Below are 57,671 nucleotides of genomic sequence, written 5' to 3'. Positions count from 1 at the left end.
GAACCATAGGTCTTAAATCTGGTGGTATAACAGGAATATAATCTAATATCATCCATTCTGGTCTATTACCAGATCTTCTAAAATCTTCAATCAATTCAAGTTGTTTAAATATTTTTTTATTGCATTTTTCACCTTTTTCAATCATCTTTTGTCTTAAATAGAATGCTTCATCATCAAGATCTATTTTACTTAATAATTCTTTTATAGCCTCTGCACCCATTTTAGCTTCAAAAGAGATTCCATATTTCTCTCTTGCTTCTAGATATTCCTGTTCTACCAAAATCTGTTTTTCCTTTAAGTCTGTATCACCTGCATCAATCACAATATATTTTTCATGAAAAAGAACCGAATGCAAATCCTTCAATTTTATATTTAATAATACTGCTATTTTAGCTGGAGAACTTTTATAATACCATATATGTGCAACTGGTGCTGCTAAAACAATATGTCCTGTTCTCTCTCTTCTAACTTTACTTTCTGTTACTTGAACACCACACCTATCACAAATAACTCCTTCATATTTTGGAGTTTTAAACTTCCCACACGAACATTCATAATCTTTAGTTGTTCCAAATATTTTTTCACAAAATAAACCATCTTTTTCTGGTTTAAGTGTTCTATAATTAATAGTTTCTGGTTTTTTAACTTCACCATAAGATTGCATTTTTATAACTTCTGGTGAAGCAAGTTTTATTTTAATTTTTGAAAATTTACCTATTCTCTCAAGCATATCTTTACCTTTCCCTAAAATTTAATTTAAATAAATAAAGTTAAGATATAGGTATCACTAAAATATTTGACTAGATTGCTGCTTTTTCTGTTCATTTATGTCATTATCCTTTTCGAATAATGGAATTATTTTGTCATTTTCATCGTATATAGTAATATCGAGACATAATCCTTTTAACTCTTGAATCATAACATTGAAAGCTTCAGGAACTCCAGGAGGTGGAATCACTTTTCCTTTAACAATTGCATGATAAAGATTATTTCGTCCTGTTCTATCATCTGATTTTTGAGTTAAAAATTCATGTAAAGTATACGAAGCTCCATATGCTTCCAATGCCCAAACTTCCATTTCACCCAATCTTTGGCCACCAAACTGAGCTTTACCACCTAAAGGTTGTTGAGTAACTAAAGAATAGTTTCCAGTGGATCTTGCATGAACTTTATCATCAACCATATGTGTTAACTTTAATATATAGATATTTCCAACCATCACTTCTTGTTCAAATGGTTCACCAGTTAATCCATTATATAGAATAGTTTTAGAAGTATTTGGTAAATTACACTCTTTTAACATTTCCTGAATTTTATCCCAAGAAACTGATTGGAATACAGGAACAGCAACTTTAACTCCTAATTTTTCACAAACCCACCCAAGACTTGCTTCAAGTAACTGTCCAAGATTCATTCTAGAAGGCACCCCAAGTGGATTTAATACTATATCAACTGGTGTACCATCTGGTAAAAATGGCATATCTTGTTCTGGTAATATTTTTGATATTACTCCTTTATTACCATGTCTTCCTGATAATTTATCTCCAACCGATATTTTTCTTTTTACTGCAACATAAACTTTTACTATTTCTTCAACTCCTGCTTCTAAATCTTCTCCTTCTGATCTTCTTAATCTTATTACATTTATAACATTACCTTCAACTCCATGTGGAAGTCTTAAAGATGTATCTTTAACATCTGATGCCTTCTCTCCAAATATTGATTTTACAAGCCTATATTCTGGAGTAAGGTCTTCATGTCCTTTTGGAGTAACCTTCCCTACCAATATTGAGTTTGACCCAACTCTAGCTCCAATTCTAATTATCCCTTCTTCATCTAAATCTTTAATATCAGATTCAGATACATTTGGAATTTCTCTTGTAATTTTTTCTTTTCCAAGCTTAGTTTCTCTTACTTCTATTTGAAATTCTTTAATATGAATTGAAGTTAATAGATCTTCTTTAACAACTCTTTCTGAAATTACAATAGCATCCTCGAAATTATAACCATACCAGGGCATAAAAGCTACCTTAAGATTTCTACCTAAGGCAAGTTCTCCATTTTGAGTAGATGGTCCATCCGCAATAACCTCACCCTCTGATACTCTTTGACCAACTTTTACAATAGGTTTTTGATTATATACAGTATCCTGGTTTGTTCTAAAAAATTTCATTAATTCATATACATCAATATCTTTATCATTTTTTCTATTATCAGGTAATATTTTAATTATACTATTTGTAACATAAATAACCTCACCACTTCTCCTTGCTGTTACAATAACTCCAGAATCTCTAGCAACTACATATTCTAATCCAGTACCAATATATGGTGATTCTGGACAAATTAGAGGAACAGCTTGTCTCTGCATGTTAGAACCCATAAGAGCTCTATTCGCATCATTATGTTCAAGAAATGGAATTAATGAGGTAGAAACTGAAAATACCTGTCTTGGAGAAACATCTATATAATTAATAAGGTCTCTTTCTACTGAAACATACTCTCCTTTGTATCTAGCATTTACAAATTGATTCTTGAATCTACCATTTTCATCAATCTCTTCAAGTGATTGTGCAATATAATATCTTTCTTCTTCAATAGCAGTTAAATACTCAATTTTATTGGTAACTACACCATTTTCAACTTTTCTATATGGGGTCTCTAAAAAACCATAATCATTTTTTCTACCATAAGTTGTTAATGAAACAATCAAACCTATGTTTTGGCCTTCTGGAGTTTCAATAGGACATATTCTACCGTAGTGGGAATGATGAACATCTCTTACTGCAAAACCGGCTCTATCTCTAGATAAACCACCTGGACCAAGAGCATTTAATCTTCTTTTATGAGTCAGTTCCGTTAATGGATTGGTTTGATCCATATACTGAGATAATTGGGAAGTACCAAAAAACTCATTAATAACAGCACTTATTGGTTTAATAGAAAGAATATCAACAGGTTGTATAGTATCTGGATCACATGTTTGCATTCTTTCAAGTGCAACTTTTTCTATTCTAGCAAATGCTTTTTTAAGTTGATTTAAAAATAACTCCCCAACTCCTCTCACTCTTCTATTTGATAAATGGTCAATATCATCTGGTTTATATTTTCTTTCAAATATTTTTTCTAAATAAATTATTGTATTAATTATATCTTGTTTTGTTAAAGCTAAAGTTGTAATATTTTCTTCATAACCATATTTTTTATTTATTTTAAATCTACCAACTCTACCAAGATCATACCTTTTAGGATCAAAAAACATATCAAGAATCTCTTTTTCAGCAGCTTCAATCAATGCAGGTTCGCCGGGTCTAATTATATTAAATACTTTATTTATTGCTTCATCTTTAGACATCTCAGATTTTAATGGATTTTCTGCTGACTTTTCAAATGTCTCTTTCTGTAATGTATTTAATATTACTTCGGAACTTATAAATTTATCAGAATTTAATTCAACTACCTTAACTTTTTCAATATTATATTCTTTCAAAGACATTATATCTGTAAATGAAATTTTTTTCCCTGCAGCTAATATTTTTTCAGGGCCAAAATCTGTTTCTACAATAACATCTTGAGCAGAATATCTATTTTCTATGGATTCATTTACTTCAACTTCTTTTACTTCATGAAGGGCTTCTATTATTTTTTCATTATTTTCAAACCCAATTACTCTTAAAAATGTGGTAACCAAAATCTTTCTTTTTTTATCAATTCTTACATGCATTATTTCTTTTTTTTCATCAATCAAAAACTCAAGCCATGAACCTTTATCAGGAGAGAGTCTTGCATTAAATTCATAATCTTTCTCTGAGTAAGAAAAAACAACACCTGGAGATCTATGAATTTGACTAACAACTACTCTTTCAGCTCCATTAATAATAAATGTACCATTTGAAGTCATTAAAGGAAATTCACCAAAATATATTTCTTGACTTTTAACCTCTCCAGTATCTTTCAAAACTAAATTAATCCGAGCTTTTATAGGAACAGCATAAGTTTTCCCCTTTTTTCTAGCTTCATTCTCGGTATATTTAGGCTCTCCAATTGTATATTCAACATATTCAAGAACCATATTTCTTGTTTGGGATTCAATAGGAAAAATAGTTCTAAAGAGATATTCAAGACCCTGATTTTCAAGAGGTAAATTATTTAACTTTCTATCTCTTTGTAAAAAAAATTCATATGATTTTTTCTGAAGCTCCAAAAGATATGGATATTCAAAAATTTCTTCCCCCTTATTTTCAATAAGATGTCTTACAGGATTTTTTTTCATAGGTGATAATTTCACCTTCATTTATATCTCCCTTTAATTTTTTTTATATTTTATTTTAAAAAATGAAAGATAATATTATAATATTATCAGATTAGATAAATTATTACAATAATAAAAATATCTATAATAAAAATTTCTTATGACCATAAAATTTATATTTATTTTAATTTTTATATAAAAAAATTTCTTTATAAATTTTTGAGAAGATATTTCTTGAGTGAATTTTTTAATTGATAATATTAATCTTTGAATCATCTAATCTTCTTTCTTACTAATATTAATAAATAAATATTAAATATATAATTTTAAAAATAAAATTATATAATAAATACTCAACAACAGAATTATAAAAGATTAAAATACACACAACTTTACTGAAAAAATAAAAAAGAATTTAAAATAAATATATTTCTTAGAGGGAACAATACTCCCTCTAAGAAATTATATGAATTTTTATTTATTGAACTATTTAAGTTCAACTTGAGCACCAGCTTCTTCCAATTGTTTTTTAATTTTTTGAGCTTCTTCTTTCGATACACCTTTTGCAACAGGTTTGGATGAATCTTCAGCTAAATCTTTTGCTTCTTTTAAGCCTAAATTAGTTATTTGTCTAATTACCTTTATAACTTCAATTTTCTTATCCCCAACATTTTTAATATAAACATCGAACTCTGTTTTTTCTGGTGCTGCTTCAGTTGCTGCTACAGTTGGAGCTGCTGCTGCCATCATCATTGGCGCTGCTGCTGAAACCCCAAATTCTTGTTCAATAGCTTTAACTAGCTCATTTAATTCTACAACAGTCATTTGTTTAATAGCCTCAATAAAAACTTCTTTAGTCATTTTTTCTGCCATTTTTATCTCCCTTTATTATTTTTTTAATTTTTTATTTTATAAAATATTATATTACTTTTTCTTATCAGCAACATTATTCAAAACTCTAGCAAATCTACCCATTATATCATTTAAATCCCTAGCAAGGTTAACTATAGGGCTCGCTAATAAATTAGCAAGCATTGCATAAAGTTGCTGCCTAGTTGGTAAATTAGCAAGAGCATTTACTCTATCTTTATTTAAATATTCTCTTTCGTAAATCGCTCCTTTTAATGTTACAAATCCATTTTTTGAGTAATTCTTTAAAGCTTTAGTAATTTCTGAAACATTATCATTGCCATATGCTATTATAGTATTTTTAATAAAAATATTTTCATCAACATTTTTAATATTTTCATATTCAGCTTCTAAAGCTTTTCTAAAAATATTATTTTTAACAACAAGAACATTCCCACCAAATTTTCTTATTTCTTTTCTCATTTGGGTAGAATCTTTCACTGTAAATCTTTCAAAATCAGCAAATATTATAAATGAATTATTTTTAAATATATCAATGTATTTATTAAATAACTCTTGTTTTTCTTTTTTAATAACTCTAATATTTTCAACCATATTATTCCCTCAGATTATTTAATTTGAGAAAAATCAATCTTTATGGATGGACTCATTGTACTGGAAATAAATACCTTTTTTATATAATCCCCTTTTAAATCAGATGGTCTTTTTTTAAGTATTTCTTTATATATAGAATTGAAATTGGAAAGCAATTTCTCATCATCCATTGATTTTTTACCTATACTTACATGAACATTTCCAGCTTTATCTGCCCTATACTCAATCTTTCCTTTTTTTACTTCTTCTACTGCTTTTTTAATTTCAGTTGTAACTGTCCCGAGCTTTGGGTTTGGCATTAATCCTTTTGGGCCCAATATTTTTGCAACCTTTGAAATATTTTTCATCATATCTGGGGTTGCTATACAAACATCAAAATCTATCCATCCTGAAGCTATTTTATCTATCAAATCCTGTGAACCTACATAATCAGCACCTGCAATTCTTGCTTCATTAGCTAAATCACCTTCAGCAAAAACCAAAATTTTTTTCTGTTTTCCAAAAGGATAATCATATACATGAGTGCCCCTAATAGTATGTTTTTTATCCAAATTCAACACAAAAACAACATCTATTGTTTCATCAAACTTTGTAAAAGCTGCTTTTTTTATAGTTTCTATAGCTTTTTTTGGTTCATATAATTCAATTTTATTTATTTGCTTTAATGCAATTTTGTACTTTTTGCCTCTTTTCACAATTATCTCCTTTGAAATTAAGATTAAATAAATTTATTCAACAACTTCAACACCCATAGATTTACATGAACCTGCAATAATTTTAATAGCAGCTTCTATGTCGTTAGCATTTAAGTCAGGCATCTTTTTTTCAGCTATTTCTCTTAGTTTATCTTTTGTAATTTTACCTACCTTTTTCTTATTAGGTTCTCCAGAGCCTGATTCAATCTTTAAAACTTGTTTTATAAGATAGGTAGCTGGAGGTGTTTTTAAAATAAAATCAAAAGTCTTATCTTTGTAAACTGTTATAATACAAGGAATTACTTCACCTTTTCTATTAGCAGTTTTAGCATTAAAAGCTTGGCAAAACTGCTGAATATTAACTCCAGCTTGACCCAATGCAGGACCAACTGGTGGAGCTGGTGTAGCTGAACCACCTATCAACTGCAATTTTACAATCTGCTTAATTTCTTTTGCCATCTTTCATTCCTTAAGATTTTTTTTCAATTTGTGAAAACAACAGCTCAACTGGTGTTTTTCTTCCAAAGATGTCAATCTCTACAATAACTTTTTCTTTCTCGACATCTATGGATTTTATCAATCCTTCAAAGTTTTTAAATGCACCATCTATAATCAATATATTTTCATTTACCTCAAAATCTACAATTGAGACATTTTTCTTCACTTCTTTTTTTTCACCTATATTAAAAAGAAATGTTTCAACATCAGCTTTTTTCATTGGTATAGGTTTATCAACCCTTTTAACCCCAACAAAACTAACAGCATTTGGTACACTCAATACAATCTTAACTATCTTTTTCCAATAGTTTTCATCTGCAGGTTCGTCACTCAAATCCATCTCAACTATCACATATCCTGGATAGCATTTTCTTTTAACTTCTTTTTTTTTACCTCTTTGCATTTTTAAAACTGTTTCTTCTGGAACAATTATATCAGTAACAAAATCTTCCACTTTATTCAATTTAACTAATTTCTTCAAATTATCAGCAACTTCATATTCCATACCAGTAGTAACTTTCAAAACATAATAGTTTTTCATAATCCAAATACCCAATCAACCAATTTTACGGAAACAACATCTGCAAAACTTAAAAGAATAGCAAAAATTAAAATAAAAATTATTACAACATAAGTCATTTCTTGAACTTCTTCAGAAGTTGGCCAATTAACCTTTTTTAACTCCTCAATACATTGCTTTATAAAAACAACTACTTTCCAATCTTTTATCTTTTTCATAATAAATCCTTAACAATTAAATGTTTGATTATATAAAAAAATAATATAATCAGGCCAGGAGGGATTCGAACCCCCAACATTCGGTTTTGGAGACCGACGCTCTACCAATTGGAGCTACTGGCCTAAATAATATCCCACATATATTATATAAATTTATTTACTTAACTTTTGTTTCTTTATGTAAAGTATGTTTTCTACAAAATTTACAGTATTTTTTTAACTCTATTTTATCAGGTGTATTTTTCTTGTTTTTTTCAGTAGTATAATTTTTATTTTTACATTCTCCACATTGTAAAGAAATTATTTCTCTCATTTTTACCTCTTTATAGCTTAAAATTTAATCATTTTATTATAAAAATTAACAATATCATTAATTTAATAATAAATTAAATTCTAAACAACATAAGCCCACAAACGGAATTGAACCGTTGACCCCTTCCTTACCATGGAAGTGCTCTACCTTCTGAGCTATGTGGGCAATAATTAAAATTAATAAGGAAGGTGAATCTTATTTATCATTAATTTTTAAAAAGTCAATATTTTTTTATTTAGTTTTCATTTCACATTTACCTTCAAAGATAACGCCATCATCAATTTTTAATACTTCTGTTTTAATATTACCAGCTACTTTTGCCTGACCAACCATCTCGATCTTAAAGGAGTCTAAAATATTTCCTTTAAGTGTTCCGGCAATTCTTACATACTTCGCAGTTATATCTGCTTCAACATTAGAATTAGCATCTAAAATAAGATATCCATCTGTTTTTATTGTGCCTTTAAATCTACCCTTTATCATAAGAGAATCTTTATATTTTAAATCTCCTTCGAGGTTAGTTTCTTCACCTAAAATAGTTTTAATCTTATCAAAACCATTCATTGTTTCAATAGTTTTTTTATTCATTATATTCTCCTAAAAAATATATTAATAATTACATTATAATAGTTTATTTAGAAGTTAACTTAAAAACTCCATCCCAATCATCTCCAGGAGGGTTTTTAATATATTCTAAGCATCTTGCTAAATGAATTTCAGATACATAGTCATCTGGTTCAATTTCTAAAACATTTTTAAATAATTTAGCTGCTTCTTCAAACTCTCTGTTAAAATATTTATCTATTGCTATATTATATATTTCTATCATTTTTTTCTTTTTTTCATCCATTTTTTACCTCTATATTTTTTGTAAAATTATTTTAATTTTTATAAAAAAAATTCAATATAAATTATTAAAATTATTTAATTTTTCCTAAAAATATTGTTTTTAATATTTAAATCTATTACCTCTTCTATTTCTGCAAGGCTTTGCAACTTTTTCTTTCTAGTTTCTATTTCATTCTTTTTATCATTATAAATATTTAAAACTCCCTCTATTTTCTTCATAGTTTCTATCAATTTATTATCAAGTTGATTTAAAAAATTAAAACTTTCTTCAAACTTTTTTTCTAAATTTTTATTATCTTTTATTTCTTTAATTTTTATTAGAAACTCCTCCATAGGTTGATAAAGCTGATTTTTGATAAATTCTACAAACATATTAAGCATAGTTGCTTTTTCTCTAATAATCTCTTCTCTATTTAAGATTTCTTCTATAAATATTTTCTTTTTAACAAAATTACTTATTTTTAAAACAACTTCAAACATATTGATAGGTTTTACAATATAATCATCAGCTCCAAGACTTAAAGCTTTAAATTTATGATTCGAATCGCCAAAACCAGTTATTACAATAATTGGTAATGTAATGCTAAAATTTTCCCTCAAATTTTTAATTAAATCAAAACCATGTACATCTGGCAAATCAAGATCTATTATTGCTACATCAAAATTTTCCCCATCTTTAATAAATTCTAAAAAAGATTCTCCACTCTCAAAAGCTACAACTTTAAATATCTCTAAATTTTCTAACATTACCTTAAATAGTTCGCATGTTTCCCAATTGTCATCAACTATAACAATCTTATACATAAATTTACCTTAATCTTTAAATTAAAAACTATAATTTTATTTCTTTCGCTGGCTTAATACTAATCTTATAATTTCTTTTAGATTTAATAATTTTCTTTTCTTTAAAATTATAAACTTTCCTACTCTTTACTTTTCTTTTTTTGATAATAGCAAAGCCTCTTATTTCAATATTAAGTTCATCTTCATTATTTAATTTTTCAACAATAACATTAAATAATTTATCAATAATATCTTTAACTACTATTTTATTAACATTATTTGTTCTGGCAAAAACCTCCTCTATTAAATCCTTTTTTATTATTTTAACCATGATTTTTACTATTTAAAAAATAAAATTTTACACTATCTATTTTTCAATACTTTTTAATATTCTTGCAGCTCTGCTTTTCCTTCTAGCAGCACCATTTTTATGCAAAACATTATTTTTAACTGCTTTATCACAAATTTTTTGATAAAAATTGTATGCTTGAATTGCATCACTCTTTTTACCTTCTTTAACTAAATTTAAAATTTTTTTAAATTGAGTTTTTATAAGTTTTTTAAGCATCCTATTCCTTAGTCTTCTTTTTTTGCTTTGTCTATCTCTCTTTTCAGCAAACTTTTTGTTAGGCACTTTTATCTCCTTTTTTAATTTTTATTTTTTTTGGAATTTAACAAATTAATATTTTTAGTCAATCTATAAGTTTAATAATTTTTATTTCTTCTCTTCTCTTATTTTGGAAAATATATTAGGATTTTTAGTAAAATAACTATAAAGATTTTTAATATAAGCTTTATAAGCTTTTTTATTTATTGTATCATATATTGTAAATAATTTTTCCTCTGGGGATACTTCATCATCCGGTTCAACAAGTATTAATTTTAAAACCAAATCTCCATTTATCTTCCTTATTTCTATAACATATTCAGGCTTATTAATATCTTTATATTTTAAATCAAATTCAGTTACTTCAAATTCTAATAAAACTCTATTTAGTTCATCAATTGCAGGATTTTGTAAGTTAAAATAATATTCTCTTTGGTAGTTAGAATTCCATACCCAACTATTATTTAATAAATAAAATTTATTTTGAATATTATCAATGTAATTCCCAAAAAAATATGACCCTAACTCTGAAATAGGTAATTTTGCGAATATCTTATTCTGTCTAAAATCAGAAACTTTCTTTGCTATACCACCATAAGAAAATGAATCTATTACAAAAATCTTACCATTATACATTATATAATAACCATATTTATCAACAGTTTCTTTACCAAGTAAAAGTTCGAAATATTTATTTTCTGTTTCATATATTTTTATTTTAAATTTATAATCTTTTAAACCACAAGTCTCTAAAAGTTCATCGTTATATTGTTCTATTAAATCCGAATATTCAAGAGATTTAAAATAATCAAGAAAAAGATCTACTGAAGATTGAGAAATTTCTAAATCTTTGTGACTTAAATAACTCCAGTTTCCATTATTTTTTACTAACAATAAGTTGACTTTTTTCTTTTCAGTTATATTTTCCTTCTTTCCTTTATTATTAACTTCTTTTGAAATTTCATCAAAATATTCTATTTCAATCTTGAAAATTTTATTTTTATCAAAATTTTGGATTATTAAATTTTTAGAAACATTTTCCTCTTTTTTCGACTTATTTTTATTTATTAAATCCGTAATAAAATTATAAATAAAAAAAATAGATAATAATATAGCAAAAACAATTAATGTATAAACTAAATTTCTTTCTTCTCTTTTTAATTTTGAAAGAAATTTAAGCATAAATCCTCCATCTAAAATTGATAAATGTAAACAAAACTATAATAAATTCTCGTAAATAACTAAAAATAAACCATTTCAATCTTGAAAGCTTTTTATTTTATTCTTTTTTTTGAGAAAAATATTTAATTCTAAGCTTTGGAATTACAATTATAAAAAGTACATAAAGTAGTGGCAAAATAATTGGAACAAATATTAAAATAAAAAATGTAAATATATTCCTTTGATTATTATTCATCACTATCTTTGGATCTTTAATTAATTTACCACCTATGTCTACTAATTCTATATCACCAACAGTAAAATTAACAAGATTTTCTACAAGATTGAAGTTACCGATAGGTAATTCAGCAAGCCAGTTTTCTATTAAAACAGAAGAAAATATAACTCCCTGAGGTACGAAGTTATTTTCATTCGTAGATTTTTGATTATTTTCAGTACTTTTATTTGGCGAACTTTTATTTGCTTGATTAACATTATTATTTTTATTATTTTCATCATTAGTATTTGTAGTTTCACTTGACTGAGGAACATTTTTCTTTTCAATAATTAATACTATTGGTCTAGACCCCTTATATTGACCAGATTTATTTTCAAACTTTAAATCATCGACACTAATATCTTTCTTTTTTTCATCCCATATAGCATTAAAAGTTGTTTCATAAGTATCTGCAATAGAATAAATTTTAAAATCATTATAATCCTTTGTAAAATCAACCTTTAATGGAATACTAAATAGTGATAACACAGGTAAATTTAGAGCTTGGACATTTTCGGTAGTCTTATGATAATTCAATCTTATTACAGGAGCAATTTCTTTAAATTCATTGTAAAATTTATCTTTATCAATAAGAACTCCTTTTAATCTTTCAACTTTAAATTTATTATAAATATGATATACAATGTTTGAAATATTTCCTTCAGAGTAATATCTATCAAAAAGAAAAAATTTTCCCCCTCTATTTATAAACTCATCTATTATTTTTATTTCTGTTTCAGTATAATTTTTTTTAGGTGCTGCTATAACAAGAAGGTCACAATCTTCAGGGATTTTACCTTTTTCAATTAAAGTTATATCTTCAGTAACATGTCCTAAATTTTCTAACATTTCTTTGAATTTAGATATTCCATTTTGATTATAATCATTTCTATAATATTCTTCATGCCCAATAACAAAATATATTTTTTTTGGTTTTTCATTCATTAAAAATTTAATACTGGAGGTTAATATTTTTTCGCCTATAAACATCTGACTAGATTCTTGTTGATCATATTGCATTTCATATAGATCCCAAGGATTTATCTCTTTTTTTCTGTTTTTATATACTAAAACTATAGAATTAGCAGAAGAGATTGAGAATTTTTGAGCAATAATAGGATCTCTTCTAATATCAATCTTTTTTAATTTTATATATTTTGATCTTTTCTCATATGCATTAATCAATTTTTCAATAGATTCTATAAGAGCAGAACTACTTTCTGAACCCGTTATAAAATAGTATATAGTTAATTCTGAATCTAATTTTTTAAGGACCTCTTTAGTTAAAGGTGAAAGAGAATATATTTTGGTAGATGTTAAATCTATTTTCGGTAATTTATCTCCAAATACTGAAAAAAATGAAATAATTAATATTAGTATTAAAATACTTTTAACAACTGTATAAAAATTTTTTTTACTTTCTTTAGATGAAAATAATTCAATAAAAATTTCAGGATTAACTATGAAATAGAATATTAATCCAATTAATCCAAATGCACTTCCTATATAAAAAAGATTATTTTTAAAAATTAATTTAAATATAGAAAATAATATCATTAAAACAACTGAAATATAAAATAATAATTCATTAAATACAAGGTTTTTTTTAAAAAAATCTATAAGTTTCTTCATTTTCAGTCTCCTCATTTAGATTTAACTATTCTTGATATCAATTGTACTTATTGTTAAAAAAGAAAAAAAGAATGAATATAATAAAAAATATAATATATCTTTAAAATCAAGTAACCCTTTATTAAAAGAATCAAGATGGGAAATATAAGATATATCTTTAATAATCTCTTTAAGTTTGAAAGAAACCTGTGCATTTTCAATCCATGTTAAAAGCAAAAGCATAAGTAAAAATATAATGCCCAATATTGTGGCTATAACTTGATTTGGAGAAATACTTGAGAAAAATAAACCTATACATATAAAATATAGTCCAACAAGCAAATAACCTATCAATGAACTTATTAAAACACCTATTTGAGGTTTACCAAATAAAAAAATAAAAATTATATAAATAATAGTCGGGAGAATCATAATTAAATAAAAAAACATATAAGAGAAAAATTTACCAAGATAAATTTCTGTTTTTGTAACAGGTGAAGTCAAAAGTAATTCCATAGTATTATTTTTCTTTTCATCAATAAAGGATCTGGAAGTTAAAGCTGGGATAAAAAATAGTAGAACAACATATATATTATTAAAAACACCAACAAGCTCAGCTCTGTTTGTAACAATAACAAAAGTATAAAATAAAAAAGATGTTATAATATAATATAAAATTAATAGTATATATGCCATTATAGAATTTTTAAAAACTGAATTAAATTCTCTATTTGCAATTAGAAATATCTTTCCCATTTTTTATTCCTCCTTAATAATTTTAGAAAATATCTCCTCAAGGCTCATTTCTTCTTCTTTTATTTCAAGAAGTGTATATCCATTTTCAAGGATCTTTTTTGAAAGATCATTTTGAATATTTTCAATATCTTCTGTAAAAACTAATATTTCTTTATTTTCATTCAGTATAACTTCTTTAACCCCCACAACTCCCTTTAGGATCTGAATTATATTTTCATCAGGATTTTTAACTTTAATTAATATTCTCAATCCGGAAGTTATCTTTTTTTTGAGATTGTCCTTTGAATCTTGAGCTAATATTTTCCCTTTATGAATAATAATAACTTTATCACATACTTCTTGCACTTCGGCTAATATATGAGATGAAAGTAAAATAGTTTTTTCTTTGCCTATCTCTTTAATAAGATTTCTTATCTCTATTATTTGTAAGGGGTCAAGTCCAATTGTAGGTTCATCAAGAATTAAAACCTCTGGATCATGTATTATAGCAGCAGCAATTCCAACTCTTTGTTTTAATCCTTTTGATAAAGTTTTTATCTTTTCAAACCTTTTTTCTTGTAAAGCTGTCTTTTCTATTACATAATCTATTCTATTATTTATAACATTTTTTGATAAACCTTTTATTAATCCAACAAATTTCAAATAATCATTTACTGGCATTTCGGGATATAAAGGTGGATTCTCAGGTAAATATCCAATTAGTGATTTAGCAACATCTGGCTCTTCTTCTATATTGTAATTACTTATATAAACTTCACCAGATGTTGGCAAAAAATATCCAGTAATAACTCTCATAGTAGTAGTCTTACCAGCTCCATTTGGACCAAGAAAACCAACAATTTCTCCTTTTTTTATTTCAAAACTTATTTTATCAACAGCTTTAAATTTACCATACTCTTTAGTCACATTTACTAATTTTATCATCTTTCCTCCTATTATAATTAATTTATTCAATTTATTATTGCATTATTTTTAGATTTTTTTTAATAATTAAAATTTATTTTTTATATTAAGTTCTTTATAAGAAAAATCTTAATACAATAAAAAATAGAAAAACAAATTATTTTAATATTAAGTAAATTTAATATTAAATTTTAATTAAAAATAATTTTTAAGAAAATAAAATTGAAATCTTTTTTTTAGATAAATAATTTTTTTCTTTTTGTCAACAAATTTTATTTTTTACATAGATCCAATAGAATTTATTAAAAAAATCCCTATTAAGTTTTATTTTACTTAATAGGAATTAAACTAAATTTCTTTATTAATTAAAAAATTTGAGAAGCAAAATTAAAATAAAATAGCCATATCTGTTTCTTAAAAGAATAACTTATATTAAATGTTATATTTACAACATTGTAGCTTATTAAATTTAAATTTCCATAAACAAAATAATCATTAATAAAATTTCTTATATCAATGTCTGTATTTCCTGCTAAATAGTATCTAAGTCCTGCATTAACAGAAGCATTATTTATTCCTATTAAATTAATCAAAAAGTTATTTACATAACCACTTAAAATAATCAAATTGGTTTCAAAATAATTCATTAAATTTATATTTTGTGGAATATACTGTGAGTAGTATAAATCATAAAAATTATCAAGTATTGTTAGGTAGTAAAAATCATTTTTATGTATAAATTTTAAATTTTTATTTTTAGAAATTACAAATTGATTATTAAATTGAATATTAAAAATTGATAAGTTCAAAGAAATTTTATTTTCATACTTAATATTGCTTTCATTCAAGCCAATAGCATTAATATATGTAGAATAATAAACATTATTTTCTATAGATAAAATATCAACCCCTGTTTTTATTCCTAAATCATGGTAATAGTTAAATATTCCTGCAAAGTAAAATAAACTTTTATCAAAATTAAATTCTTTATTACTATATTCCCATAATTTATAATATCCAAAAATAGAATTTAAAAATAAATAGTTTAATTTAGAAGGCAAAGATAAGTATTTATAGTAACCTATTTGAACTTCTCCATTTAAAAGTCTATTATAATTATCTACATTATTATAAATTTTATCTAAAATATTTATATTGTGTGAATATTCAAAATAAATTAATATAGTTAAAGGATTAACATAATTTAACAATGAAAATAAACTTATTGATGGATAAAATTTATCTTCTATTTTATTGAATGCAAAATTAATAAAAAATTCTGAATTTGTAATATTATGCATCCACCCAAACATTATCCCTAAACCACCAAAATAGTAATCCTCATTAATAGAACTCATCATCATATATGGTAGTCTAAGATCTGGAATTAAAGTAAACTTTTCAAATGGATAAATTGTATTAGTTGATTTCTTAATTAGTTTATCTTTATTATTTATAACTATATTTGTTTCCGATTCTTTTTGTGATTCTTTGTCATTTGAAATCTTTTTTATCTTTCTATATTCTTCTTCAAGATAATCTAAAACTTTACCTTTATTTAAATCAAACTCTATTTTCACTAATTCTTTTTTATTTAAATCTTTCTTAATTTCATCTAATTTTAAAAATTGAACTCTACAGAATCTAGAATATCTGCCAATATAATATACTATATTATCAAATATAACTGGATCAAAAAAACCTCCAGAATAATTAATTAGATAATCAACTTCAATATTATTTGCTGAATCAATAAATCCAAATTTGTTCATAGTATAATCATTGTTATAAGAATAAAACAATTTATTTTCAAAACTATTTAAATTATTAATGTTTTTTGCATAAGTATCTATTTTTGTAAGTTTATTTTCTTTCATATTAAAACTATATAAGTTTTTTACTCCTCTATATAAAGCTAAGAAATAAATATTTTTATCTACTTGAATTGGTCTTGAAATATAAAAATATTTATTTCCTTCTAAAAGAACTTTTCTATTTCCATTTTTATCTATAAATATAAGATCTGTAAAAGATCTACTAATATCAATGCCTATGTAACCTGACATATATGAATCATCATAAAAATTTAATTCATTTAATGTTATAAGTTTACTTAATTCTGATTTTAAATAGATTCTTTTTTTAATGTCATATATTTTATGTTTTATTGCTATATTATTATAAAATAAATAATCTACATATGAAAGAATTATTCTTTCATTATTTTCAGAAACTTCGAAATTAAAAAAATTCATAATATTTTTAATAACAATTTCTATTTTTTTATTTTTAACATTTATTCTTTCAATTGAACGAGTATTAATATTATAATAATAATAATAAACAGAATCTCCATCTTTTATAAGTTTTCCTTTATTAATAAAATTTCTATTTTTAAACTTCATTAAATCATTTGTATTAATTTTTATTTCAAATTTAGGTTTCATTTCTTCATAAAATTCTTCCCATAGTTCAAGAAGAGTTTTCTCATAAACTTTTTTGAAAGCTTCTTCATAATTAATATTAAGAGTATTTTGCCAATAATTTATATATTTTTCCATTCCATATTTTTGTTGCAAAAAATAGGAAAATAATCCTCCATACCAATACATCAAACTATAATAAGGCCAAACATCATTATATGTTAACTCAAGTTTATAAGGATCTCTTATAGTTTTATCTATAATATCCTGCATAACATATTGTCTTATTTCTGGCTCAAATACTCTTCCATATTCTTGATCTAATCTTTCAAAGCTAGTTGTAACCCCTTCTATCATAAAAGAAGGATTATTAAGGCCATTCATTAAAAATATGTTTCCAAACAATCCTGCAAGAAACTCAAGAAACGGATTTTGAAGAGCTAATGAAAATTGATGAGTTAATTCATGATAAAAAACATATTTTAACCATTCATTCATATTACCAAAAGACATAGTTATTGGTGGTGGAGTTGTTATAATATAAATTGTAGCCCTTCCAATAGGACTACTAAATCCATTTGCAACTTTTTCAGAATCAGAAAAATATACATTGACCTTATACTTAAACTTATACTTAAATAGTTTAGAAAGTTTATTATAACTTTCTTCCATAAAACTTAAAAGATCACTATCAATTAGATTTGATAATTTTTCAGGATAAAATACATAATAGTTCTCAGTTTCTATTCTTTTTAACTTTGTGAAAGGTGAATAAAATGAAAAAAGAAATATAATATTAAATATTAACATTAGTTTAAATAAAATTGCAATTCTTTTTTTCATAAAAAAGCTCCGATTTTATCCAATTATTTAATTAAATTCAATCAGTAATAAACAATAAAAATTATTAATACCTATTTAATAATATATATAAATATATTTAAAACAATTACTTTTTAAAAATATATTTTATTTAATCTTTTAAATTAAATTTTCAATATCATTAAATCAAATAAAAAAATAATATTTTAAAAAATATTAAAATAATAAAATAAAAATAAAAAATATTATTTCTTGTAAAAAAAAAATATTTTTATAAACTTTATTTAAGTTTATTCATTTTTATATTAATTAAAATAAATTAATTTTTTATATTTAATCTTCTTAAATTAATAAGTAATATTGAGGTTGAAAAATGAAAAATAATTCATTTATTTATTACTTTAAAATTTTCATTGGAAAAACTAATAAAAAATATGATGATCTTAATAATTTTGAAAAATTTATTGTGCTAATTAGAGAAATTTTAATTATTTTGGTTTTATTTCTTTTAATAATAAGACCTTTGATATTCTCTAGTTATTATGTCCCAACAGGATCAATGGAAAAAACTATAATGACAGGGTCTTTACTTTTTGGTTCACCATTAGTTTATGGAGGATATATACCAATAATAAACTTGAAAATGCCAGGATTAAAAAAAATAAAAAGAGGAGATATTGTTATTTTCAAATATCCAGTAGATCCAAAAAGAATATTTGTAAAAAGAGTAATTGGTTTACCTGGGGATAAAATAGAAATAATTGGCAAAACTGTTTTTATAAATGACAAACCACTTAATGAACCTTATGTTCAATTTATACAAGATCCTTTTTATGAAAATCACCCTGAAATTAAAAGACCAAATTTTGGACCCATAATTGTACCTGAAAATCAATATTTTGTTATGGGAGATAATAGAGATAATTCAGCAGATTCTAGAGTTTGGGGATTTTTGCCTAGAGAAAATATTTTTTCAGCACCACTTATCGTTTATTTTTCTATTGATCCACAAACTAAAAAAATTAGATGGAAAGAAATTTTTAAAATCATTTATAATAAATAGAAATTAATAAAGAACAAAAATTTTCAATTTATATTTTAAGTAGGATTTCTTATGGATATAAAGGATAAAATATTAAAACAGATAGAATCACATAAAACAGATATAATCAGTTTTTTGAAAGAAATAATAAGAATTAACTCTATTAACCCAAGATTAGGTGGACCAGGTGAAAAAACACTTGCTAGATTTATTTTAGATTATTTATCTAATTATAGAGCAATTAATACAAAAACATTTATTTGCGAAGATTTAATACTTGGTAATAGATACAATATACTTGCTTCATTAAATGGTAGAAGAAAAGATAAATGTTTTTATATTGTTACACACATGGATACAGTAGGTGAAGGTGATATTAAAGAATGGAAGTATCACCCTTTTGAACCTATTGAAAACTCTAATAGAATTTTCGGATTAGGTTCAGAAACAAAACAAAGTATAACTACAGGTATTTTTACTCTAATTATTTTAGATAAACTTGATATTTTGCCTGAATATAATTTATCCTTATTAATTGTTTCTGATGAAGAAACTGGGTCTGAGCATGGAATAAAATTTTTATTCCAAAATAATATTTTCAATAAGGATGATATGGTTCTAGTTTTAGATTCAGGTTCTGCAGATGGTGCTTTTATAGAAATAGCTGAAAAATCTGTATTATGGCTCAAAATTGAAGCTTTCGGGAAACAGACTCATAGTTCAAATCCATTAAAAGGGAAAAACAGTACTAGAGCTATTATTAATTTTGCTAATGAATTAATAAATTTTCTTTACAATAAATATAATGATTATGATAAAACATTTGAAAATCCTTATTCTTCATTTGAACCTACTTACATAAATTCAAATATTGATAATTTTAATACTATTCCAGGATACACTAAGCTATTTATCGATTGTAGAATATTACCAGTATATGATGTTGAATCAATAATTAGTGAAATTAAGGAACTCAAAAACAAATTTGAACAACTTAATGATATAAAACTAAAAATAACTTTCCCATTTAAATTTCAATCACCTCCTCCCTTGAACAAAGACATATATTTTATTAAAAACTTTACATCTGTATTAAAAGAATTAAAGAAAATTGATATTAGAATTGGAGGACATGGAAAACTTACTACAGCTTCATTTTTCAGGATTAATGAAATACCTGCAATTGCATGGTGTACAAATGATAATACATCACATCAACCCAATGAGTATTGTTATATAAAAAATTTACTAAATGATATATTTACACTTGTCTATTTTTTCTATTTTTTTAATTAAATATTTTTTAATACTTCATATTAAAATATTTTTTAACTATTCGTAATTTGAAAAAAATATATTTATATATTTTAATTTTTCTTAATTTTTTATCTTCTAGGTACTTTTCAATAATTTATCTTTTTATTTTAATATTTTTGACAAATGTAAGATTTACATTAAATTTTGTTTTTCTATCAGGACTTAATTTTATAATAACTTATTTGTTAAAAATAGTTTTTAATAAAAAAAGAAAACCTGTAGGATTCTTAATACCTGACAAATATCGGTTACCTTCAGGGCACTCTTCGAATTGTATTATATTGATTTTTTTTATATTGCTAACTTCAATATTTAAAAATTACAAAAACATTTTTATTAATAATAATTTTTTAATAAGAGATTTAATTAAAATATTTATAATTAAAATAAAAGATATTAATCAAATTTTAATTTTGATTTTATTTTTAATTATATTTTCTCTTAGTTTAATTTCAAGATTCTTACTTAAAATTCATAAAATAGAGGAAATCTTAGCAGGTATAATTGTTGGTTTTCTATCAATTTTAATTTATGTAATTATTTTAGATAAATATTTTAATCAATTTTTTCTTCGTAAAATGGGATACTAATATTTTTAAATCTACTTTTTGGAAATACTATTTTAAAAGTTGTTCCTTTATTTAAAGTAGACTTAACATATATTTGTCCACCCATATTATTAATTATTCTATATACTATTGTAAGCCCCAGCCCTGTACCATTTGCCTTTGTAGTAAAAAATGGCATAAATAATTTATCCATATTTTCTTGAGGAATACCTTCACCATTATCAATTACTTCTATATAAATATTTTTTTCATCAGAATTAGTCTTAATTATAACCTTTCCATTTTTTACATTATTAATAGCATCAAGCCCATTTTTAACAAGATTTATAATAATCTGTTTTAAAAGATCTGGATCCAAAAAAATTTCTTCAAGATCATTCTTTAAACATAATGACAATTTTTTATTATTAGAAATAAAATCATTTATTAAGACTTTTGAAGTTTCTTCAATAACTTCATTAATTTTAACTTTTTGAAAATTTGGTTTTAATGGTTTAGTAGTGTTTAAAAACTTATCTACAATACTATTAATTCTTTTAACTTCATTTCTTAAAATTTCAATTTTATCATCTATAATTTCCTTGCATTTTATACATTTCTCATTTTCTTTTATAATAATTTGTAATTCTTTACCTAATAGAAGAAGGTTTAAATCAAGAGATGTGAGAGGGTTTCTAACTTCATGTGCAAAAGTGTATGTCATTTCTATAATATTTGACAAAGCTTTAGAAATAGATTCCTCTCTTTCTTTTAAGTATTTAGCATTTATATCATAAAATATTATAGCAATCGCATTATTAAATGCTTCTCCCAAAAAATAAAGATTAAATTCAAACAAATATTTTTCTTTTAATATATTTATGGGCAAAACAATTCCTTTTATTTTTTTATTTTTCTCATTCAAATTATTGATTTCATTAATAATAATGTCAGGCAAATCATCCCTTATTTCTTCAAGGTAATTCCTTTTAAATATAACTGTAGCTTTTCTATTTATATACAATAGTTTATAATTTTTATCTATAATAATTATACCATCATCTACTTCATCAAGAAATTTTACAAAAAATATTTTTTCAGAATAAAGATTTTTTAACAATTTTTTTAAATCGTTTATAGATAATTTCTCGATATTAGATATTATTTTCTCATAAAATAAACTTGATTCCATCAATAACTCCATTTATTATATCTTCTTTATTAAGAACTAAAAAAATTAAACCATCCTCAATTGAAAAATTTACTTCTTTACTTAGAAATTTTAGTTTCTCAATAAAATTTAATATATTTTTCAAATTAAAATAATTTATATTAATTTCTGTAAACTTTTGATTTATATCCTCATTATTAATTTTTTTTATTAATGATATTATTAATTCATCTAAAAATAATTCTAAGTTTTCAAATATAGTTTTATCATAAATAATTTTATAAAACCTTGAAATACTTACATCATTTATAATTAACTCATTAATAAAATCTTCTGCCTTTTGATTAATATATCTACCTTTATCTTCATTTACTGTAATATCAAAAAATCTCTTAAAATCATAAATATATAAATTAAGAAAACTTAAATAACTTTCTCCCCATTCATTTGTTATTATTTCTTTAATCTCTCTTTCATCTATTTTATCAATATTATATTTAACACATCTTGATATTATAGTTGGTAATAATTTTTCTTTATTTGTAGTTGTCAATAGAAACTTAGTTCCTTCCTTCGGTTCTTCTAGAGTTTTCAAAAAAGCATTTTCAACTTCAACAGTCATTTTATCAACAGATTCAATAATTATTAACTTTTTCTCACTAAATGGTTTTTCATTTATCCACTTTTGAATATTAAATATTTCCTGAATATATATATATTCTAATTTAATGTTATCAAATAGTTCTCTAATTTCAGTAGACAAAAGTAATAAATAATCTATATGTTCTTTGAATATTTCAGAATTATTATTAAATATTTCAATATAAATATCTTTTAACTTATAATAGCTTTTTGATAATTCTTCAAGTTCCTTTCCTTTTAACTCTTTTTTAACAGAGGAAACATTATAAAAATATTGACTTAAAATTTTATAATATTGAAAAATTAATTTATATACAAATATTTTTAAAAAATTTATATCATTCTCTTTTTGATCATAGTTACTATGCAATCTATCAGAATAATTTTTTATTGAATTAATTAAAAGTTGAATTTCTTTATTAGAATCGTTTTTACAAAGATATAAAAAATTTGGATTAAAAAAAACATCAATTAGATTTTTTTCATTGAAATAATTTTTAGCTATATTAAAAGCTAATATAGACTTTCCTGTTTTTTCTCTTCCTATAATTAGAACAGAATTAATATTAAAAGTATTACTATTAAATACATTGACAATCTCTCTTTTTTTACCTGAAAATATATTATACATATTTAATATTTCTTAAATCAATATTATAACTATTAATTTTTTTTATTGTTTAAATATAATGATCTTCCCTTAATTTATTAATTGCCATTATTGCAAGTTCATTTTCAGCTTTCCTTTTTGAATCAGAAATAACTGGTCCCACTTCCATTTCTCCAACTTTTAGCAAAATTTTATATCTATAACTACTATTATTTTTTTTCTCTTCTAATATAATATATTGTGGAAGTTTTTTATACAAATGCTGACTTATCTCTTGAAGATGTGTTTTAGCATGTAAGAAACTTTTTTCTTTAACTACTTTATTAATATTATTCTCAAGATTTTTTAATACAAATTCTTTTGCTTTTTCATAACTTTCAAATTTGTAAATTGCTCCAATCAATGCTTCAAAAGTATCAGCTAAGATTGAGCTTTTATTTCTTCCTCCATTTAATTCTTCTCCTTTTCCTAGATAAATAATATCTCCCAATTTCAATTTTTTAGAAACAAGTGAGAGAGAGTTTTCACAAACAATTTTTGATCTTATAAGAGTAAGAATATTTTCAGATAGATTAAAATTATCATATAGATAATCAGTAATTATAAGTTCTAAAACAGCATCCCCCAGAAATTCTAATCTTTCATTATGAATAACATTTTTGTCTATTTGTAAATAAGATCTATGTATAAAAGCTTCTTTATATTTTTCAAAAATCTCACAATTAAGATTAAATTTTTTAAGTAAATTTTTAATTTTTATATCTTTTTGATCAAACATGTCGAATTTTGTCCACCAAATCCAAATGAATTAGAGATAGCTGCATTTAATTTTTTTTCAACTGCAACATTTGGTGTATAATTTAAATCACATTCAGGATCTTTTTCTTGATAATTAATTGTAGGTGGTATTATTCCGTAATATACTGCTAATAAAGTTAAAATAAATTCTATAGCTCCTGTAGCTCCTAAAGAATGCCCAAGCATAGATTTTGTAGAAGATATATTTAATTTATATGCATGTTCACCAAATACTTTTTTAATTGCTTTAGTTTCAGATATATCTCCTACTGGTGTGGATGTCCCATGAGCATTTATATAACCAATATCTTCTTTATTAACCTTGGCATCTTCAATAGCTTTCTCCATACAAATAGCAGCACCTAAACCATCTGGATGTGAAGCTGTAATATGATAAGCATCAGAAGAAGCACCAAAACCTGCAAACTCCCCATATATAGTTGCACCTCTTTTTTTGGCATGTTCATATTCTTCAAGAATAACTATCCCAGCTCCTTCACCCATAACAAATCCATTTCTATTTTTATCAAAAGGCTTACAAGCATTTTTAGGATTATCATTCTCTTTTGAAAGAGCTCTAAGGTGAGAAAATCCTATAATTGCAATATCTGTAAATGGAGCTTCAGAACCTCCCGCAATACATGCATCAAGTTCTCCATATTGAATTTTTCTTAAAGCTTCTCCTAAAGCATGCCCAGCAGAGGCACATGCAGAAGAAATTGCATAAGATACTCCCATTAATCCAAATTCCATAGATATTATACCAGCAGCTATATTAGAAATCATTTTAGGAATAAGATATAAAGAAACAGATTTTTCACCCTCTTTTAAATAATTTTCAAATTCACTTAATACGGTTTGAATTCCGCCTATTCCTGTTCCTAAAATAACACCTACTTTACTTTTATCTATATCAGTTTCAAATAAGCCAGATTTTTTAACCGCTTCTCTTGTTGCAATTAAAGAATACTGAGTAAATAGGTCATATTGTTTTAAATCTTTTTTATTAAAATATTTCTCTGGATCATAATTTTTTATTTGAGCTCCAAATCTAACAGGAAGTTTTTCAATATTTCTCAATCCAAATAAATAATCAACACCATTTTCACCTTTAATAACTTTTTCCCATGTTTCATCTGCATTATGTGCAAGAGGAGTAATCATTCCATAACCAGTAATAACAACTTTCCTTTTCATTATTCCCTCTGAATAAAATAATTTATTTATTATTTAGTTAAATATTTAAAAAAAATTTATTAAATTTTTAATAAACTTAATAATCATAATTAAAATATTTTTAAAAATAAAGAATTTTTTTAATATTATTTATTCGTTTTTTAACAAAAAATAAATAAGCAGAGGGAAGCTCTGCTTATTTATCAGCCAATTTTGAATTTAAATATTTTAATAAATCACCAACAGTCCCAAGTTTATCCTGATCTTCATCAGGAATTGTAATATCAAATTTTTTTTCAAGTTCCATTATTAATTCAACCTGTTCAAGTGAATCAACTCCGAGATCATTAATAAAAGAAGCATTTTCAGTTATCTGTTCTTTCTCAATACCTAATTTCTCAGATATCATATCTCTTAATTCTTCAAAAGTAATTTTCATTAAATTCCTCCTTTTAAAAATAAAATCTATTTTTTATCAAAATTGGCCAATACTTTTAACTACAGCAATGATTTATCTCCACAATAAGTAAGCAGCTTATAATCATTTTCATTAACTATTGTTTTAATAAAAGGAATTAATATACTTGAAGGTCCAACTTCAATATATTCCTTAACTTTTTCTTTACTATTATTTATAATATCTAACCACAAAACTGAGGATTCTATTTGTCTAGCAAGCAATTCTTTTATTTTTTTTTCATCTTTAGGGTATATCTCTCCAGTAACATTTGAAAATATATTATTACTATTTAGGTTTATATTTATATCTTTTAAATAGTTTTCAAATTCTTTTTTTGCACTATTCATAAAAACAGTATGAAAAGCTTGAGATACTTTTAAAATAACAAATTTCTTAAATAATTTTTTATCAAAATTATTACAAAAACTCTCTATTAGCTTTTTATCCCCAGAAATAACTATTTGGTTTGCAGAATTATAATTTGCAATAAAAACTTTATCTTTATATTCATTACTTTTTAATGTTTCTAAAATTTGATCAATATCAGGAAAAATTAAAGCTGCCATACCACCTTCAATAGAAGTAGCAGAGGACATAACTTCTCCTCTGAATCTAATAAGCTTTAAGCACTCTTCAAAACTAATATATTCAGCAATAGCAAAACTTATTACTTCACCTAATGAATGCCCAGCATAATAATTATCAAAAGATAAAATATTTTTACTTTTTAAAATTTGAAACAATGAATAAGTATAAAGAAAAATAATAACCTGTGAATATTCAGTCTTTGCAATATCAACTTCATTACCATTAAAAGAAATTTCTATAAATTTCTCAGAAACAATTTTTCTTGCCTTATCATATATTTCCTTAGCTATAGAAAAATTATCGTAAAGAAATTTTCCCATACCAACAAATTGGCTTCCTTGTCCTGGAAATACAAGCATAATATTTCCCTAAAAATTTAATTAAGATTCTTTCTTAAAATCTATCTTCAAAAAAAATATAAAAAATTAGAAACCAAATATGTCATCTCACTATTATAATATAAAATAATAAATACACTACAAATAAAATATATTGATTAAATTTTTTTTTTCAACATTTTTTTAACTAATTATTCAAAATATTTAATTTTTCTTTTAAATATTTGGATATAATATTATTAACACCAACTTCAGACATTCTTTTTACCATTCTAAGACCATTATAAGTTGCAATTTCATCAGAGTTTCCATGACCAATAATTACTTCACCATTAATTCCAAGTAAAGGTGCTCCCCCATATTCTCTTGGATCCATCATTTCTTTTATTTCTAATAAAGAATTTTTAATTAACAGACCTCCTAAAGTTGCTATAAAACTCTCCTTTATCTTCAATTTTAATAGAGTCATAATGGCTTTAGCTGTCCCTTCAATAGATTTAAGAGCAATATTGCCAAAAAAACCATCAGAAACAACTATATCAACACTCCCATCAACTATATTATAACCTTCAATATTTCCAATAAAGTTCAAGTCACTTTTAGATAAAAGTTTATATGCTTCTTTTGTTATAGAATTCCCTTTTTGTTCTTCTTCTCCATTTGATAATAAACCAATTTTAGGATTTGTTTTTTTTAGAATCTTTTCAGAAAATATATGCCCCATAATTGCAAATTGAAATAAAAAATAAGGCTTACAATCTACATTTGCTCCTGCATCAATAAGTATAGTAGAACTTCTTGAATTTGGCAAAATTGCAGCCAAAGCAGGTCTCTTAATACCTTTTATTCTACCTACCTCAAATAGGCAAGAAGTTACAACAGCTCCTGTGTTTCCAGGGGAAAAAAAACCAGCTATTTTCTTTTCTTTTAGAAGTTTTGTACCTATAACAATAGATGAATCTTGTTTTTCCTTATATGAAGTTAAAGGATTATCATCCATCTTGATTATTTCAGAGGACTGTATAACCTCTATCTTTTTTCTCTCATATGGATAAAAATTAAGGTATTTTTCGATCTTTTTTTTATCACCAATAATAGCTAAATCATCATTTGTTTTATTGATATATAGCAAACATCCATCTATAATAACTTCTGGTTGTCTATCACCTGACATTACATCAACAGCAATTTTGGCCATTTTTTTCCCAATTTTTTAATAATTACACATAAACTATATAAAATTACTTTTTATCTCATTTTCTAATTTTAAATTTAATAAATCAAAAAATATAACAATTAAATTCTCTCTCTCAATATTTTCTAATACCCAATTCTTTCACTAAAATAATTGATTTAATATAATTGAAAAAAAAAGCTGCTTTTTTTAGCAGCTTATTCAGTTTTTAGTTCTAAAACATTTCTTCCTTTATAAAAGCCACATTTTGGGCAAGCTCTATGCGGTAAAATATAAGATTCACATGATTGGCATTTTGTTAAATTAGGAAGATCTCTCTTTTCATTTGCTCTCTTTCTTCTAAATGTTCTAGCATGAGAAGGTTTCTTCTTTGGAACAGCCATTTCATCACCTCAATATTTTTGCTATAAATAGACTAACTTTTTAAAATGTCAAGTTATATTTTTTTATTATGCTTTTAACATTGTAATTATAGAAACGTTAACTATATCTTCAACCGAGCAACCCCTAGATAAATCATTAACTGGTTTATTAAATCCCTGTAAAATTGGCCCTATTGCAATAGCATTACCTAGTCTTTCAACCAATTTATAACCAATATTTCCTGCATTTAGATCAGGGAAAATAAGTACATTTGCTTTTCCTGCTACTTTAGAATTTGGTGCTTTCTTTTTACCAACATTCTCTATTATAGCAGCATCTAATTGCATTTCTCCATCAAACTCAAAATCTAAATTATATTTTTCCATTATTTTAACTGCATTTTGAACCTTTTCTACTAATGGACCAGTAGCTGAACCTTTTGTTGAATATGACAGTAAAGCTACTTTAGGTTTTAATCCTATTAACTCTTTTGCAGTATTTGCAGTAGTCACAGCAATCTCAGCAAGTTGTTCTGATGTTGGATCAGGTACAGTTGCACAATCAGCAAATAGCATTATTCCATTTTCTCCATACTTTTTATCCGGTAAAATCATTATAAAACATGATGAAGCTACATTAAATCCTTTTTTAACTCCAATTACTCTTAAAGAAGCCCTTAAAACATCTCCTGTAGTATTATATGCTCCAGCAACCATAGCATCTGCATATCCAGCTTCAACCAATAAAGCTCCAAAATAGAGAAATTTATCATCAGATAAAATAATATTTCTAGCTTCTTCAATAGTATTAACTTCCTTGCCTTTTCTTTTGTTTAAATATATTTCAGCAAACTTATCAATCTCTCTAAAATTATTAATATTAAATATTTTAATCCCATCTATATTAACTTTCAATTCTTTAGCCTTATTATATATATAATTTTCATCGCCAATCATTATTAATTCTTTACAATAACCCTCTTTTATTAAAATTGTAGCTGCTTTAATCATTCTATCATCATATGATTCAGGCAACACTAATCTTTTTGGATTCTTTTTTATTTTATCTCTTATTAATTCTAAAAATTCCATTTCAACTCCTTTTTGTAATATAGTACCAATATATATTTATTTGTCAAAAAAAACCTAATATTTTTTATTTATTATTAAAATAATATAATTAAATTTCATTTTTATTATTTTTTTCTCTTTTTTGCTCAAGATATTTTTTAACACATTCTGGAACCATATTATCAACATTTCCTCCTAAAAAATAAACTTCTTTAACAAGAGAAGAGGATAAATAAAAATATTTCTCATCTGTCATAAAAAAGATAGTATCAATAAATTTATTACTAATATTTCTATTTGTTAAAGCAATTTCAAATTCATACTCAAAATCAGATATCGCTCTTAATCCTCTCACAATATGGTTTACTTCCAATTTTTTTGCAAGGTCAACAAGTAATCCATTAAAAGTTACAATATTAATATTTTTAAATTCTTTTAGTGACTCTTCCAACATTCTTTTTCTTTCTTCTATAGTAAATAAATAATTCTTTCTTTGGTTATTAAGGACTGCCACAAAAACTTCATCAAACAAATTAGAAGCTCTTTTAATTATATCTATGTGACCAAAAGTTACTGGATCAAATGAACCAGGATATATTACTTTTTTATTCATCTTCTTTTATCTCTTTTGTTTTCTCATACAAATAAATCATTGGTAAACTAAATATAAAAATTCCTAAGAAGTTAAAAAAAGAAGAAAGTAAAATTTTAAATAAAAAAACTGAAAAATTTATTTGATTAAACTTTTGTAATCCAATATCTAACAAGAAATTTTTTATAAGCAAAACAAATAAATAATTATTAAACTCAATATAATAATTTATAAAAAAGTTTCCATTTACTATAAAAGAAAACAGAAATAGATTTAGAAACAGTCTAAGGTCATATTTGTGTTCATCAACTAAAAATCTATAGTAAAATAGAAAACCAATAAAAATTCCACTAATTAAAGAAGTCAAAATATATTTATCTAAAGGATATGAATAAGTTTTTAATACATAACTTGATATCCTTAATGTAATGTTTTCTGGAGAATTCCCTGTAATCCATAATTTTGAAAAATAAAAGATTAAAACAAAAGATATAATTCCCAATAAACCAACTAAATAAATACCTATTATTCTTAGCAAATACAAAGATATTCTAAATTTTTTATTAAATACAAGAATACCAGAAATGGAATATTCAAAAAAACCTTCAAAATGATTTAAACTTAAAAAGTATAAAGTTAAACTTAAAATAAATGAAGATATAAATAAATATAAATGTGGATCAATTTCTTTAAAAAAAGTTATTGATAAAAAGTAACCAAAAGAGAAAATGAAAGAATTAATAAATGCTGAAACAATAAAAAAAAGGTAGCTCCTTTTAGAATTCAAAAATGAATCTTCGATTTTTTTTAACCTCATCACTTCACCCCTTTTTTTAACTTTTAATTAAAAAAATTAAATATTAAAAATATGACATAAAACCTTTATAAAGTTATCAAAGTCATCAATATTTGATTTATCCAAAGAAAGATAATTTTTTATAAAATTAATTTCTGGTAGTAATCTAGAAATCTCACTACTAATTCTATTCATAACATTTTCACAATCTTCTTTTTTTAAGAAAGGTAAAAAAATAATTATATCATTTTCAGAAATATCAGAAATGAAATCGGTGTCTCTTAAATTTTCTTTCAATATATTAGTTAAAATATCTTTTATTTGGTATAAATAACTATCAACAAACTTTACAAATATTAGACTAAAATTAATACCATATCTTTTGACCTTTAAATATTCATATCTCATTAAAATATACATAAGTTCTCTTCTAAAAAAAGGAGGTTCATTATAAAAAACATCAGAATAGATTTCAGATATTCTAAAAACACTATTAAAATCTTCAATATAGAACCTTAATTTTATATCATTTATTTGAATAATATCTCCATCTCTTAATAAAGCTTTAACTTTTTTAATACCATTAACTTTAAGATCATCTGAAGTTATAAAAATAGAACCATGATCTTTATCATAATTTAATGTACAATCTATTCCCAAATGTTTCTGCAAAACATCATCACAATGTTCTAAATAAGGAATTACTTTCCCACATTTAGAACCATTTATAACTAAAAAATTAGCAAGAATGTTAAATTCTCTATTAATAAAATTCATAGTAAATAATCTTCTTAATTTAATTTTAAAAAATATTTACATTTATTAAAAACTATTTATTAAAACTTAATATAATTTTTTAATCTTTCAATATCTTTTTCGGTATCTATTCCAACCAAGTCAAATTCAACAAGTTTTAAATAAATTTTTCCACCATTGTCTATAAATTTTAATTGTTCAAGTTTTTCAGCTTTTTCAAGCTCAGAATCTTTCATTTTAGAATAATTTATAAGTGTATTTTTAGAATAACCATAAATACCATAATGTAAAATACACTTAAATTTTTCTTCACTTCTATAAAAAGGCAAGCCAGCCCTTGAAAAATATAAAGCTTCCCCCTTTTTATTTACAATAGCTTTAACATTGTTAGGGTTTAAATATATTTCCTTTGAATCAAAAATTTTACCAATTGTAAATATAGAAGAATCAATTTTTTCATCGTCAAATGAAAATATCCAATTTATAAAATCTTCAATATATTCCCATGTAACAAGTGGTTCATCTCCTTGAATGTTAATAAAGAAATTTCCTTCTACAAGACAATTATTGATAGAATAAATAATCCTCTCGGTTCCAGAATTAATAGTATCTGGAGTCATTATAGGAACTATCTTTTTGAACTTTTTAACCTCTTCAATTATTTCATAAGAATCAGTTAAGCAATAAACATTTATTTTGCTATTATTGTAATATATATCTCTGTCAAAGTTTTTTAATAGTAATCCTATTAGTGTAGAATTTCCTATCTTATATAACATTTTTCTTTCTAATCTCTGAGAATTAAGTCTTGCTGGTATAACTATCGATGGGGTAATTTTACTGTTCATTTACTATCTCCTCTACTCAAATTATTATATTTATTTTGTATTTTATATCTCTATATTTCCAAATTTAGATTCAATAGTTTTAATAAATGAGAAATCTTTTAATATCTTTATAATATTTTCTAATATTTTATAGTATTGATAGTCAAAGTATTTTATTTCAACTTTTGAGTTAAAATAATCAAAAATAAACTCAGAAATTTCAGAAAATTTTATACTATGAAATACTTTTGCCCTTATATTAGCAAAAAGCTCCGCAGCAACAATATAATACAAATTATCTATAATCTTTGACAATTTAAAACATGCATTTGCACCCATTGAAACATGATCTTCCTGATTTGCAGAAACTGGAATAGAATCAATAGATGATGGCGAAGAAAATGTTTTATTTAAAGAAACTAAAGCAGAAGTTGTATATTGAACAATCATCAGCCCGGATTCTACACCTGGATTTTTAGCTAAAAATGGAGGAAGTCCAGATAAAGAGGGGTTAAGTAATCTCTCAAGTCTTCTCTCAGATATTGCACCTAATTCAGACATAGCTATTGAAAGAAAGTCGGCATAAAAAGCAAGTATTTCACCATGAAAATTACCCCCAGAATATACTTTATCTTCAGAAAATATAAGTGGATTATCAGTTACAGAATTCATTTCTATTATAACTTTTGAAATTACATCCCTAAAAACCTCTTTAACAGCACCATGAACCTGGGGAATACACCTTAAAGAATAAGCATCCTGAACCTTTGGGCAATCTTTATGAGATTTTATGATTTCCGAATTTTTAAGTAAATTATAGATATTTTTTGAAGTATTCTTTTGTCCCAAATATGGCCTAACTAAGCTTAGTTCCTCCAAAAAAGGTGTCAATGATCCTTTTAAATTTTCAATAGAAAAAGCAGAAATAACATCAAAAAGTTTAATTAAATTTTCTGAATTATAGATACAATCTAATAAGAAAGCAAGCATAAATGAGGTACCATTAATAAACGCCAATCCTTCTTTATAAGATAAACTTAGTTTTGTTAATTTTTTCTGCTCTATTATTTTCGAAGATTCAACTCTTATTCCATTTTCATCTATAATTTCTCCTTCCCCCATCATTGATAAAACAAGATGTGACAATGGGGCAAGATCTCCAGAAGCACCAAGAGAACCTAGGACTGGAATATAAGGATAAATATTTTCATTTAAGTATTCTTCAAATACAACTAAATTTTCAAATTTTACTCCAGAATAACCTTTTAACAAAGAGAAAAGCCGGAGTAATATCGTTCCTCTCACTACGTAGTATGAAGCTCTTTCACCATAACCCGTAGAGTGTGACCTTATTAAATTAATTTGCAATTTTTCTATCTCTTCTTTCCCTATTTTAATATTTGCAAGATTACCAAAACCCGTATTAAGTCCATAAATTGCTTTATCCTGACTTACTATTTTATTAACAATTTCTCTATTTACATTAACTCTCTTTTTAGCTTTTTCCGATATTTTAACCTTTTCTCCTTCATAAACAATTTTTTTATAATTTTCAAGATTTAACTCATTATCTAAAACTATCATTCTACCTCCAAATATTTAATAATTTTAATTTTAAAAAATTAATTTTAAAGCACATAAATAATTCATCAATTTAAAAAAAATTTTTAAAAGTTTATAGAATTTTTTTTTTTTTTCTATAATATTTTTATAAAGTTTATAAAAATTTAACTTATATTATTTCAAAATTAATGTTTATTATTCATACTTTTTAATTATTTAATATTAAATATAGCTTCTATAAATTTTATTTTGTATATAAAGATATTAAAATTTTATATATAAGCAATGAAAGACCTAATAAATAGCATTAGCAATTTATTTCAAGATCTTAGCATAAAACAAGTAATTGCATATATTTTAGAATCTGAAAATACTATTCCTTTTTTTATATATCCATCAGATAACTTATCAATTATAGACTATGAAAGTTTCAAATATACAAAAACTTTCACATTTGATGTAGAAAATAATGTAAAAATAAAAATTAATTTTTCTTATGACGAAAAAATAGACAACTCTGAAACAATATTTAATTTTCTTAATTATTTTATTATTTCACATTATAAAAATTATTTAATTAAAATAGCTAGTTTTCAAGAGGAACTTTTTTCATTTTTTAAAAATGAAAAACTAGAAATTATTTATGAAGAAGGTGACTTCCTTGAAAAAATTTTTATATATTTTTCAAAAATTTTCTTAAAGTTCTTTAATGTAGATTTCATTAAATTTAGTTTAGAATCTGATAATATGAATTTTTTAAAAATAGTTGATAATAATTTAGAATTTATTGAAAATAATGTACTTGAAAATATAAATAACTCCCATCATATGATCACTTACCATCTTGTAAATGCTAATTTTAATAATATAAGATTTTTTATAGATGTCTATCTATTAAAAAATGATTTTTTTTTAAAACTTCTTTTTAAAGATAAGGAATTCAATACAAAAATTGAATCAATCTTACAAACATTTATTTTTATTATATTTAATTTTTATCTTAAAGAAAAATATATAGACAATTTAACAATAATTGTGGAAAATTTTAAAAAAGAACTTGAATTAAAAAATATTAAAATCCTAAATGAAATTAATAAGGCAACATATATAGAAAAATCTCGAGAAATCCTTTTTAGTAACCTCTATCATGAACTTTTAACTCCTCTAAATTCAATAATCGGATTTTCTAATTTTTTAAAATTAGATGACTCAATTGAAAAAGAATTTGTTTTCCCTATATACCACAATGCTTTATATTTAAAAAATATTTTACTTATTATTATTGATTATTCTCAGTTTTTTACAGAAAAAAATAATTTTTTATATTCAAACTTCAAATTATTAAATCTAATTGAAGATTTAAAAGAAATCCTTTTATTTTTCAATAATTCTTTTAAATCGAATATAAATCTATTTTTCGAAAACTTAAACAATGATTCAATTTTATTTTTTGATTATAATAAATTAGAAGAATTATTGTTTGCTACTATATTTTTTCTTGCAAAAAGAAAAGTTCTTTCATTTAATATTAAATTTACATTTTTTGAAAATTTTTTGATTGAGTTTATTATAAATAATCAACCTTCATTAAATAGTTTAATTACAAAATTATTAAAAACTCTAAATAATAAAAAATTTATTATAGAGGATAATAATGATATTTCTGAATTTGCTTTTATTGTAATGCATGAAATTTTTAATTTCAACAAAATAAATTTTAAACTTGAAATTAAAGAAAATGAAATTATTATTCTTTATGAATTTAATTACAAAAAAGGATGAGGTATGAAAAAATATTTTTTATTTATTTTTTTATTCATTATGGTTTTATTTTTTTCTTCAAATTTTTCAAATATTTCTTATTCGGATAGAATTAAATTAGCTGTTGCTTATTATAAAGTTTCACAGTATTACTTTAGTGTTGGTGATCAAAAAAAGGGAAATGATTTCTTACAAGTTGCAAAATATCTTGACCCTGTTAATTACAACAAACCTTTACCTCAAAAAGATGTTTTAAAAAAATATACAAAGCAAGATTTTATTAATATCATTTTAAAAGTAAAAGAAAATATTGAGAAATTTAATAATAAAGAATTAGGCAACTATATTTCATATCCATGTTATAAAATAACAAACAATTTTGAAATTCTTGAAAAAGAAGATTTTAACAAAACTTTAGAATTCGTTTTTAATAAATATTCTAATCTATTTTCCGATAAAGAAGACAATTTTTCTATATTAAACTATAATGAACTTTCAGAAAAATATAATTTTATTCCTCTTATTTATCAAGAGGATGACATATTTGTTTTTATTAAAAAAGAAAATAATACTCTTCTCTTTATTCTTAGGGGTTTTGGACCAAATTATAAAATTGTAGGTATTAATTTTTAATATTAAGTTTATTGTTTTTTATATTTTTACTCTAAAAATAAATTCTTCAATAGATTATAATTTTCTATTAATTCTCTCTTTTTTGTGTTATCATTTTCTTGTTTTATTTTTTCTCTAAAAGATTTTTTCAAATCTTTTAGTGAGCAATTAATATTTAAATCAAAATACCTTAATAACTCGAAATATTTATCTTTATTAACTGAAAAATAGAAGTATGAATCAAGTATTTTTTCTATAGTTTTATTAGATACAAGAAAAAGATTATCGAAATTTGAATAATAGTCTCTTAAAGAATTTATAGCTGGAAGATTTGTTTTCTTCCTATAATGAAAAATGCAATTTCCATAAGAGTTTTCATCTATTTCTAATTTGCAAAAATCATTTCTATTATAATCAAAATCCAAACATTTATCCCCATTTTGAGGAATTTTTATAAGAAATATTTTTAATGGACTAAAATTTAAATAAAAATTAAATTTAGAATAAAAATAAAACTGTATAACAAATAAAATATTCATTATAATAAAATGTTTAAAAAAAAGAAACAGATTATCTTTTTCTATTTCATAATTATTTAATGTCTTTTTATCAAAAAAAATTTCTCTAAATAAGTCATAAAAAAGATCATTACAATTATTCAATAATTCTAACTCTCCAATTATATCAGAACTATTAAGAATGTATTTGAAAGTTTTTTTTTGGATCAAATTTAGAATTTCAATTATTTTATAATTCTTATTAATTTCTATACTTTTTATTTTTTAAAAATTATTATAATTTAATTAATAAATATTTAAATTAACTTAAATAACTTAATTCATTTGTTTTATAATAATACTAATCTTTTTTATAAACTCTATCTAAAGTTTGTTTAATTCTAGATAAAACTTTTTCTCTATTCAATGGTTTAACAATATAATTTTTTGCTCCAATAGTTAAAGCTTCTTTTACAAGATCTTCTCTACCAATGGCTGAAATCATAATAATACAAATATCAGGTTTTATTGATAATATTTTTTTTAAGGCTGTTATTCCATCTACTTTAGGCATAGTAATATCAAGAGTTACAAGATCTAATTTATTTATATATTTCTGAAATTTTTCTATAGCTTCTTCTCCATCTGCTGCAGTATCAATAACATTGTACCCCTCAGAAGTCAAAAATTGTTTTAATAATTTTAAAACAAACATTGAATCATCAGCAATTAAAACATTGTATGGAGTTCCGTCAGGTTTAAGTCCCTCTGGTTCTTTCTTATTTATAGATGGCAAAACTGAAAAATCATTGTTTTCTATATCAATTTGATTCATGGAATTCCTCCCGATTAAAATTTAATATAATTTTGTTAAAAATCAAATCTTTATATTAATATATTTTTTTTAATAAATTAATCTTTTATATTATTTAATATTTAACCCCATTATCAATTAGAATTTAATTATATTATCAATTAAATATTCAGTTGTGTTTTTAAATCAATTTAATTATTACATTAATCTTATTTTTATATTAATCTAAATCAATTTTAAATTTATTATAATTACTCTTTAATATTATTCAAAAATTCAGGAATTTCAATAAGCGATAAAACATTATCAAGTCCATTTAATTCAAAAGCAACTTTAGGCATTCCATAAACAATCGAAGTTTCAGCATCCTGCCCTATTGTATAAACTCCCTTTAACCTTAATTTTGAAATATAATAAGCACCATCTTTACCCATACCAGTCATAATAATAGCTATAAAATTAGTTGAATCCATCTCATAAAGAGTTTTAAAAAAATAATCAACAGAAGGTCTATGATTATTAACAGGTGGATCATCATTAATAAATATTTCATATTCATTATAAACTTTTTTTACTCCTAATTGCTTCCCTCCTGGAGCGATATATATAACATTTCTTTTTATTTTATCTTTGTCTGATGCTTCAACAACCTTATAATTTTGAACAATTTTATTCAAGGATTTTGCAAATTCACTAGTAAAAAATGGTGGCATATGTTGAATAATAATAATAGGAATATCAATTTTTAATAATGGTAATATTGTCCTTAAAGCTTCCGGACCTCCAGTTGAAATTCCTATAGCAATAAAATCTGGATTTTCAGGTATTTTATTTTTCTTGTGCTTTAATTGTTCAACTTCCTCTTTCTCAAGAATTTTTAAACTTGATCTATCAATTTTATTTCCCAAATAAGAAATAGATTCTTTTTTTAAATTAGTAGTATAATTTTCATTATCTATTTTTCTAATATCAGTACTCTTTTTATAAATATCTTTATATTTAAGAGCCCAATTTTTAATTTTTAAAATAATTTCTTCTTCTAAGTCTTTAATATTTAAACTAATTGAACCAGATGGCTTATGAATATAATCTTTAGCCCCCAATTCAAAAGCTTCCATTGTTACTTTTGATCCCTCTGATGTTAGAGAAGAGATAACTACAACAGGAGTTTCATCTTTCATTTTCATTTTTTCTTTTAAAAATTCTAAACCATTCATCTCTGGCATCTCAATATCGAGGGTTATTATATCCGGCTTTAGAGAAATAAGTTTTTGCAGTGCAAATTTACCATTTATAGCAGTAGAAACAATTTCCATTTCTGGATCACTACTTATTATCTCAGATAATAGTTTTCGCATTACAGCAGAATCATCAACTACTAAAACTTTAATTTTTTCTTTCATAAAACCTTTAAAAGCTATAAAAATTTATTTAAATTATTTCCTTTCATCTTTAATATAGCATATTGCATTTTCTACTTTTCTAAATTTAAATTTCGTATTCATTCCAAAAAGAGATTCCGAATGACCAAGAAACAAGTATCCATAATCTCTTAAAAGATTATAAAACTTAGTTACAACATCATGTTGAGTTTTTTGGTCAAAATATATAATGACATTTCTACAAAATATTATATCTAGATCATTATATGGAAAATCATGCTTTAAATTATGATAATCAAATTTGATCATTTTTTTTAGCTCATCAATAATTCTATATCCATCTCCTACTTTTTGAAAATATTTATTTAAATAATTCTGAGGAACATCTTTAACTTTTTCTTCACTATAAAAGCCTTCCTTTGCTATGAGTAGACTTTTTAATGATATATCAGAAGCTACTATTTTAACCTCAATCCCAGAGTTAAAACCTAATTCTTCTGCAAATATCATTGCTATAGTATATGGTTCTTCTCCTGAGGAACAACCAGCAGACCATATTCTTATATTATTAATTCCATTTTCTTTATTTCTTTTAACTATTTCTTTTATAACTACATTTTTTAATGCATCAAATTGTGGTTCATTTCTAAAAAATTTTGTTAAATTTGTAGTAACTTTATCAAGAAAATTTCTAACTTCTGCTTCATCTTTTAGTAAAATATTATAGTATTCTTTTAAACTTGAATATTTATTTTTCAACATTATCTCATATAATCTATTTTCTAAAACTGCCTTATTTATATCTGAAAAATATATCCCTGATTTTTCATATATAAAATCTTTAAATATTTTGAAATCCTCTTCAGTTAGAACAAATTCCATATTATCTCCACTAATAATTTACCTTAATTAATATAAAAAATATTAATTAAAAATTTTTGTAAAGTTAAATTTTATTCAATAATTTCTATATAAAAATTATTAATATATTTTATATTAAATGTCAAATGATAATTTAAATTAAGATTTTTTATAAATAATTTAGCTTATTTTTTAATTAATTGTATTATTTTTTAATTAATATATATTTTTCTAAAAATATTAAAAAGAGTATTTTATGGTTAAAATAGTTCATTTAAAAGATATCTATAATTTATACGGTTTTGATTTAAACGGTAATTTCTTTAATTTTTCAAACTGTGATATAATTCTAATAAATGGAAAATATTACTATTTATTTTTAGAAGATATATTTGAAAAAAAAATTACTAAAGAAAAATTTAATTTTTCGAATAATTTTATTATTTATTATTCTAATTATGAAAAAGAAAACTTAATAGAAAAAATATTAAATACTTTAATTCAAAATGAAAAGATTCAAAATTATAAATTAGAAGTAATAGATTGTAATCAAAAGACTTTAACACCATCATTTGTCGATCCACATACACATGCTATCTTTCATGGCTCAAGAGAAAAAGAATTTTTCTTGAGAAATCAAGGGATCTCTTATCTTGAAATAGCTAAAATGGGCGGTGGAATAAGTTATTCTGTAAAGCTAACAAGAGAAGCTTCTGAAGAAATTTTACTTAAAAACCTTTTACAAAGAATCTTTAAATTTTCCCAATTTGGTGTTTCTCATATAGAAATAAAATCTGGTTATGGACTAACTAAAAATGATGAAATAAAAATTCTTAAAATTATTAATAAAGCAAAAGAATATACAAATATTCAAATATTTCCAACATGTCTTGCAGCTCATGATTATCCTCCAGAATATAAATTTGATTATCCTGAAAAAAAATACTTATGGGTTGAAACTATTATCAATGAAATAATACCTGAGGTCAAAAGTAAAAACTTAGCTATATTTTTTGATATTTTTTCTGAAGAAAAAGTTTTTGATTTAAAAAATACAGAGAGAATTCTTACAAAAGCAAAAGAGGTAGGATTTAAACTTAAAATACACTCTGATGAGCTTTCAAACATAGGTGCTACAGAACTTGCTTGTCAATTAGGAGCAGTTAGTGCTGATCATTTACTAAAAATTTCTGAAAAAGGACTAGAAGAAATAAAAAAATCTAAAACTATTCCTGTTCTTTTACCTGGAACAGCTTTTTATTTAAACGAACCTTTTGCACCATTTGACAAATTTAAAGAAAAAGGAATTGAAGTAGCAATTGGGTCTGATTTTAATCCAGGTACAAACTGTACAGAAAATATTTTATTAATCTATACAATTTCTGCTATTAAACTTAAAATGAATGCTATGGAAATACTTAAAGCATCAACATATACATCTTCAAAAGCAATTGATTTAGAAGATAATGAAAATGTTGGTATTATTAATAAAGGCAAGGATGCTTTTATTAATATTTTTAATGCCCCAAATTTAGAATATATTTATTATCATTGGGGAATAAATCATCTGCATAAAAGTTTAATAAAAGGGGAAGATCCATTTATAAAATATGAATGACAATATTAATTATTATCTTCAAAAAATATATGATATTTTTAATTATAACTTTAATTTTAACAATTTTGAAATAAAAAAATTTGAAAATTTATATTTTGATTTTAATAAATTTAAAGATATTGACATTAAAGAATTATTCATAATTGTATGTGAATTAACTAAAAAACAGAATCTTTTTGTAAATGTTGATTCTAATCAATTAAATAAAATAGATAATATTATATTTATTGGGGATATTCATGGGGACCTATTTTCATTGTTAAAAATTATTTTAAAATATTTAAATAATTCTAATCTTTTAGTATTTCTTGGTGATTATGTAGATAGGGGGAAATACTCAGCTGAAGTAATAATACTTATTGTATTGTTAAAGATATTATATCCAGAAAATATTATTTTACTTGCTGGTAACCATGAAATATACCATATAATATCTTTTTGGCCTTCTGATTTCTGGTTTTCCGAATTTGCTTATAAATATAACGAATATATTACCAATTTTTTTGATTCCCTCTCAATTTGTGGAAGATATGAAAAAATACTTTTTTTACACGGGATACCCTACTTTTTTAAAGATTTAAATGATTTTGAAGAAAATATTAATAAATGCAATAAAATCTCAGATATTTTCTATAAAAATAAGAATATTATAAAATATATTCTTTGGGGAGACATAAAACCCAAAGAATTAAAAAATTTTATTAAAAGAGCAGATTTCTTTTATGAGGAAGAAGAATATATAAAAATAAAATCTCAATTAAATTTTGATTATTTAATAAGAGGTCACCAACCAGATGTAAAAGGTTTTACTTTTAATAAAAGCTGTATTACATTAATTACTTCAGAATTTTATAATTTTTCAGGTTTATTAAAAGGAAATTTGATATTAAATTTAAATAAAAACAAAAAAATAATAGAGGAAAAAGATATTATTTATTTATAATCACTAATTAAAATAAAATATGATTAAGAAATTTTAATGCATATATATCTGAAATAAAATAAATGAGTATTTATTAAAATATTAATAAAAATAAAAAATTAACAATAATAAAAAATTAAATAAATATTGCAATTGTCCCTAAAATAGATATTAAAATAAAAATTAATACTACCTTATTTATCTTTTTTTTCATGATAAAATATTCCATTGGTACAACAAAAGCAGGAGACAAATTTGTAAGCACTGATGTTAATCCTATTGAAATTTTCTTTATAGAATAAAGAGCTGCAGATACGCCAAGAACAGGCCCGACTAAAGCTCCAAATGAAATCAAAAAAACAGATTTCTTATCTTTCATCTTTAAAAAATCATTCTTTAACTCCTTTTTAATTAAAGAATATAAATTTATTCCAACAAATCCACCAATTAATCTATAAAAATTAGTTTCAAATGGGCCAACATTGCTGTTAAAAGAATATTTAGCAAAAACAGAACCAAGAGATTGAATAAAAGCACCACCAACAGCTAACAAAAATCCAATAAAATATTCTTCTTTTTTTATTTTTTGATCACTTATGTTTTCTTCTTTACTATTGTTATCAAAATATATAACACCAATAATTCCTATTATAACGAAAAATGAACCAATAATTTGTTTGATGTTAAAAATGTCCTTAAATAGAAGATAACCAAATATAATATTAAATACTGGAGTCAAAGTTAAAGTTATAAGAGTATTTTTTGGTCCAATTAAAACAAAAGCTTCAAAAATTAACAAATCAGCTAAAAAAAACCCTAAAAAACCAGAAAGTAAGGAATATAAATAAAAACTAATCTGGTTTGTAGGAATTGGAATAAAGCTTTTTAAAAAAATCAAATTAAAAATAATAGAAAATGGTATAGAAAACCATAATCTAATATTTGCAACAGTTTTAGAACCAACTCTTTCTCCTGCTAAAGTATAAACTATTGAGTTGTGTGCCCAACAAATACTTGAGAATAAAGCTGAAATAAGAGCTAAAATCATTAACTTTCCTTATCTAATTATTTTTTTAAATACTTCATTTTTATCTATTTTATTTTTATTATAATTATTACTTTAAATGAAAGTTATATCAATTAAATAAAATCTATAAATAAATTCTTATAAAAAAATATTTTTAGTTAAATATCATTTTAATTTTTTTTTCAATTTTTTAATTAAGAAAATTTAATTAATAAAAAATTTGACAATTTTAATACTTTGTATTACTTTTTTTTGATTAATAATATTATGGAAATTAAAAATAATAAAAGGAATAAAATTAACAAAAAAAATTATATTATATCTTTAAAAATTGACAAAAACCTATATGAAAGATTATCTTTTATAGAAGATAAATCTAATTTTATTAGAATTGCCATATTAAAAGCATTGGAAAATGTTTGTCCATTATGCAATGGTAGCGGTGTTTTAAATGAAAACCAAAAAAAACATGTTGAAGAACTTTTAATTAATCATGAAATTTTAAAATGTAATAAATGTGGAGAAATTTTCATAAAATGTAAAAAAAGTAAATAAAATTAATTATTTTTTAATAATTAAAAAATTTTTAAATCTTATAACAAAATATTAATTAATTTTTTATGATTGGTTTTTTAATCAATAAAAATAAATTAATATAAATTTATAAAATCTTAAATATGCTAAAGGAAAATGTTTTTTTGTCAAAATTAATTATTACTATATTTATAATACTAATTTTTTTTTCCTATATTTCTTGCAATAAAAAGTTTACTCAAGGCAATAAAATTATTTACACATCAATTGAACCCATTAAATACTTAATAGATTTTATTTCAAATAATAAAATTGAAGTAAAGACAATAATAAATAAAAATTTCGAACCCCATACTTTTGAAGTTTTACCAAAGGATTTGGAAAAATTAGCTCAAGCTTCCGTGTATCTTTCAACAAATCTTCCTTTTGAAACCATAATTATTGAAAAAATAAAAAGAACAAACTCAAATCTCTTAATATATAATATTTCAGAAGGAATTGAATTAATAGAAAATATTGATCATGAAACTGATAATAAAAATGAAAATTCAACAAAAAACAATACAAATAAAAAATTTAATCAAAATAATAATAAAAATTATGAACAATTCGATATTCATATCTGGGTAAGCTTAATTAATTTGAAAATAATTCTTAAAAACATTTATGAATTTATTAAAAATAATTATCCTGATTTACAAAAAATTGCTAAAGAAAACTCTGATAATTTAATTTTAAAAATAGATAATTATATTGATTTATTTAATAAAATAATAAAAGAGAAGAATATTAAATTTATACTCGTCTACCACCCTATATTAACTTATTTTTCAAAAGATTTTAATATAAAACAAATATTAGTTGAAATTGAAGGAAAAGAACCTACATTAAAAGATTTAAATTATCTCTTTAAAATTGCTAGAATGAATAACATTAAAGTATTTATAACAAGTCCACACTTTCCAACTTCATATGAAGGAGTCTTTAAAAAAGAATTAAATTTAAAAATCGAACAGATTAACATTCTTAATTATAATATATTTGAAACATTTGATAATCTATATAGAATTTTTCAGGTATATTACTAAATAAAAGATAAGATAAAATTAAATTAAAATATGAATAAAAAATATTTATTAATTGAATTTAGTAATGTTTACTATTATTTTTCTAAATATGATGAGTATCCAATACTTGAAGATATTTCCTTTAATATATTTAAAGATGATTTCATTTCTATTATAGGACCAAATGGAAGTGGTAAAACAACCCTTGCCAAATTGTTCCTTGGTATTTATAAGCCATCAAGTGGTTCTATCAAATATTTTAGGGATAATAATTTAGTTAATGATATAAATATTTCTTATGTTCCACAATTTTTAAACTATGATCCACTATATCCGATACTTGCAATTGATATAGTTCTGTCAGGAAGATTAAAAAAAAAGAAATTTGTTAATTTTTACAAAAAAGATGATATAGAATTTGCTTATCAAATTTTGAAGGAATTAAAAATTGAAAATTTAGCAAAAAAATCTTTTAAGGAATTATCAGGAGGGCAAAAACAAAAAATTTTGATTGCAAGAGCTTTAGCCTCTAAATCTGAAGTTATAATACTAGATGAGCCAACATCCAATTTAGATAGAGAAACACAAATTTTTATATATGAAAAACTTCAAAAACTAAAAGAACAAAATACTATTATTTTAATTTCTCATGATATTGATATTGTACCTGAAATATCTGATAAAATTTTTTGTTTAAATAGAAAACTAATAATGCATCAAGCAAAAAATATTAACCTAAATAATAATGATTTACTAAATTTTATAAGTAAAGATTTTTATAATTGTAATATAAAAAAAGTTGATCACAAATCTTCGTCTAATTAAATAAAAAAGGGCAATTAATGTTAAAATTTATTCTCAATAATTTAACATTATTTCAATTCTTTGCTGATTTTTTTGATGCACTAACAAATTATAATTTTTTGCAATATAGTTTCTTTTCTTTATTTTTTGTCTCCCTTCTTTCTTCAACAATAGGAACATATACGGTAATTAATAGACAAACATATATTGCAGGAGCTATATCTCATGGAGTTCTTGGAGGTATTGGATTATTTAACTATATTTATAAATTGACTTCCTATGAAATTTTCAATCCTTTTAATGGTGGTTTACTTTTTACAATTATTTATTCAATAATTATTGAAAGATTAATTAATAAAAAAAATGAAAGGGTTGACTCAATATTAAGTATTATATGGTCACTTGGAATGGCAGTAGGTATTTTTTTTATTTTCCTTACTCCTGGTTACAATCAAGAAATACAAAAATATCTTTTTGGTAACATTTTACTTTTAGATAAAAATAGTTTTTACCTGCTTATTTTTATTACTCTATTTATAATAATTTTTTTTGCACTTTTTTTTAATATTTTATTTATTTTTGGTTTTGATGAAGAACTCCTTAAGATAAAAAAAATAAAAGTTTCTTTGCTAAGATTTTTAGTTATATTATCAATTTCATTAACAGTTTTTCTTTTAATACAAATAGTTGGAATACTTCTAATCATAGCATTATTTACTTTACCCGCTATGATTGCATTAAACCTTAATAAGAATTTGAAAAATGTTATTATTATTTCTTTTATTGTTAATATTTTTGCCTCATATATATCTTTGTTTTTTAGTTATAACCTAAATTTACCATTTACTCCAATATTTATTATTTTTATGAGTATTTTATATTTTATAAGTTTATTATTTAAAAATTAATTTTTTGTATTATAATTTCTATAGAAAGTATTAGATAATTATCTTATATTTTATAATTAAAATAAATTTTTAGAAAGTTAAATGTGTTATGAAAATAATAGGTTATAATAATTTATATTCATCAATTCTTATTAATAATCTATTATCTAATAATAATAAATACAAGAATCTACATAATACCAATGGTAATTCAATCATAAACGAAAATAATTCTTTAAATAAAACTTCACCACTTGAAGATTTTTTACAAAAAGCATCGTTTTTCTATCTTACCAAAGCAGAAAATTCTCAAAATATTCCATCAAAAGTTACAAATCTTAATAAAGCATACTCATATTCTTTTTCATTTGAAAATATTAGTCAAAAAATTGATTTAAAAATACCATATGAAGACATTTTAGGATGAAAAAATCTATTGTAAATAAAAAAGCTATAATAAATAAAAATAAATATTTATATGGACATCCATGGATATTTGAAGGGGCTATTCTATCATATAATCCTTCAAAGCCCCAAACAGGAGAACTAATTCACATTTTTGATAATTCGAATAATTTCATAGGTACAGGTTTTTATAATGAAAACAGTGATATAAGAATAAGAGTTATATCAAATTCTAAAATTGATATTCTAGATAAATCATTTTTTAATAATATTTTTAATAATGCTTTTAAATTAAGAGAAAATTTATTTAAGAAGAATATTAATGAACTATCATGTCGAATATTTTATTCTGAGTCTGATGGATTTTCAGGATTAACTATTGATAAATATAATAACTATTTGGTAATACAAATTACATCTCTTTTGTCATTTTCATATTTAAAAATAATCATTGAGGTTTTAATAGAATTTTTTTCACCTGAAATTATTATAATTAAAAATGAAACTCATATCAAAAAACAAGAGGGACTCTTTTTCGAAGATGAAATCCTGATTAACAATAAACATTTAATAAATAATGAAATTGTTAGCTTAAAAAATTATCTTGAATATTACAATAATAAAAGTTATATAAAAATTAATAAAAATAAAATTGAAAACAAAGAAATAGAAAATTTAATTAATAACTTTTATACAATAATTGAAGAAAACGAAATAAAATATAAAATCAATTTTAGTAGTACACAAAAGACAGGTTTTTATTATGATCAGAGAAATAATAGATTTAAAGTTTCAAAATATGCAGAAGGAAAAAATGTTCTTGATTTTTTTTGTTATACTGGAGGATTTGGTTTTAATTGTATTAAAGGTGGAGCTAAAAAAGTATTAAGTATTGATTGCTCTGAAGAAGCTATAAAAACTGCAAAAGAAAATAAAATATTAAACAAATTTCAAAATATTGATTTCTATGTAGAAGATTACTTTAAATTTACCAAAAATGAAATCTCAAAACAAAATAAATATGATTTAATAATATTAGACCCTCCAAAACTTACTCATTCCAATAAAAAAATTAAGGAAGCAATTAAAGGATATATTGATATTAATTATCTTGCTTTTAATCTTCTCTCTAATAAATCTTTTTTAATTACATCAAGTTGTACAGGTCGTATTTCACTTGAATACTTTATTGATGCAGTAATGACTGCAGCCAAGAAAGCTAATAGAATTGCAAAAATTATAGATGTAGGCTATCAGAGTGAAGATCATCCTATCTTGATTTATGCAAGAGAAACTCATTACTTAAAATGTCTATTTCTTTATGTTGATTAAATAAATATATATCTATATAAAAAATTTCCTTTAAACATTGTATTAACTTAATTTTTATTTAAATTTTTAAATTGAAATCTTCAGAATAAAATTTATCAAATTCCCTTTCTAATAAAAAAATTTTAATACCATATTCATTTTTTAACCTTAAAATAATATTTTCAAGCATAAACAAATATTCATCATAATTATCTTTACTTTGAAAAACAGAAATAAACTTCTCCAAATTATAGAGGTTAATATTTTTCATTTTATTAAAAATAATTTCAAAATTAGGTTTATATATCTCCTTTAAGTTAATAATTTCTATATTTATTTTTATTTTCTTAATAATTTCTTCAAATTTTACATTTTTAATTCTTTCAACAAAACAATTAAAATCAAAACCAATACTCTTTATTAAAAGAAAAAAATTTTTAAATATAATATCTTTATCTTCAAATGGTCCAATATTTTTTAAAGATTTTTCAAATCTATTATTTAATTCTAAATAAGGAATAAAATTGTTTTTAAATAAAAATAAATAAAAAATTAATTCCTCAACAAATTTTTTTAAATCACAAAAAAATGGGAAAAATGGTCCATAATGTATATATATATCAATATCATAAAACAAAACTATAAAATATGTTAAAAATCTCATAATTTTAGAATAAGACCTTTCATAATTATTTATTATGATATCATCATTTATTGTAAAACAAATTCTGTTGTAAATATTATATGAAAATATATTTAAATCTTTTAATAATAAAGGAGATTTTGTCATCAAAAAGAATGGTAAGTTTTTTTTTCTTATTTGATCAATTATTTTTCTTGTAGAATTCATAATCAGTTCAACAGGTTGATATGGATCACATGATGATCCAATAATAATTCTATTTGAAATTTTACTATTTAAATTTTCAATTTTCTCTTTTTCTGACTTTTTTTCTTTTAATATCAAATTTAACTCTTTTTCTAAAATTTTATCAACATTTTCCTTAACAAAAACAAAATTACCCCACTTATTCTTTTCTTTTATGTTTTTCATATTAATAACATAGCAATATTTACAACCAAATGAACAGCCTTTATAAGGATTAATTGTATAATCTCCTATAGTTTTAATAGAGGTAGCACTAATTAATTTATTAATTATCAAATTCTTGATTTTCACAAAACTTAAATTATATTAAAAAAAAAATAATAAAAGTGATTTATATCATGTTTAATAAAAACAAAGAAAAAGAAATAAAATTAAAGTATGAACAGATAAAAGAAAGATATAAAGAATTTGAGAAACTTTTTGGAAAAGAGTGTTTTAATTATGAAGCTTTTGAAAATAGATATATAAATGCTTTAACAAATAAAATAGATTTAGAAATATTTTTTAAAGCTGAAGAGGAAGCTTTAGAGCAAAAATACTTAATGTGTTTAGAAAAACAAAAAAAAGAAAAAAACAAAGAAAATAGTTTTACAAAAAAAGCAGAAAATATTCTGGAAGAATATGATCAAAGGTTAAAAAAATATCCCTACAACAATTTTTACGATGGTGCTCACTATGATTTAAAATACTTATATGGAGCATTAATACTTTTTTACAACCACCTTTTCCCATATTTGGAAACTATATTTAATATTAAAAATACAAGCAAAGAGGTCTATAAGGAATTTGAAAAATTTTACACTTATTTCAATTATTACTGTTATAGTAAAGAAGGATTTTTATCTAAACAATTCCAAGATATAGTTTCTACTATAAAACACTCAAATGATAAAGATGTTGAAAGAATAAGAATTCATACTTTTGTTGAAACAGGGAAAATATTTAACGAACTTCTTTTTTTTATAAACAACAATAAAACAAAAATAAGTAAGGATTTATTAAAAATAAAGATAATTGATCCTATTTTAGTAAAAGCTTTTAAAACTCAAGAAGTTTATACAATGCAACTTTTAGAATTTATTATTAATTGGATTAAAAACTTTTTGCATGATTTTAGGATTAGCGAATTTAAATAAAAAATTTTACAAAAGGGCAAACGAATGGGAAAAAAATTTAAAGGAATTTCAGCTTCACCTGGACTTGTAATTGGTAAAGCTTTTTTATATCTTGAAGATGTTTTTTCAATACCAAAATATGATATAGAAAATATTGAGTATGAAAAATATAGATTTTTTAAGGCTATTGAAAAAACAAAACAAGAAATAAAAGATATAGAAGAATCATTGAATAATTCTTTATCTGGAGATAAAAAAGATATATATAAATCCCTCCTTATGATGCTTGATGATAAAGTTATAATAGACATGATTATTAAAGAACTTGAAAATACTCAAAAAAATATAGAATGGGTTTTATATACTGTATTAAATGAAATTATCTCTAAATTTAAAAATATCGAAAGTTCTATTTTTTCTGAAAGAACTGAAGATATATCAGCTATTGGCAAAAGATTAATGAGAAATCTACTCAAAAAATCACATCCATCTTTAGAATCATTAAAAGAAGAATCTATACTTTTCTGCAGAACTCTATCTCCAACTGATGCTGCACTATTAAAGAAAGATTATATTTTAGGAATTGTTACAGAAATTGGTGGAGAAGCATCACATATGGCTATAATGGCTAGAGCTTTAAATATACCTACAGTTCTTGGTGTTGAGTTTATTACATCTGAAATTAAAAATGGAGATATAGTTATTCTTAATAGTTCTAAAGGTGAAATAATAATAAATCCATCAGAAGAAGAACTTGAAGAAGCTTATTTTCTTAAAAAGAAGTTATTTGAATTTGAACAAAGTATCAAAATATTTAGAGATAGAGTTCCTATTACACTTGATGGTAGAAAAATAGAGATACTTTCAAATATTGAAATACTTGAAGAATTACAACTAGTAAAAGAAAATGGTAGTTCAGGGATAGGACTTTTTAGATCTGAGTTTTTAGTTTTAGAAAATAACAGTTTTCCTGATGAAGAATATCAATACAAAAAATATAAACAAATATTTGACTTCTTTTCTAAAGAAACTAAAGTAATAATAAGAACCCTTGACCTTGGTGGAGATAAAGTTATTCCAGGATATAATACCCCATTTGAAAAAAACCCATTTTTGGGTTGGAGAGCAATAAGATTTTGCCTTGAAAGATTAGAAATATTTAAAACTCAATTAAGAGCAATTTTGAGAGCAGGCTATTATTCAAAAAATCTCTATATCATGATTCCAATGATTACTAACATAGAAGAGGTCATTGAAGCAAAAAAAATTATTAAAGAAGTTTTAGAAACTTTAAGAAAACAAAATATTGAGCACACCGAAAAATATAAATTTGGAATAATGGTTGAAGTTCCTTCAATAATCTTTAATTTAGATAACTTTGCCAAAGAGTGCGATTTTTTTTCTATAGGAACTAACGACCTTATCCAATATCTTCTTGCATGTGATAGGGGAAATGAAAAGGTTGCATATCTATTTAAATATTCAAATCCTGCAGTAATAAAAGCACTAAAAATCATAATAGATGCTGCACATAGAAATAACATTGAAATTTCGATGTGTGGAGAAATGGCTTCAGATGTTAAATCCGTTCCAATTTTAATAGGACTTGGATTAAAAAATTTTTCAATATCTCCTATATATACTAATGAGTTAAAAAAAATAATTTGTTCAATTAGATACGAAGATTGTAAAAAACTTGTCGAAACAATTCTTCAAAAAAAATATATATCTGAAGTTGAGGAAGAAATTAATAAATTTTTTTCAAAATATTTACCAGATTTAATAATATAAAACTGCTTTTTAAAAATATCATAATAAATTTTTTTAATTTTCAAGAAACATAAAAAAATTTATAATATGGAATAATATGTTTAGTGTTGTAATAACTGGAAGATTTAATGTAGGAAAATCCACTCTTTTTAATTCATTAGTAGGTAAAAGAATTGCAGTTGAATCTGATAAACCTGGAACTACAAGAGATTATATAGAAGCTTATATTGATATAGAAGGTTATAAAATTAAACTTATAGATACTGGTGGTTTTGAATTTAATTCAAAAGATCCACTTTATAATGAAGTTAAAAATAAAACATTAAAAGTTATTAAAAATGCCAGTCTCATACTATTTGTAGTCGATCGACATAATATTATAGAAGAAGACATAAACTATTTAAAGATTATTAAAAAACTAAAAAAAGATTATATTTTAATATTGAATAAAGCTGATAAAAAGGCAGATGAAATACCTGATAAAGAGATTTTCAGTTTGGGAGTAAAAAATTTTATTTTTGTATCATCTATAAACAAATACAATATTGATTTAATTGAAGAAGAGATATTAAAATTCATAAAGAAATCATCCTATACTATTTTCTATGAAAAAGATAATAAGGATACTGAAATAAAAGTAGTAATATTAGGTAGGCCAAATGTTGGAAAATCATCTTTTTTTAACTCTATCATAAACGATCAAAGAACAATAGTTTCAGAAATACCAGGAACAACTGTTGATTCTATTGAAGAAACAATCTCTTTTGAAGGCTTAAAAATAAAATTTATAGATACTGCAGGAATAAGAAGAAAAAAAAGTATTAAAGAAAATGTTGAATTTTACTCAATACAAAGAGCATTCGATTCTGTTGATAGAGCTGATATTGTTTTATTAATGGTTGATTATCCTGATCTTATAAAAAAGCAAGATAAAAAAATTGCAGATTATATAATAAAAAAAGGAAAACCTTTTATATTAATTGTAAATAAAATAGACTTATTTGAAGGTAATGTTGATGATTTAGAAGATGAAATAGATTATCTATTTCCCCATATTAAATTTGTAAAAAGGTTTTTTATAAGTGCAAAAGAAAAAAGAGGAATTGGGAAAATCTTTAAATATATTAAAGATCTTTATGGTCGATTAAATCAAGATTATAAAACATCAGAGTTAAACAAATATATTGAAAATTGTAAAAATACAAAACAAATATTGATAGGGAAATCTTATTTGAATCTTTTATATTCAGTGGTTGTATCAAAATTTCCTCTAACTTTTCTTATATTTGTTAATAAAAATCCTAAAGACATTCCCTCTTACTATACCGATTTTTTAATAAATAGATTAAGAAAAGAATTTAATCTAGAATCTATACCTGTTAAAATAAAATATAAAAAAAGAGAATAAAAAAAATTTTATAAAATCAAATTAATCAAAAGGGAGAAAAAATATGTTTTTACAATTTACTTTGCTATTTATATGTATTATTTTTTCTTATCTAATAGGGGCTATTCCAACTGGTTATATTATTGGTAAGATTAAAGGGATAGATATCAGGAAGGAAGGTTCTGGAAATATTGGAGCAACAAATACATTAAGAGTTTTAGGACCTATATTTGGAGCGATTGTACTATTTATTGATATATCAAAGAGTTTCTTAACTTTAATAATTTTAAAAAATATCTATCTATTGATAAATATCAATTTAGTACCACAAAACTACTTTTTAATATTATGTGCATTTTTTATTTTAATAGGTAATATTTTTAATCCATTTCTTAAGTTTAAGGGTGGTAAAGGTGTTGCGACTACAGTCGGCATTTTTCTTTTCTTAAACTCGTTTATAGTTTTAATTGGTTTATTAATTTTTGTTTTAACTGTAATTTTAACTAAATATGTCTCTCTAGGATCTATTATTTCATCCTTTGCTGTTTCTTTACTTTCTATTTTTTTATTTAAAGATATTTTTTTAATAATCTTTACTTTTTTAGTTTTTTTTATAATATTATGGAGACATAAAGAAAATATAAAAAGACTAATTAATGGAAAAGAAAACAAGATAAAATTTAGTAAAAAATGAAGCAGTTTGAAAATGAAAAAATTTATTATTCTATAAAAGAAGTTTGTGATTTATTGGATATAAAACCTTATACTTTAAGAAATTGGGAGAATTTTATACCTTTCTTATCTCCAAAAAAAAACAGATTTGGTCATAGAATATATTCAAAGATTGATATTGAAAAAATAGAGATCGTTAAAAAATTGCTATATGAAAAAAAGTATACTTTTAAAGGGGTTCTTGATTTATTTATAAAATATAATGGAGATATAACTAAATTTAACATAGGTGAGACTAATATTGATAAAAAAATAACAAATTTTAAGATAAATAAAAATAAAGTTGAATTATGGAATGATATAATCATTTCTGCAAACAATATTAAAAAACTTCTTGACAAAAAAATTTAAATTTTTATATTTCTTCCGTAAAGCCGAGATAGCTCAGTCGGTAGAGCAAAGGACTGAAAATCCTTGTGTCGGCGGTTCGATTCCACCTCTCGGCATTTATAGCAGGGGTTAATCCCCTGCTTTTTTTATTTAAATAAATTTTTTTTATATAAATTAAATAAACTTTTTATCATTTTTTAATAATATGTCTGGTTGTAAATAATTTAAAGTAAGCTATATTAATTTAGGAGATTTCTTTATATGCTTTTTGAAGAAATTAGCTGTGAACTTATAAAAAAAGCTATATCTATATATATCGAAATTGCTTATAACAATAAAGAAATAAATAATCCAGAAGTTAAAAAGAAGGTTAAAGATATTTTTGAAAGTAATGATAAAAATGCAATTCTTTCTTTTTTTAAACTCGAAATTATTAATAACTGCCCTTCCTATAAATTACAGATTGGATCAACAAATTATCCATTTATGAAACTTGTTATTGAAAAATTTTTTTCAACTGATCACTATGGTTTTTATGTTGATAGACACTCTGAATTCCTTGCAACAGATTCAAATTCTCCAACTTTTAATAAAGAACTAGCAATAAAAGAAGAAACAAAAGAACTAAAATTAAAAATAGAATCGGAGTTTGAAAAAAATGGAATTCCTACATATAGATTATTGATAAAAAATTATATCAAAAATTCACAAAATAATATTCAGAATAAATTAAGCCAATTAAATAGAACAATTTTACTTGTTGAAGATGATATAGATATAAATGAAATGCATGCTTTAGAATTAAAATTGTTGGGATATAATGTTGATCAAGTTTATGATGGATACTCTGCTATAAAAAATATAGAAAATAAATACTATGACTTAGTTTTACTAGACCTCATGATGGCTGGAATTTCTGGACAAGAAGTTATTAAATTATTAAATAAAGAGGTAGATATAATAGTTCTTTCTGCTTTAAATGATGAATATACAAAAAACAAATGTTTAAAACTTGGAGCTAAAGATTATCTTGTTAAACCAATTCCAAAAAAAATATTAGCAGAAAAATTAGAATTATTTTTTAAAAAAAAATATCAAGTACAATAATTAAAAATATAAATTTTAAATAAATAAAAGGAATAAATCCTATGTGTGGAATTGTCGGGTATATAGGTTTTAATAATTGCAAAGATATTTTGATTGAGGGACTTAAAAAATTAGAGTATAGAGGTTATGATTCAGCTGGAATTGCAATGATCTCTTCTAAAAATATTATTGTAGTTAAAGAAAAAGGAAAAGTTTCAACACTTGAAAATCTTTTAGAAAATAACTATTTAGATTATAAGGTTGGAATTGCCCATACTAGATGGGCAACTCATGGAGAACCTTCAAAAATTAATTCTCATCCACAAATAGACTGTACTGGTGATATTGCACTTGTGCATAATGGAATAATTGAAAATTACTCGAGTCTAAAAAAATATTTACAAAACAAAGGCCATAAATTTGTTTCAGAAACTGACACAGAGATTTTTGCACATCTAATTGAAGAAAATTACCAAACAACAAAAAACATGATTGATGCAATAGTTCTTTCAATGAAAGAAGTTGTTGGTTCATATGCTTTTGCAATTATTTCAAAATATGAACCAGATAAAATATTTGCCTGTAAAAAAGGTTCCCCTCTTATTATTGGAAAAGGCAAAGATGAAATGTTTTTAGCTTCTGATATAGCTGCAATTATAAAATATACAAAAGATATTATATATGTGGAAGAAGAAGAAATTGTTATATTAACAAAAGATAGTTTTGCTTTTTATGATATAAATAAATCTAGGATAAATAAAAATATACAAAAAGTTTTAATGGATATTTCAGAAATAGAAAAAGGTGGTTTTCCACATTATATGCTAAAAGAAATATATGAACAACCACAAACAATTGAAAATGCAATAAGAGGAAGAATTGACCTTGAAAACTCAAATGCAAGACTAGATGGACTCGATTCTAATATTGAAAGAATTAAAAAATGTAATAGGATTATCCTCTCTGGTTGTGGGACTTCATGGCATGCTGCTTTAATAGGCAAATATTATATAGAAAACTTTGCAAGAATACCAACAGAAGTTGAATATGCTTCAGAATTTAGGTATAGAAATCCAGTTTTAAATGAAAATACACTAACTTTTTTTATATCACAATCAGGAGAAACAGCAGATACAATTGCAGCATTAAGAGAGGCTAAAAGAAAAGGATCTCTTGCTCTTGGAATATGTAATGTTGTTAATTCAACGATTGCAAGAGAAACTGATGGTGGTGTTTATTTACATGCTGGCCCTGAAATTGGTGTAGCTTCTACAAAAGCATTTACTTCACAAATTACTGTGCTTTTCCTAATATCAATACTTCTTGGAAGGCTTAATAATCTTTCATTTGAAGAATCATATTCTTATCTTGAAGAACTAAAAAATTTACCAAACAAAGTAAATGAAACTTTAAAATATGCTTCACTTATTGAAGATATTGCAAATAAAATTGCAAATAGTAGCAATGCAATTTTTTTAGGTAGAGGTGTAAATTTCCCTGTTGCACTTGAAGGTGCATTAAAGCTTAAAGAAATATCCTATATCCATGCAGAAGGTTATCCTGCTGCTGAAATGAAACATGGCCCTATAGCCTTAATAGATGAAAATATGCCTGTAATTTTTATAGCAACCCAAGATCCATTATACGAAAAAATAATTTCAAATATTGAAGAAGTTAAAGCAAGAAAAGGACAACTAATAATTATTTGCAATGAAAATGATGATAAATTAAGAAAATATACAGACTTTATAATTCCTGTCCCTAAAACTTTACCTTTACTTTCCCCTATTGTTAATGTTATACCATTACAACTACTTTCTTATTGTACAGCTGTTAAAAGAGGATGTAATGTAGAT

The 57,671-nt window shown here is 23.2% G+C and carries 59 protein-coding genes and 3 tRNA genes (1 of these 62 running past the window's edge); 21 read left to right on the top strand and 41 right to left on the bottom strand.

The window, feature by feature from the left end; translation table 11 throughout:
* The 21 genes from rpoC to N3A58_07685 form a co-directional block, all read right to left on the bottom strand.
* Positions 1 to 730, bottom strand: partial view of a DNA-directed RNA polymerase subunit beta' gene (gene rpoC / locus N3A58_07785; GenBank protein MCX8059298.1) — the start only. The gene continues 3,464 nt to the left of window position 1, outside the view; only the first 730 of its 4,194 coding nucleotides appear in the window; the start codon lies at positions 728 to 730; its stop codon lies beyond the left edge, outside the window.
* A 57-nt stretch (positions 731 to 787) separates the two neighbouring features.
* Complete coding sequence (gene rpoB / locus N3A58_07780; protein ID MCX8059297.1) at positions 788 to 4,273, bottom strand: DNA-directed RNA polymerase subunit beta; 3,486 nt, start codon at positions 4,271 to 4,273, stop codon at positions 788 to 790.
* 465 nt (positions 4,274 to 4,738) lie between these two features.
* Positions 4,739 to 5,113: a 50S ribosomal protein L7/L12 gene (rplL, locus tag N3A58_07775; protein MCX8059296.1), complete on the bottom strand. Its 375-nt coding sequence runs from the start codon at positions 5,111 to 5,113 to the stop codon at positions 4,739 to 4,741.
* A gap of 63 nt (positions 5,114 to 5,176) precedes the next feature.
* Positions 5,177 to 5,716 (bottom strand): 50S ribosomal protein L10, encoded by a 540-nt coding sequence (gene rplJ, locus N3A58_07770; protein ID MCX8059295.1) that lies wholly within the window; start codon positions 5,714 to 5,716, stop codon positions 5,177 to 5,179.
* Between the two features lie 14 nt (positions 5,717 to 5,730).
* Entirely contained in the window at positions 5,731 to 6,414 is a 684-nt protein-coding gene (rplA, locus tag N3A58_07765) for a 50S ribosomal protein L1 (protein ID MCX8059294.1), read from the bottom strand.
* Between the two features lie 30 nt (positions 6,415 to 6,444).
* The gene (gene rplK, locus N3A58_07760; GenBank protein ID MCX8059293.1) at positions 6,445 to 6,870 is read right to left on the bottom strand and encodes a 50S ribosomal protein L11; all 426 of its coding nucleotides are present in this window, start codon (positions 6,868 to 6,870) and stop codon (positions 6,445 to 6,447) included.
* 10 nt (positions 6,871 to 6,880) lie between these two features.
* Positions 6,881 to 7,450, bottom strand: a complete 570-nt coding sequence (nusG, locus tag N3A58_07755; GenBank protein MCX8059292.1) for a transcription termination/antitermination protein NusG — start codon at positions 7,448 to 7,450, stop codon at positions 6,881 to 6,883.
* The gene (gene secE, locus N3A58_07750; protein MCX8059291.1) at positions 7,447 to 7,647 is read right to left on the bottom strand and encodes a preprotein translocase subunit SecE; all 201 of its coding nucleotides are present in this window, start codon (positions 7,645 to 7,647) and stop codon (positions 7,447 to 7,449) included. Before secE ends, nusG begins: the two co-directional genes overlap by 4 nt.
* Before the next feature lie 50 nt (positions 7,648 to 7,697).
* Positions 7,698 to 7,771: transfer RNA gene (locus tag N3A58_07745), tRNA-Trp, on the bottom strand.
* A gap of 33 nt (positions 7,772 to 7,804) precedes the next feature.
* Positions 7,805 to 7,960: a 50S ribosomal protein L33 gene (rpmG, locus tag N3A58_07740; GenBank protein ID MCX8059290.1), complete on the bottom strand. Its 156-nt coding sequence runs from the start codon at positions 7,958 to 7,960 to the stop codon at positions 7,805 to 7,807.
* A 92-nt stretch (positions 7,961 to 8,052) separates the two neighbouring features.
* Positions 8,053 to 8,125: transfer RNA gene (locus N3A58_07735), tRNA-Thr, on the bottom strand.
* 66 nt (positions 8,126 to 8,191) lie between these two features.
* Positions 8,192 to 8,548, bottom strand: coding sequence for a polymer-forming cytoskeletal protein (locus N3A58_07730; GenBank protein ID MCX8059289.1), 357 nt, complete (start codon positions 8,546 to 8,548; stop codon positions 8,192 to 8,194).
* A gap of 43 nt (positions 8,549 to 8,591) precedes the next feature.
* Positions 8,592 to 8,810 carry a tetratricopeptide repeat protein gene (locus tag N3A58_07725; GenBank protein ID MCX8059288.1) on the bottom strand — a complete coding sequence of 73 codons (219 nt, stop codon included), beginning with the start codon at positions 8,808 to 8,810 and terminating at the stop codon, positions 8,592 to 8,594.
* Between the two features lie 74 nt (positions 8,811 to 8,884).
* Complete coding sequence (locus N3A58_07720) at positions 8,885 to 9,613, bottom strand: response regulator transcription factor (protein ID MCX8059287.1); 729 nt, start codon at positions 9,611 to 9,613, stop codon at positions 8,885 to 8,887.
* Between the two features lie 28 nt (positions 9,614 to 9,641).
* Entirely contained in the window at positions 9,642 to 9,923 is a 282-nt protein-coding gene (locus N3A58_07715; GenBank protein ID MCX8059286.1) for an HU family DNA-binding protein, read from the bottom strand.
* Between the two features lie 36 nt (positions 9,924 to 9,959).
* Positions 9,960 to 10,226, bottom strand: coding sequence for a 30S ribosomal protein S20 (gene rpsT, locus N3A58_07710; protein ID MCX8059285.1), 267 nt, complete (start codon positions 10,224 to 10,226; stop codon positions 9,960 to 9,962).
* Positions 10,227 to 10,307: 81 nt separating this feature from the next.
* Complete coding sequence (locus N3A58_07705; protein ID MCX8059284.1) at positions 10,308 to 11,381, bottom strand: DUF4340 domain-containing protein; 1,074 nt, start codon at positions 11,379 to 11,381, stop codon at positions 10,308 to 10,310.
* Between the two features lie 97 nt (positions 11,382 to 11,478).
* Positions 11,479 to 13,269: a GldG family protein gene (locus tag N3A58_07700; GenBank protein ID MCX8059283.1), complete on the bottom strand. Its 1,791-nt coding sequence runs from the start codon at positions 13,267 to 13,269 to the stop codon at positions 11,479 to 11,481.
* Between the two features lie 21 nt (positions 13,270 to 13,290).
* The gene (locus N3A58_07695; GenBank protein ID MCX8059282.1) at positions 13,291 to 14,004 is read right to left on the bottom strand and encodes an ABC transporter permease; all 714 of its coding nucleotides are present in this window, start codon (positions 14,002 to 14,004) and stop codon (positions 13,291 to 13,293) included.
* A gap of 3 nt (positions 14,005 to 14,007) precedes the next feature.
* Positions 14,008 to 14,928, bottom strand: a complete 921-nt coding sequence (locus N3A58_07690; GenBank protein ID MCX8059281.1) for an ABC transporter ATP-binding protein — start codon at positions 14,926 to 14,928, stop codon at positions 14,008 to 14,010.
* A 344-nt stretch (positions 14,929 to 15,272) separates the two neighbouring features.
* Positions 15,273 to 18,173 (bottom strand): hypothetical protein, encoded by a 2,901-nt coding sequence (locus N3A58_07685; protein ID MCX8059280.1) that lies wholly within the window; start codon positions 18,171 to 18,173, stop codon positions 15,273 to 15,275.
* A 352-nt stretch (positions 18,174 to 18,525) separates the two neighbouring features.
* Between N3A58_07685 and lepB the strand changes: the two genes are divergently transcribed.
* The 3 genes from lepB to N3A58_07670 are packed head-to-tail and all read left to right on the top strand — an operon-like array spanning position 18,526 to position 21,101.
* Positions 18,526 to 19,215 carry a signal peptidase I gene (lepB, locus tag N3A58_07680; protein MCX8059279.1) on the top strand — a complete coding sequence of 230 codons (690 nt, stop codon included), beginning with the start codon at positions 18,526 to 18,528 and terminating at the stop codon, positions 19,213 to 19,215.
* A gap of 51 nt (positions 19,216 to 19,266) precedes the next feature.
* On the top strand, positions 19,267 to 20,490 hold the full coding sequence (locus tag N3A58_07675) for a M20 family metallo-hydrolase (GenBank protein MCX8059278.1): 1,224 nt from the start codon (positions 19,267 to 19,269) through the stop codon (positions 20,488 to 20,490).
* Positions 20,491 to 20,537: 47 nt separating this feature from the next.
* On the top strand, positions 20,538 to 21,101 hold the full coding sequence (locus tag N3A58_07670; GenBank protein ID MCX8059277.1) for a phosphatase PAP2 family protein: 564 nt from the start codon (positions 20,538 to 20,540) through the stop codon (positions 21,099 to 21,101).
* Here the strand turns inward: N3A58_07670 and N3A58_07665 are convergent.
* From N3A58_07665 to hutH, 14 genes are all read right to left on the bottom strand, one after another.
* Positions 21,067 to 22,251: an ATP-binding protein gene (locus tag N3A58_07665; protein MCX8059276.1), complete on the bottom strand. Its 1,185-nt coding sequence runs from the start codon at positions 22,249 to 22,251 to the stop codon at positions 21,067 to 21,069. The genes N3A58_07670 and N3A58_07665 overlap by 35 nt on opposite strands.
* The gene (locus N3A58_07660) at positions 22,229 to 23,503 is read right to left on the bottom strand and encodes a hypothetical protein (protein MCX8059275.1); all 1,275 of its coding nucleotides are present in this window, start codon (positions 23,501 to 23,503) and stop codon (positions 22,229 to 22,231) included. The genes N3A58_07665 and N3A58_07660 overlap by 23 nt, the downstream gene beginning before the upstream one ends.
* A 49-nt stretch (positions 23,504 to 23,552) precedes the next feature.
* Positions 23,553 to 24,260 (bottom strand): ribonuclease III, encoded by a 708-nt coding sequence (gene rnc / locus N3A58_07655; protein MCX8059274.1) that lies wholly within the window; start codon positions 24,258 to 24,260, stop codon positions 23,553 to 23,555.
* On the bottom strand, positions 24,239 to 25,477 hold the full coding sequence (fabF, locus tag N3A58_07650) for a beta-ketoacyl-ACP synthase II (GenBank protein MCX8059273.1): 1,239 nt from the start codon (positions 25,475 to 25,477) through the stop codon (positions 24,239 to 24,241). Before fabF ends, rnc begins: the two co-directional genes overlap by 22 nt.
* 175 nt (positions 25,478 to 25,652) lie before the next feature.
* Complete coding sequence (acpP, locus tag N3A58_07645) at positions 25,653 to 25,889, bottom strand: acyl carrier protein (protein MCX8059272.1); 237 nt, start codon at positions 25,887 to 25,889, stop codon at positions 25,653 to 25,655.
* A 65-nt stretch (positions 25,890 to 25,954) separates the two neighbouring features.
* Complete coding sequence (locus N3A58_07640) at positions 25,955 to 26,863, bottom strand: ACP S-malonyltransferase (protein ID MCX8059271.1); 909 nt, start codon at positions 26,861 to 26,863, stop codon at positions 25,955 to 25,957.
* A 166-nt stretch (positions 26,864 to 27,029) separates the two neighbouring features.
* Positions 27,030 to 28,040, bottom strand: a complete 1,011-nt coding sequence (gene plsX / locus N3A58_07635) for a phosphate acyltransferase PlsX (protein ID MCX8059270.1) — start codon at positions 28,038 to 28,040, stop codon at positions 27,030 to 27,032.
* Between the two features lie 194 nt (positions 28,041 to 28,234).
* A complete protein-coding gene (gene rpmF, locus N3A58_07630) occupies positions 28,235 to 28,420 on the bottom strand; it encodes a 50S ribosomal protein L32 (protein MCX8059269.1) in 186 nt (61 codons plus the stop codon).
* A gap of 66 nt (positions 28,421 to 28,486) precedes the next feature.
* Positions 28,487 to 29,491, bottom strand: a complete 1,005-nt coding sequence (pta, locus tag N3A58_07625) for a phosphate acetyltransferase (GenBank protein MCX8059268.1) — start codon at positions 29,489 to 29,491, stop codon at positions 28,487 to 28,489.
* An 88-nt stretch (positions 29,492 to 29,579) separates the two neighbouring features.
* On the bottom strand, positions 29,580 to 30,083 hold the full coding sequence (coaD, locus tag N3A58_07620) for a pantetheine-phosphate adenylyltransferase (GenBank protein ID MCX8059267.1): 504 nt from the start codon (positions 30,081 to 30,083) through the stop codon (positions 29,580 to 29,582).
* The gene (locus N3A58_07615) at positions 30,076 to 30,879 is read right to left on the bottom strand and encodes a hypothetical protein (protein MCX8059266.1); all 804 of its coding nucleotides are present in this window, start codon (positions 30,877 to 30,879) and stop codon (positions 30,076 to 30,078) included. The genes coaD and N3A58_07615 overlap by 8 nt, the downstream gene beginning before the upstream one ends.
* A 36-nt stretch (positions 30,880 to 30,915) precedes the next feature.
* Positions 30,916 to 31,635, bottom strand: a complete 720-nt coding sequence (locus tag N3A58_07610) for a hypothetical protein (GenBank protein MCX8059265.1) — start codon at positions 31,633 to 31,635, stop codon at positions 30,916 to 30,918.
* Positions 31,636 to 31,694: 59 nt separating this feature from the next.
* Positions 31,695 to 32,462, bottom strand: coding sequence for a 3-deoxy-manno-octulosonate cytidylyltransferase (gene kdsB, locus N3A58_07605; GenBank protein MCX8059264.1), 768 nt, complete (start codon positions 32,460 to 32,462; stop codon positions 31,695 to 31,697).
* 42 nt (positions 32,463 to 32,504) lie between these two features.
* Positions 32,505 to 34,025, bottom strand: coding sequence for a histidine ammonia-lyase (gene hutH, locus N3A58_07600; protein MCX8059263.1), 1,521 nt, complete (start codon positions 34,023 to 34,025; stop codon positions 32,505 to 32,507).
* Positions 34,026 to 34,289: 264 nt separating this feature from the next.
* Here hutH and N3A58_07595 point away from each other — a divergent pair, with 264 nt between their 5' ends.
* Both N3A58_07595 and N3A58_07590 read left to right on the top strand, forming a co-directional pair.
* Entirely contained in the window at positions 34,290 to 35,786 is a 1,497-nt protein-coding gene (locus N3A58_07595; GenBank protein MCX8059262.1) for a hypothetical protein, read from the top strand.
* Between the two features lie 3 nt (positions 35,787 to 35,789).
* The gene (locus N3A58_07590; protein MCX8059261.1) at positions 35,790 to 36,398 is read left to right on the top strand and encodes a hypothetical protein; all 609 of its coding nucleotides are present in this window, start codon (positions 35,790 to 35,792) and stop codon (positions 36,396 to 36,398) included.
* 26 nt (positions 36,399 to 36,424) lie between these two features.
* On the opposite strand, the gene N3A58_07585 is transcribed toward N3A58_07590, so the two are convergent.
* The 4 genes from N3A58_07585 to N3A58_07570 form a co-directional block, all read right to left on the bottom strand.
* A complete protein-coding gene (locus tag N3A58_07585; protein MCX8059260.1) occupies positions 36,425 to 37,105 on the bottom strand; it encodes a hypothetical protein in 681 nt (226 codons plus the stop codon).
* A 130-nt stretch (positions 37,106 to 37,235) separates the two neighbouring features.
* Positions 37,236 to 37,709, bottom strand: coding sequence for a response regulator (locus N3A58_07580; protein ID MCX8059259.1), 474 nt, complete (start codon positions 37,707 to 37,709; stop codon positions 37,236 to 37,238).
* A gap of 230 nt (positions 37,710 to 37,939) precedes the next feature.
* Positions 37,940 to 39,091: a chemotaxis-specific protein-glutamate methyltransferase CheB gene (cheB, locus tag N3A58_07575; GenBank protein MCX8059258.1), complete on the bottom strand. Its 1,152-nt coding sequence runs from the start codon at positions 39,089 to 39,091 to the stop codon at positions 37,940 to 37,942.
* Between the two features lie 33 nt (positions 39,092 to 39,124).
* A complete protein-coding gene (locus N3A58_07570; GenBank protein MCX8059257.1) occupies positions 39,125 to 39,952 on the bottom strand; it encodes a protein-glutamate O-methyltransferase in 828 nt (275 codons plus the stop codon).
* A 235-nt stretch (positions 39,953 to 40,187) separates the two neighbouring features.
* Here N3A58_07570 and hutI point away from each other — a divergent pair, with 235 nt between their 5' ends.
* The gene (gene hutI, locus N3A58_07565) at positions 40,188 to 41,549 is read left to right on the top strand and encodes an imidazolonepropionase (GenBank protein ID MCX8059256.1); all 1,362 of its coding nucleotides are present in this window, start codon (positions 40,188 to 40,190) and stop codon (positions 41,547 to 41,549) included.
* The gene (locus N3A58_07560; protein MCX8059255.1) at positions 41,542 to 42,492 is read left to right on the top strand and encodes a serine/threonine protein phosphatase; all 951 of its coding nucleotides are present in this window, start codon (positions 41,542 to 41,544) and stop codon (positions 42,490 to 42,492) included. Before hutI ends, N3A58_07560 begins: the two co-directional genes overlap by 8 nt.
* A 115-nt stretch (positions 42,493 to 42,607) precedes the next feature.
* On the opposite strand, the gene N3A58_07555 is transcribed toward N3A58_07560, so the two are convergent.
* Entirely contained in the window at positions 42,608 to 43,519 is a 912-nt protein-coding gene (locus N3A58_07555) for a DMT family transporter (protein ID MCX8059254.1), read from the bottom strand.
* A 246-nt stretch (positions 43,520 to 43,765) separates the two neighbouring features.
* Between N3A58_07555 and N3A58_07550 the strand changes: the two genes are divergently transcribed.
* The 6 genes from N3A58_07550 (at position 43,766) to N3A58_07525 (ending at position 48,527) form a co-directional block, all read left to right on the top strand.
* Positions 43,766 to 44,053: a CopG family transcriptional regulator gene (locus N3A58_07550; protein ID MCX8059253.1), complete on the top strand. Its 288-nt coding sequence runs from the start codon at positions 43,766 to 43,768 to the stop codon at positions 44,051 to 44,053.
* Positions 44,054 to 44,196: 143 nt separating this feature from the next.
* Positions 44,197 to 45,120 carry a zinc ABC transporter substrate-binding protein gene (locus N3A58_07545; GenBank protein ID MCX8059252.1) on the top strand — a complete coding sequence of 308 codons (924 nt, stop codon included), beginning with the start codon at positions 44,197 to 44,199 and terminating at the stop codon, positions 45,118 to 45,120.
* Between the two features lie 30 nt (positions 45,121 to 45,150).
* Complete coding sequence (locus tag N3A58_07540; GenBank protein ID MCX8059251.1) at positions 45,151 to 45,924, top strand: ABC transporter ATP-binding protein; 774 nt, start codon at positions 45,151 to 45,153, stop codon at positions 45,922 to 45,924.
* A gap of 17 nt (positions 45,925 to 45,941) precedes the next feature.
* Complete coding sequence (locus N3A58_07535; GenBank protein MCX8059250.1) at positions 45,942 to 46,811, top strand: metal ABC transporter permease; 870 nt, start codon at positions 45,942 to 45,944, stop codon at positions 46,809 to 46,811.
* 88 nt (positions 46,812 to 46,899) lie between these two features.
* On the top strand, positions 46,900 to 47,217 hold the full coding sequence (locus N3A58_07530) for a hypothetical protein (protein ID MCX8059249.1): 318 nt from the start codon (positions 46,900 to 46,902) through the stop codon (positions 47,215 to 47,217).
* The gene (locus tag N3A58_07525) at positions 47,214 to 48,527 is read left to right on the top strand and encodes a class I SAM-dependent rRNA methyltransferase (GenBank protein ID MCX8059248.1); all 1,314 of its coding nucleotides are present in this window, start codon (positions 47,214 to 47,216) and stop codon (positions 48,525 to 48,527) included. Before N3A58_07530 ends, N3A58_07525 begins: the two co-directional genes overlap by 4 nt.
* 58 nt (positions 48,528 to 48,585) lie before the next feature.
* Here the strand turns inward: N3A58_07525 and N3A58_07520 are convergent, their stop codons facing one another.
* The gene (locus N3A58_07520) at positions 48,586 to 49,686 is read right to left on the bottom strand and encodes a hypothetical protein (GenBank protein MCX8059247.1); all 1,101 of its coding nucleotides are present in this window, start codon (positions 49,684 to 49,686) and stop codon (positions 48,586 to 48,588) included.
* 47 nt (positions 49,687 to 49,733) lie between these two features.
* Between N3A58_07520 and N3A58_07515 the strand changes: the two genes are divergently transcribed.
* The 8 genes from N3A58_07515 to glmS all read left to right on the top strand — a co-directional run.
* Positions 49,734 to 50,531 carry a hypothetical protein gene (locus N3A58_07515; GenBank protein ID MCX8059246.1) on the top strand — a complete coding sequence of 266 codons (798 nt, stop codon included), beginning with the start codon at positions 49,734 to 49,736 and terminating at the stop codon, positions 50,529 to 50,531.
* A 24-nt stretch (positions 50,532 to 50,555) separates the two neighbouring features.
* Positions 50,556 to 52,301 (top strand): phosphoenolpyruvate--protein phosphotransferase, encoded by a 1,746-nt coding sequence (ptsP, locus tag N3A58_07510; protein ID MCX8059245.1) that lies wholly within the window; start codon positions 50,556 to 50,558, stop codon positions 52,299 to 52,301.
* 76 nt (positions 52,302 to 52,377) lie between these two features.
* Complete coding sequence (gene der / locus N3A58_07505) at positions 52,378 to 53,688, top strand: ribosome biogenesis GTPase Der (GenBank protein MCX8059244.1); 1,311 nt, start codon at positions 52,378 to 52,380, stop codon at positions 53,686 to 53,688.
* A 43-nt stretch (positions 53,689 to 53,731) separates the two neighbouring features.
* Positions 53,732 to 54,361 (top strand): glycerol-3-phosphate 1-O-acyltransferase PlsY, encoded by a 630-nt coding sequence (gene plsY / locus N3A58_07500; protein MCX8059243.1) that lies wholly within the window; start codon positions 53,732 to 53,734, stop codon positions 54,359 to 54,361.
* Positions 54,358 to 54,750, top strand: coding sequence for a MerR family transcriptional regulator (locus tag N3A58_07495; protein MCX8059242.1), 393 nt, complete (start codon positions 54,358 to 54,360; stop codon positions 54,748 to 54,750). Before plsY ends, N3A58_07495 begins: the two co-directional genes overlap by 4 nt.
* A 22-nt stretch (positions 54,751 to 54,772) precedes the next feature.
* Positions 54,773 to 54,845, top strand: a tRNA-Phe gene (locus N3A58_07490).
* 145 nt (positions 54,846 to 54,990) lie between these two features.
* Positions 54,991 to 55,836 (top strand): response regulator, encoded by an 846-nt coding sequence (locus N3A58_07485; protein MCX8059241.1) that lies wholly within the window; start codon positions 54,991 to 54,993, stop codon positions 55,834 to 55,836.
* A 41-nt stretch (positions 55,837 to 55,877) separates the two neighbouring features.
* The coding region (gene glmS / locus N3A58_07480; GenBank protein MCX8059240.1) for a glutamine--fructose-6-phosphate transaminase (isomerizing) at positions 55,878 to 57,671 on the top strand (1,794 nt) is incomplete at its 3' end.

The sequence above is a fragment of the Spirochaetota bacterium genome (genome assembly GCA_026415295.1).
GTDB lineage: Bacteria > Spirochaetota > JAAYUW01 > JAAYUW01 > JAOAHJ01 > JAOAHJ01.
The sequence above is the reverse complement of the archived record's forward strand: the minus strand, read 5'-3'. Positions and strand labels throughout refer to the sequence as shown.

Coding starts and splice junctions, on each gene's coding strand:
- rpoB (MCX8059297.1), bottom strand. CDS start 4,273: ATGAAAAAAAATCCTGTAAGACATCTTATTGAAAATAAGGGGGAAGAA.
- rplL (MCX8059296.1), bottom strand. CDS start 5,113: ATGACTAAAGAAGTTTTTATTGAGGCTATTAAACAAATGACTGTTGTA.
- rplJ (MCX8059295.1), bottom strand. CDS start 5,716: ATGGTTGAAAATATTAGAGTTATTAAAAAAGAAAAACAAGAGTTATTT.
- rplK (MCX8059293.1), bottom strand. CDS start 6,870: ATGGCAAAAGAAATTAAGCAGATTGTAAAATTGCAGTTGATAGGTGGT.
- nusG (MCX8059292.1), bottom strand. CDS start 7,450: ATGAAAAACTATTATGTTTTGAAAGTTACTACTGGTATGGAATATGAA.
- secE (MCX8059291.1), bottom strand. CDS start 7,647: ATGAAAAAGATAAAAGATTGGAAAGTAGTTGTTTTTATAAAGCAATGT.
- rpmG (MCX8059290.1), bottom strand. CDS start 7,960: ATGAGAGAAATAATTTCTTTACAATGTGGAGAATGTAAAAATAAAAAT.
- N3A58_07730 (MCX8059289.1), bottom strand. CDS start 8,548: ATGAATAAAAAAACTATTGAAACAATGAATGGTTTTGATAAGATTAAA.
- N3A58_07725 (MCX8059288.1), bottom strand. CDS start 8,810: ATGGATGAAAAAAAGAAAAAAATGATAGAAATATATAATATAGCAATA.
- N3A58_07720 (MCX8059287.1), bottom strand. CDS start 9,613: ATGTATAAGATTGTTATAGTTGATGACAATTGGGAAACATGCGAACTA.
- N3A58_07715 (MCX8059286.1), bottom strand. CDS start 9,923: ATGGTTAAAATAATAAAAAAGGATTTAATAGAGGAGGTTTTTGCCAGA.
- N3A58_07705 (MCX8059284.1), bottom strand. CDS start 11,381: ATGCTTAAATTTCTTTCAAAATTAAAAAGAGAAGAAAGAAATTTAGTT.
- N3A58_07700 (MCX8059283.1), bottom strand. CDS start 13,269: ATGAAGAAACTTATAGATTTTTTTAAAAAAAACCTTGTATTTAATGAA.
- N3A58_07695 (MCX8059282.1), bottom strand. CDS start 14,004: ATGGGAAAGATATTTCTAATTGCAAATAGAGAATTTAATTCAGTTTTT.
- N3A58_07690 (MCX8059281.1), bottom strand. CDS start 14,928: ATGATAAAATTAGTAAATGTGACTAAAGAGTATGGTAAATTTAAAGCT.
- N3A58_07685 (MCX8059280.1), bottom strand. CDS start 18,173: ATGAAAAAAAGAATTGCAATTTTATTTAAACTAATGTTAATATTTAAT.
- lepB (MCX8059279.1), top strand. CDS start 18,526: ATGAAAAATAATTCATTTATTTATTACTTTAAAATTTTCATTGGAAAA.
- N3A58_07675 (MCX8059278.1), top strand. CDS start 19,267: ATGGATATAAAGGATAAAATATTAAAACAGATAGAATCACATAAAACA.
- N3A58_07665 (MCX8059276.1), bottom strand. CDS start 22,251: ATGGAATCAAGTTTATTTTATGAGAAAATAATATCTAATATCGAGAAA.
- N3A58_07660 (MCX8059275.1), bottom strand. CDS start 23,503: ATGTATAATATATTTTCAGGTAAAAAAAGAGAGATTGTCAATGTATTT.
- rnc (MCX8059274.1), bottom strand. CDS start 24,260: ATGTTTGATCAAAAAGATATAAAAATTAAAAATTTACTTAAAAAATTT.
- fabF (MCX8059273.1), bottom strand. CDS start 25,477: ATGAAAAGGAAAGTTGTTATTACTGGTTATGGAATGATTACTCCTCTT.
- N3A58_07640 (MCX8059271.1), bottom strand. CDS start 26,863: ATGCTTGTATTTCCAGGACAAGGAAGCCAATTTGTTGGTATGGGAAAA.
- plsX (MCX8059270.1), bottom strand. CDS start 28,040: ATGGCCAAAATTGCTGTTGATGTAATGTCAGGTGATAGACAACCAGAA.
- rpmF (MCX8059269.1), bottom strand. CDS start 28,420: ATGGCTGTTCCAAAGAAGAAACCTTCTCATGCTAGAACATTTAGAAGA.
- pta (MCX8059268.1), bottom strand. CDS start 29,491: ATGGAATTTTTAGAATTAATAAGAGATAAAATAAAAAAGAATCCAAAA.
- coaD (MCX8059267.1), bottom strand. CDS start 30,083: ATGAATAAAAAAGTAATATATCCTGGTTCATTTGATCCAGTAACTTTT.
- N3A58_07615 (MCX8059266.1), bottom strand. CDS start 30,879: ATGAGGTTAAAAAAAATCGAAGATTCATTTTTGAATTCTAAAAGGAGC.
- N3A58_07610 (MCX8059265.1), bottom strand. CDS start 31,635: ATGAATTTTATTAATAGAGAATTTAACATTCTTGCTAATTTTTTAGTT.
- kdsB (MCX8059264.1), bottom strand. CDS start 32,462: ATGAACAGTAAAATTACCCCATCGATAGTTATACCAGCAAGACTTAAT.
- hutH (MCX8059263.1), bottom strand. CDS start 34,025: ATGATAGTTTTAGATAATGAGTTAAATCTTGAAAATTATAAAAAAATT.
- N3A58_07595 (MCX8059262.1), top strand. CDS start 34,290: ATGAAAGACCTAATAAATAGCATTAGCAATTTATTTCAAGATCTTAGC.
- N3A58_07590 (MCX8059261.1), top strand. CDS start 35,790: ATGAAAAAATATTTTTTATTTATTTTTTTATTCATTATGGTTTTATTT.
- N3A58_07580 (MCX8059259.1), bottom strand. CDS start 37,709: ATGAATCAAATTGATATAGAAAACAATGATTTTTCAGTTTTGCCATCT.
- cheB (MCX8059258.1), bottom strand. CDS start 39,091: ATGAAAGAAAAAATTAAAGTTTTAGTAGTTGATGATTCTGCTGTAATG.
- N3A58_07570 (MCX8059257.1), bottom strand. CDS start 39,952: ATGGAATTTGTTCTAACTGAAGAGGATTTCAAAATATTTAAAGATTTT.
- hutI (MCX8059256.1), top strand. CDS start 40,188: ATGGTTAAAATAGTTCATTTAAAAGATATCTATAATTTATACGGTTTT.
- N3A58_07560 (MCX8059255.1), top strand. CDS start 41,542: ATGAATGACAATATTAATTATTATCTTCAAAAAATATATGATATTTTT.
- N3A58_07555 (MCX8059254.1), bottom strand. CDS start 43,519: ATGATTTTAGCTCTTATTTCAGCTTTATTCTCAAGTATTTGTTGGGCA.
- N3A58_07550 (MCX8059253.1), top strand. CDS start 43,766: ATGGAAATTAAAAATAATAAAAGGAATAAAATTAACAAAAAAAATTAT.
- N3A58_07540 (MCX8059251.1), top strand. CDS start 45,151: ATGAATAAAAAATATTTATTAATTGAATTTAGTAATGTTTACTATTAT.
- N3A58_07535 (MCX8059250.1), top strand. CDS start 45,942: ATGTTAAAATTTATTCTCAATAATTTAACATTATTTCAATTCTTTGCT.
- N3A58_07530 (MCX8059249.1), top strand. CDS start 46,900: ATGAAAATAATAGGTTATAATAATTTATATTCATCAATTCTTATTAAT.
- N3A58_07525 (MCX8059248.1), top strand. CDS start 47,214: ATGAAAAAATCTATTGTAAATAAAAAAGCTATAATAAATAAAAATAAA.
- N3A58_07515 (MCX8059246.1), top strand. CDS start 49,734: ATGTTTAATAAAAACAAAGAAAAAGAAATAAAATTAAAGTATGAACAG.
- ptsP (MCX8059245.1), top strand. CDS start 50,556: ATGGGAAAAAAATTTAAAGGAATTTCAGCTTCACCTGGACTTGTAATT.
- der (MCX8059244.1), top strand. CDS start 52,378: ATGTTTAGTGTTGTAATAACTGGAAGATTTAATGTAGGAAAATCCACT.
- plsY (MCX8059243.1), top strand. CDS start 53,732: ATGTTTTTACAATTTACTTTGCTATTTATATGTATTATTTTTTCTTAT.
- N3A58_07495 (MCX8059242.1), top strand. CDS start 54,358: ATGAAGCAGTTTGAAAATGAAAAAATTTATTATTCTATAAAAGAAGTT.
- N3A58_07485 (MCX8059241.1), top strand. CDS start 54,991: ATGCTTTTTGAAGAAATTAGCTGTGAACTTATAAAAAAAGCTATATCT.